The organism is Thermococcus aegaeus (genome assembly GCF_055393685.1).
In genome coordinates this window covers 774,224-831,894 of sequence record NZ_AP042464.1, presented here as the reverse complement: position 1 = coordinate 831,894, position 57,671 = coordinate 774,224, and the positions used below count along the sequence as shown (strand labels likewise).

The 57,671-nt window shown below is 42.2% G+C and carries 50 protein-coding genes (2 of these 50 running past the window's edge); 26 read left to right on the top strand and 24 right to left on the bottom strand.

Annotation, left to right across the window (positions count from 1 at the left end; genetic code table 11):
- The 10 genes from oadA to ACZ5NL_RS04530 all read left to right on the top strand — a co-directional run.
- Nucleotides 1–698: the 3' end of a sodium-extruding oxaloacetate decarboxylase subunit alpha gene (gene oadA, locus ACZ5NL_RS04575; RefSeq protein ID WP_464843158.1), read on the top strand. Its footprint begins 1,087 nt before the window's first position; 698 of the gene's 1,785 nt are visible here — the last part of the coding sequence; the start codon falls outside the window, past its left edge; it ends in the stop codon at nucleotides 696–698.
- A 170-nt stretch (nucleotides 699–868) separates the two neighbouring features.
- Nucleotides 869–2,605 carry a carbon starvation CstA family protein gene (locus tag ACZ5NL_RS04570; protein ID WP_464843157.1) on the top strand — a complete coding sequence of 579 codons (1,737 nt, stop codon included), beginning with the start codon at nucleotides 869–871 and terminating at the stop codon, nucleotides 2,603–2,605.
- 48 nt (nucleotides 2,606–2,653) lie between these two features.
- Nucleotides 2,654–2,941 (top strand): DUF7990 family protein, encoded by a 288-nt coding sequence (locus ACZ5NL_RS04565; RefSeq protein ID WP_464843156.1) that lies wholly within the window; start codon nucleotides 2,654–2,656, stop codon nucleotides 2,939–2,941.
- A complete protein-coding gene (locus tag ACZ5NL_RS04560) occupies nucleotides 2,934–3,203 on the top strand; it encodes a DUF7990 family protein (RefSeq protein ID WP_004069831.1) in 270 nt (89 codons plus the stop codon). Before ACZ5NL_RS04565 ends, ACZ5NL_RS04560 begins: the two co-directional genes overlap by 8 nt.
- A gap of 10 nt (nucleotides 3,204–3,213) precedes the next feature.
- On the top strand, nucleotides 3,214–4,206 hold the full coding sequence (locus tag ACZ5NL_RS04555) for an ArsA family ATPase (protein WP_464843154.1): 993 nt from the start codon (nucleotides 3,214–3,216) through the stop codon (nucleotides 4,204–4,206).
- Nucleotides 4,196–4,486 carry an iron-sulfur cluster assembly protein gene (locus tag ACZ5NL_RS04550; protein WP_464843152.1) on the top strand — a complete coding sequence of 97 codons (291 nt, stop codon included), beginning with the start codon at nucleotides 4,196–4,198 and terminating at the stop codon, nucleotides 4,484–4,486. The genes ACZ5NL_RS04555 and ACZ5NL_RS04550 overlap by 11 nt, the downstream gene beginning before the upstream one ends.
- Nucleotides 4,487–4,488: 2 nt before the next feature.
- Complete coding sequence (locus tag ACZ5NL_RS04545; RefSeq protein WP_464843150.1) at nucleotides 4,489–5,145, top strand: hypothetical protein; 657 nt, start codon at nucleotides 4,489–4,491, stop codon at nucleotides 5,143–5,145.
- Nucleotides 5,146–5,181: 36 nt separating this feature from the next.
- Nucleotides 5,182–6,114, top strand: coding sequence for an NOL1/NOP2/sun family putative RNA methylase (locus ACZ5NL_RS04540; protein ID WP_464843149.1), 933 nt, complete (start codon nucleotides 5,182–5,184; stop codon nucleotides 6,112–6,114).
- Between the two features lie 53 nt (nucleotides 6,115–6,167).
- A complete protein-coding gene (locus ACZ5NL_RS04535) occupies nucleotides 6,168–6,812 on the top strand; it encodes a DUF257 family protein (RefSeq protein WP_464843148.1) in 645 nt (214 codons plus the stop codon).
- Nucleotides 6,809–7,486: a DUF257 family protein gene (locus ACZ5NL_RS04530; RefSeq protein WP_464843147.1), complete on the top strand. Its 678-nt coding sequence runs from the start codon at nucleotides 6,809–6,811 to the stop codon at nucleotides 7,484–7,486. The genes ACZ5NL_RS04535 and ACZ5NL_RS04530 overlap by 4 nt, the downstream gene beginning before the upstream one ends.
- On the opposite strand, the gene ACZ5NL_RS04525 is transcribed toward ACZ5NL_RS04530, so the two are convergent.
- Together ACZ5NL_RS04525 and ACZ5NL_RS04520 are read right to left on the bottom strand one after the other, a co-directional pair.
- A complete protein-coding gene (locus ACZ5NL_RS04525) occupies nucleotides 7,446–8,444 on the bottom strand; it encodes a hypothetical protein (protein ID WP_464843145.1) in 999 nt (332 codons plus the stop codon). The genes ACZ5NL_RS04530 and ACZ5NL_RS04525 overlap by 41 nt on opposite strands.
- On the bottom strand, nucleotides 8,444–9,034 hold the full coding sequence (locus ACZ5NL_RS04520; RefSeq protein WP_464843144.1) for a metallophosphoesterase family protein: 591 nt from the start codon (nucleotides 9,032–9,034) through the stop codon (nucleotides 8,444–8,446). Before ACZ5NL_RS04520 ends, ACZ5NL_RS04525 begins: the two co-directional genes overlap by 1 nt.
- A 62-nt stretch (nucleotides 9,035–9,096) precedes the next feature.
- Here ACZ5NL_RS04520 and ACZ5NL_RS04515 point away from each other — a divergent pair, with 62 nt between their 5' ends.
- The 3 genes from ACZ5NL_RS04515 (at nucleotide 9,097) to ACZ5NL_RS04505 (ending at nucleotide 11,312) form a co-directional block, all read left to right on the top strand.
- The gene (locus ACZ5NL_RS04515; RefSeq protein WP_464843143.1) at nucleotides 9,097–10,188 is read left to right on the top strand and encodes a saccharopine dehydrogenase family protein; all 1,092 of its coding nucleotides are present in this window, start codon (nucleotides 9,097–9,099) and stop codon (nucleotides 10,186–10,188) included.
- The gene (locus ACZ5NL_RS04510) at nucleotides 10,163–10,825 is read left to right on the top strand and encodes a 16S rRNA methyltransferase (RefSeq protein ID WP_464843142.1); all 663 of its coding nucleotides are present in this window, start codon (nucleotides 10,163–10,165) and stop codon (nucleotides 10,823–10,825) included. Before ACZ5NL_RS04515 ends, ACZ5NL_RS04510 begins: the two co-directional genes overlap by 26 nt.
- Before the next feature lie 70 nt (nucleotides 10,826–10,895).
- Nucleotides 10,896–11,312 carry a translation initiation factor IF-5A gene (locus ACZ5NL_RS04505; protein WP_464843141.1) on the top strand — a complete coding sequence of 139 codons (417 nt, stop codon included), beginning with the start codon at nucleotides 10,896–10,898 and terminating at the stop codon, nucleotides 11,310–11,312.
- 13 nt (nucleotides 11,313–11,325) lie between these two features.
- Here the strand turns inward: ACZ5NL_RS04505 and ACZ5NL_RS04500 are convergent, their stop codons facing one another.
- Nucleotides 11,326–11,592 carry a PfkB family carbohydrate kinase gene (locus ACZ5NL_RS04500; RefSeq protein WP_464843140.1) on the bottom strand — a complete coding sequence of 89 codons (267 nt, stop codon included), beginning with the start codon at nucleotides 11,590–11,592 and terminating at the stop codon, nucleotides 11,326–11,328.
- 155 nt (nucleotides 11,593–11,747) lie between these two features.
- Between ACZ5NL_RS04500 and speB the strand changes: the two genes are divergently transcribed.
- Nucleotides 11,748–12,605 (top strand): agmatinase, encoded by an 858-nt coding sequence (gene speB / locus ACZ5NL_RS04495; RefSeq protein WP_464843139.1) that lies wholly within the window; start codon nucleotides 11,748–11,750, stop codon nucleotides 12,603–12,605.
- A gap of 1 nt (nucleotide 12,606) precedes the next feature.
- Here speB and ACZ5NL_RS04490 read toward each other — a convergent pair whose 3' ends face one another.
- The 7 genes from ACZ5NL_RS04490 to ACZ5NL_RS04460 form a co-directional block, all read right to left on the bottom strand.
- The gene (locus ACZ5NL_RS04490; protein WP_464843138.1) at nucleotides 12,607–14,325 is read right to left on the bottom strand and encodes a chloride channel protein; all 1,719 of its coding nucleotides are present in this window, start codon (nucleotides 14,323–14,325) and stop codon (nucleotides 12,607–12,609) included.
- 72 nt (nucleotides 14,326–14,397) lie between these two features.
- Nucleotides 14,398–15,771: a phosphoglucosamine mutase gene (glmM, locus tag ACZ5NL_RS04485; RefSeq protein WP_252743170.1), complete on the bottom strand. Its 1,374-nt coding sequence runs from the start codon at nucleotides 15,769–15,771 to the stop codon at nucleotides 14,398–14,400.
- Nucleotides 15,772–15,781: 10 nt separating this feature from the next.
- Nucleotides 15,782–16,174, bottom strand: coding sequence for a hypothetical protein (locus tag ACZ5NL_RS04480; RefSeq protein WP_464843137.1), 393 nt, complete (start codon nucleotides 16,172–16,174; stop codon nucleotides 15,782–15,784).
- 2 nt (nucleotides 16,175–16,176) lie between these two features.
- Entirely contained in the window at nucleotides 16,177–17,559 is a 1,383-nt protein-coding gene (locus ACZ5NL_RS04475) for a mannose-1-phosphate guanylyltransferase/mannose-6-phosphate isomerase (RefSeq protein ID WP_464843136.1), read from the bottom strand.
- Complete coding sequence (gene mpgP / locus ACZ5NL_RS04470) at nucleotides 17,556–18,287, bottom strand: mannosyl-3-phosphoglycerate phosphatase (protein ID WP_464843135.1); 732 nt, start codon at nucleotides 18,285–18,287, stop codon at nucleotides 17,556–17,558. The genes ACZ5NL_RS04475 and mpgP overlap by 4 nt, the downstream gene beginning before the upstream one ends.
- Nucleotides 18,284–19,468 (bottom strand): mannosyl-3-phosphoglycerate synthase, encoded by a 1,185-nt coding sequence (mpgS, locus tag ACZ5NL_RS04465; RefSeq protein ID WP_464843134.1) that lies wholly within the window; start codon nucleotides 19,466–19,468, stop codon nucleotides 18,284–18,286. Before mpgS ends, mpgP begins: the two co-directional genes overlap by 4 nt.
- Nucleotides 19,469–19,580: 112 nt before the next feature.
- Nucleotides 19,581–20,960 carry an ADP-specific glucokinase gene (locus ACZ5NL_RS04460; RefSeq protein ID WP_464843315.1) on the bottom strand — a complete coding sequence of 460 codons (1,380 nt, stop codon included), beginning with the start codon at nucleotides 20,958–20,960 and terminating at the stop codon, nucleotides 19,581–19,583.
- A 114-nt stretch (nucleotides 20,961–21,074) separates the two neighbouring features.
- Between ACZ5NL_RS04460 and ACZ5NL_RS04455 the strand changes: the two genes are divergently transcribed.
- A complete protein-coding gene (locus tag ACZ5NL_RS04455) occupies nucleotides 21,075–21,938 on the top strand; it encodes an MBL fold metallo-hydrolase (RefSeq protein ID WP_464843133.1) in 864 nt (287 codons plus the stop codon).
- 12 nt (nucleotides 21,939–21,950) lie between these two features.
- Here ACZ5NL_RS04455 and gcvH read toward each other — a convergent pair whose 3' ends face one another.
- Nucleotides 21,951–22,355 carry a glycine cleavage system protein GcvH gene (gcvH, locus tag ACZ5NL_RS04450; protein ID WP_464843314.1) on the bottom strand — a complete coding sequence of 135 codons (405 nt, stop codon included), beginning with the start codon at nucleotides 22,353–22,355 and terminating at the stop codon, nucleotides 21,951–21,953.
- 119 nt (nucleotides 22,356–22,474) lie between these two features.
- Between gcvH and ACZ5NL_RS04445 the strand changes: the two genes are divergently transcribed.
- The 3 genes from ACZ5NL_RS04445 (at nucleotide 22,475) to ACZ5NL_RS04435 (ending at nucleotide 23,855) form a co-directional block, all read left to right on the top strand.
- Entirely contained in the window at nucleotides 22,475–22,699 is a 225-nt protein-coding gene (locus tag ACZ5NL_RS04445; RefSeq protein WP_464843132.1) for a hypothetical protein, read from the top strand.
- Nucleotides 22,700–23,035: an MFS transporter gene (locus ACZ5NL_RS04440; protein ID WP_464843131.1), complete on the top strand. Its 336-nt coding sequence runs from the start codon at nucleotides 22,700–22,702 to the stop codon at nucleotides 23,033–23,035.
- 301 nt (nucleotides 23,036–23,336) lie between these two features.
- A complete protein-coding gene (locus tag ACZ5NL_RS04435) occupies nucleotides 23,337–23,855 on the top strand; it encodes a hypothetical protein (protein WP_464843130.1) in 519 nt (172 codons plus the stop codon).
- Here the strand turns inward: ACZ5NL_RS04435 and ACZ5NL_RS04430 are convergent.
- From ACZ5NL_RS04430 to ACZ5NL_RS04420, 3 genes are all read right to left on the bottom strand, one after another.
- Nucleotides 23,776–24,477 carry an IS6-like element ISPfu5 family transposase gene (locus tag ACZ5NL_RS04430; protein WP_011011653.1) on the bottom strand — a complete coding sequence of 234 codons (702 nt, stop codon included), beginning with the start codon at nucleotides 24,475–24,477 and terminating at the stop codon, nucleotides 23,776–23,778. The genes ACZ5NL_RS04435 and ACZ5NL_RS04430 overlap by 80 nt on opposite strands.
- A 98-nt stretch (nucleotides 24,478–24,575) precedes the next feature.
- Complete coding sequence (locus ACZ5NL_RS04425; protein ID WP_042697605.1) at nucleotides 24,576–24,953, bottom strand: hypothetical protein; 378 nt, start codon at nucleotides 24,951–24,953, stop codon at nucleotides 24,576–24,578.
- Between the two features lie 50 nt (nucleotides 24,954–25,003).
- Nucleotides 25,004–25,381, bottom strand: a complete 378-nt coding sequence (locus ACZ5NL_RS04420) for a hypothetical protein (RefSeq protein ID WP_464841843.1) — start codon at nucleotides 25,379–25,381, stop codon at nucleotides 25,004–25,006.
- 245 nt (nucleotides 25,382–25,626) lie between these two features.
- Here ACZ5NL_RS04420 and leuS point away from each other — a divergent pair, with 245 nt between their 5' ends.
- Entirely contained in the window at nucleotides 25,627–28,503 is a 2,877-nt protein-coding gene (leuS, locus tag ACZ5NL_RS04415) for a leucine--tRNA ligase (RefSeq protein WP_464843129.1), read from the top strand.
- Between the two features lie 85 nt (nucleotides 28,504–28,588).
- Here leuS and ACZ5NL_RS04410 read toward each other — a convergent pair whose 3' ends face one another.
- The 4 genes from ACZ5NL_RS04410 to ACZ5NL_RS04395 all read right to left on the bottom strand — a co-directional run bounded on the left by ACZ5NL_RS04410 (nucleotide 28,589) and on the right by ACZ5NL_RS04395 (nucleotide 32,851).
- Nucleotides 28,589–29,140, bottom strand: a complete 552-nt coding sequence (locus tag ACZ5NL_RS04410) for a DUF998 domain-containing protein (protein WP_464843128.1) — start codon at nucleotides 29,138–29,140, stop codon at nucleotides 28,589–28,591.
- A gap of 64 nt (nucleotides 29,141–29,204) precedes the next feature.
- A complete protein-coding gene (cdr, locus tag ACZ5NL_RS04405; RefSeq protein ID WP_464843127.1) occupies nucleotides 29,205–30,533 on the bottom strand; it encodes a CoA-disulfide reductase in 1,329 nt (442 codons plus the stop codon).
- Nucleotides 30,534–30,579: 46 nt separating this feature from the next.
- On the bottom strand, nucleotides 30,580–31,647 hold the full coding sequence (locus ACZ5NL_RS04400; RefSeq protein ID WP_464843126.1) for a DUF1464 family protein: 1,068 nt from the start codon (nucleotides 31,645–31,647) through the stop codon (nucleotides 30,580–30,582).
- Nucleotides 31,648–31,693: 46 nt separating this feature from the next.
- Nucleotides 31,694–32,851, bottom strand: a complete 1,158-nt coding sequence (locus ACZ5NL_RS04395; protein ID WP_464843313.1) for a 60S ribosomal export protein NMD3 — start codon at nucleotides 32,849–32,851, stop codon at nucleotides 31,694–31,696.
- A gap of 98 nt (nucleotides 32,852–32,949) precedes the next feature.
- Here ACZ5NL_RS04395 and ACZ5NL_RS04390 point away from each other — a divergent pair, with 98 nt between their 5' ends.
- Nucleotides 32,950–33,657 carry a hypothetical protein gene (locus ACZ5NL_RS04390; protein WP_464843125.1) on the top strand — a complete coding sequence of 236 codons (708 nt, stop codon included), beginning with the start codon at nucleotides 32,950–32,952 and terminating at the stop codon, nucleotides 33,655–33,657.
- Here ACZ5NL_RS04390 and ACZ5NL_RS04385 read toward each other — a convergent pair.
- The 6 genes from ACZ5NL_RS04385 to ACZ5NL_RS04360 all read right to left on the bottom strand — a co-directional run bounded on the left by ACZ5NL_RS04385 (nucleotide 33,652) and on the right by ACZ5NL_RS04360 (nucleotide 48,346).
- Nucleotides 33,652–33,951, bottom strand: a complete 300-nt coding sequence (locus ACZ5NL_RS04385; RefSeq protein ID WP_464843124.1) for a DUF424 domain-containing protein — start codon at nucleotides 33,949–33,951, stop codon at nucleotides 33,652–33,654. The genes ACZ5NL_RS04390 and ACZ5NL_RS04385 overlap by 6 nt on opposite strands.
- A 136-nt stretch (nucleotides 33,952–34,087) precedes the next feature.
- A complete protein-coding gene (locus ACZ5NL_RS04380) occupies nucleotides 34,088–37,972 on the bottom strand; it encodes a S8 family serine peptidase (RefSeq protein ID WP_464843123.1) in 3,885 nt (1,294 codons plus the stop codon).
- Complete coding sequence (locus ACZ5NL_RS04375) at nucleotides 37,863–39,707, bottom strand: hypothetical protein (protein ID WP_464843122.1); 1,845 nt, start codon at nucleotides 39,705–39,707, stop codon at nucleotides 37,863–37,865. Before ACZ5NL_RS04375 ends, ACZ5NL_RS04380 begins: the two co-directional genes overlap by 110 nt.
- A 188-nt stretch (nucleotides 39,708–39,895) precedes the next feature.
- Nucleotides 39,896–41,038 carry a M20 metallopeptidase family protein gene (locus ACZ5NL_RS04370; protein WP_464843121.1) on the bottom strand — a complete coding sequence of 381 codons (1,143 nt, stop codon included), beginning with the start codon at nucleotides 41,036–41,038 and terminating at the stop codon, nucleotides 39,896–39,898.
- A gap of 82 nt (nucleotides 41,039–41,120) precedes the next feature.
- Entirely contained in the window at nucleotides 41,121–47,066 is a 5,946-nt protein-coding gene (locus tag ACZ5NL_RS04365; RefSeq protein ID WP_464843120.1) for a right-handed parallel beta-helix repeat-containing protein, read from the bottom strand.
- A gap of 218 nt (nucleotides 47,067–47,284) precedes the next feature.
- Entirely contained in the window at nucleotides 47,285–48,346 is a 1,062-nt protein-coding gene (locus ACZ5NL_RS04360; RefSeq protein ID WP_464843119.1) for a hypothetical protein, read from the bottom strand.
- A gap of 57 nt (nucleotides 48,347–48,403) precedes the next feature.
- Here ACZ5NL_RS04360 and ACZ5NL_RS04355 point away from each other — a divergent pair, with 57 nt between their 5' ends.
- The 6 genes from ACZ5NL_RS04355 to ACZ5NL_RS04330 form a co-directional block, all read left to right on the top strand.
- On the top strand, nucleotides 48,404–50,839 hold the full coding sequence (locus tag ACZ5NL_RS04355) for a glycosyltransferase family 39 protein (RefSeq protein WP_464843118.1): 2,436 nt from the start codon (nucleotides 48,404–48,406) through the stop codon (nucleotides 50,837–50,839).
- 114 nt (nucleotides 50,840–50,953) lie between these two features.
- Nucleotides 50,954–53,332 (top strand): phosphoenolpyruvate synthase, encoded by a 2,379-nt coding sequence (gene ppsA / locus ACZ5NL_RS04350; protein ID WP_464843117.1) that lies wholly within the window; start codon nucleotides 50,954–50,956, stop codon nucleotides 53,330–53,332.
- A gap of 149 nt (nucleotides 53,333–53,481) precedes the next feature.
- Nucleotides 53,482–54,852 (top strand): MATE family efflux transporter, encoded by a 1,371-nt coding sequence (locus tag ACZ5NL_RS04345; RefSeq protein WP_464843116.1) that lies wholly within the window; start codon nucleotides 53,482–53,484, stop codon nucleotides 54,850–54,852.
- Nucleotides 54,853–54,887: 35 nt separating this feature from the next.
- Nucleotides 54,888–56,261, top strand: a complete 1,374-nt coding sequence (locus ACZ5NL_RS04340) for an MATE family efflux transporter (protein WP_464843115.1) — start codon at nucleotides 54,888–54,890, stop codon at nucleotides 56,259–56,261.
- A 54-nt stretch (nucleotides 56,262–56,315) separates the two neighbouring features.
- The gene (locus ACZ5NL_RS04335) at nucleotides 56,316–57,230 is read left to right on the top strand and encodes an AbrB/MazE/SpoVT family DNA-binding domain-containing protein (protein WP_464843114.1); all 915 of its coding nucleotides are present in this window, start codon (nucleotides 56,316–56,318) and stop codon (nucleotides 57,228–57,230) included.
- Between the two features lie 69 nt (nucleotides 57,231–57,299).
- Nucleotides 57,300–57,671, top strand: the start of a protein-coding gene (locus ACZ5NL_RS04330; protein WP_464843312.1) for an isoaspartyl peptidase/L-asparaginase family protein. It continues 546 nt past the right edge of the window; the window shows 372 of its 918 coding nt (coding positions 1–372); its start codon is at nucleotides 57,300–57,302; its stop codon lies beyond the right edge, outside the window.

Sequence of the window (57,671 nt, the reverse complement as noted above, 5' to 3'; positions counted from 1 at the left end):
CAAAGAACTACGTAAAAGGTCTCTACGGCAGACCCCCTGCTCCAATAAAAGAGGAAATTAAGAAGCTTATCCTTGGAGATGAAGAACCGATAACTGTTAGACCTGCCGATTTGCTTGAACCGATGCTTGAGAAAGCGAGAAAAGAACTTAAGGAAAAGGGTTTCCTTGAGAAGGAAGAAGACGTGGTGACTTACTGCCTCTTCCCACAGGTAGCTTTGGAGTTCTTTGAACTTAGAAAGCAAGGGAAGCTCAAGCCAGTAGAAGAGAAGCCCAAGGGCAAAGTGATAAAGGTCTATGTGGGTGGAAGAGAATATGAAATTGGAGTTGAAGGGGTAAATCTTGAGGGGTTGTTTATTTCGGCTTATGTCCCTTCTGAAGCTCCTACTCTTGCTCAGGCTCCTTCAGCACCAGCTCCAGCAACAGCTTCTGCTCCGGTTCCTTCTGCTCCGGTTGGGGTTTCTTCAGCTCCAGCTCCGGCGGCTGGTGAGAATGTGGTTTCTGCGCCTATGCCTGGTAAGATTCTTAGGGTTTTGGTTAGGGAGGGTGATCAGGTTAGGGTTGGTCAGGGGTTGCTTGTGCTTGAGGCTATGAAGATGGAGAATGAGATTCCCTCACCAAAGGATGGTGTTGTGAAGAGAATTCTTGTTAAGGAAGGAGACACCGTCGACACTGGACAACCACTAATAGAACTCACTTAAATTACTCTCCATTTTTTAGTTTTTACTTTAAACAGTGGGGAATTTGAGCGTTTTTGCTAATTTTTGGTACACTTATCAAAATTTGTTCATAAAAATGCCCAGATTTCCGAAAGGCATATATATTACATGACTATAACATCATGATGAATTTCCATTGGGAGGTGCTTTAGATGAACTCGGCAGTCATTATACTGGCGGCCGCAATTATATATGTGGCCATGTATTTTACTTATGGAAAGAGCCTACAAAGCAAAGTTGTCAAAGCAGACCCAAACAGGCCAACACCAGCACACAAGCTTTATGACGGTGTCGACTACGTTCCAGCACACCCAGTAGTTCTTTATGGGCACCACTTCGCAAGTATTGCTGGAGCAGGGCCAATAGTTGGTCCAGCTGTGGCAATGGCATGGGGATGGATACCATCACTGCTCTGGATATGGTTTGGAAACGTTTTCATTGGTGCAGTGCACGATTACTTAGCTTTGATGGCATCGGTGAGATATGATGGTAAGTCAATACAGTGGATTGCTGGAAAGATAATGAGCAAAAGAACTGGAATCGCATTTGAAGTTTACATATGGTTTGCCCTGCTCTTAGTGGTTGCAGCGTTTGTAGCTGTTACGGCAAGACTGTTAGTCTTGACTCCACAAGCCGCAACGGCAACACTGTTATTCCTCCTAGTGGCAATCATTCTAGGATGGATGATGTACAAGATGAACGTGAACTTCTACGTCGCAACGGCTATAGGGCTAATACTTCTTGTTGTTGCACTATGGATCGGCTTTAGAAATCCATTAGTATTCGTCCAAGGTCAGACAGTCGATGGAAGTGCAGAATACCTCCAAGCATACCACTACTGGAACATTATATTGATGATTTACATCATTGTGGCATCTTCACTGCCGGTATGGGTACTTCTCCAGCCCAGAGACTACCTTAACGCTTATATTCTCTGGTTTGGACTTTTAATTGGAGGTATAGCGTTCATAGCTCTCGCAAAGCCATTTGAAGCCCCAGGATTTACAATGTTTTCAGCAAACGTTGTTGGTGGGCAACCATCCCCCTTCTGGCCCACAGTTCCGCTGGTAATTGCATGTGGTGCTCTGAGCGGTTTCCACTCAATAGTTGGTTCTGGAACATCATCAAAGCAGCTTGACAAAGAAATCCATGGATTGCTCGTTGGCTACGGTGGAATGTTCACTGAAGGATTCTTATCAACAATTGTTGTGACAGCAATAGCTGTTTACGGTGTTAAGCTCACCGGACTAAGCGCAAATGCAGTAGAATGGGGAACCCAATACATAACCAAGGGTGGGCTTGGAACCTTTATCGGTGGTTATGCTCAAGGACTTGCCGACATGTACGGAATAGACGTTACACTTGGAAAGACATTCGCAACTCTATGGGTTTCAGCGTTCACATTGACCTCTCTTGACACTGCTACAAGGCTTGGAAGGTTTGCATGGCAAGAAGTCTTTGGAATGGTAACCGATACAAGCCAAGGAATATGGAAGACCATCACAAACAAGTGGATAGCATCAATAGTAATCGCGGTACTTGGAACTTGGATGGCTTGGGGCGCTGGATATAAAGTTCTCTGGCCAGCATTTGCTGGTATGAACCAGCTATTAGCTTCAATTGCAATGATGACAGCCGCTCTATGGGCTTACAAGATACAAAGGGCAGGAACATGGAGCTATGCCGTCTTAATTCCAGCACTCTTCCTATGGATAACAGTCACGGCAGGTCTTATATGGTACATAATAGTAGTTCCACTCAAAGGAAGCACCTTAATAGCAGTGAAAGGCTCTCTCTTGGTAGGTCTAGTGCTCAACTTCCTTCTAGCGTATGACTTCTACCTTGCATGGAAGAGACCGGCCGAAGAATACGAGGCGGCTCCGGCGTGAAAGTTTTTTCCTTTTTCAATATTATTTTAATTTTGTTGAGGTGATTTGATGAAGACTTTCTTAAAAAGGGCCCTTTACTGGATTTCTATGCCTATTCGGGTTTTATGGGAATTCAACAAGGGATTTAGGCTTTATTATCTTAGAGGGCTCCAGTGGGAGGAAGAAGAACTTGAGAATATTTTTGCCCTTCTCATTCTGGGGAGCTATATTGGGCTTCCAAACCCTCCTGTGGACCTTAGTTATAAGCTTCTTCCTCACATGATCAGGGAGATGTATGTTATGCAGGAGAAATCCCTTAATCCATTAACGATGAAAACGGGGTGGTTAAATGTTTGAAAATCTAAAGGCATTTTTTAGGGGATTTTTTAGTGCATTCAAGGCACGTTCTACGGAATATCTTGAGTTTGAGGAGAGGGAACTTGAAAACGTGTTTGCACTAGTGCTCATGGGCTCGTTTGTAGGCATCCCTTCTCCACCCACAACACTCGTCATGAGGTTAATGCCCCATATGGTGAGAGAGATTTACGTAATGCAGAGAAGAGCGGGGGAAATGGATGATATATTTGGTGAAATCGCTGCAATGTTTGAAATAACGTGAGGTGATAACGATGAGAGACTATTTGGTTCCAAAAGAAGGATTCAGGGTCTTATTCTTCATTGGAAAGGGAGGGGTTGGAAAAACAACGAGCTCAGCTGCAGTATCGGTTGCCCTCGCAAAAAAAGGATACAAAACTCTGATAGTCTCAATAGACCCGGCCCACAACTTGGGTGATGTGTTTGAGGTAAAGCTAAACGACAAGCCGAAGGAAATAGCTGAGAACCTTTATGCAATGGAACTCGACATGGAAAAGCTCATTAAAGCCTATTTAAAGCATCTTGAGGAGAATTTAAAGCATATGTATAGGTATCTTACCGTCATAAACCTTGAGAAGTATTTTGAAGTGCTCAGTTTTTCTCCGGGTATAGAAGAATACGCCACCCTTGAGGCTATCAGAGAGATACTGCAAAAAGGAGATGAATGGGATGTCATAGTATTTGATACACCTCCAACTGGATTAACTTTGAGAGTATTGGCCCTTCCTGAAATTGCTCTCATCTGGACAGAGAAGCTCATAGAGATAAGAAAAAAGATTTTAGAAAAGAGGAGGGCAATTGAGAACATACAGGGAGAGAGGAAGTTTGTGATTGAAGGGGAAGAGTATAAACTTCCGAGTAAAGAGGAAGAAGACCCCGTAATGAAGGAGCTTAAGCAATATAAAGCCGAGATAAATTTTGTCCGGAATGTTGTTACAAATCCAAAAAAGACCAGTGTCGTGGCGGTGATGAATCCCGAAATGTTACCGCTGTATGAGACAGAGAGGGCTTATAAGGCTTTAAGGAAGTTCAAAATTCCTTTTAATCTGGTTATTGTCAACAAAGTCATTGAGCTTGAAGAGGAAGTTCCAAGGATAAAGGTAAAGATGGAAGCTCAAAGAAAAGTTCTTAGAGACATAGGGGAAAAATTCAATGGAATAGACATCGTTACAGTACCCATGTTTGAAGAAGAACCGAGAGGGCTAAAATGGCTTGAGAAAGTTGGGGGGTTAATAGTTGGAGATTGAGGAGATTTATGAAGAGCTCAGGAAGGTGAGAGAGCCTATAAGTGGAGAGGATATAGTTAGTCTAGGAATTGTGAGTTTGATCAGGAAAGAAGACAACAAAATAATAATCTTCCTTGGATTGGCAAGAAGGACTCCTAGACATCCATTTGAGATGGCGGTTAATTGGGCGGTTCATGCAAGGATAGTCAAGGATATAGTAAAAGTTTTAGAGGGAAAAGTGAACTTTGAGATAATCGATGACATGACATTTCAAAGGTATTACCCAATAGAGGAGGTTTAATCATGAAGGTAACACCGGAATTGTTGCTTTTGATAATGGTTTTAGGTGCAATTGCCACTTTGCAGTTTTATAAAGGAAGGAAGCTCAATTTGACTATAATGGACTACTATCTGAGGACGATAGAGAAGGTCGTAAAGCCCAAGGATAAGGACTATGTGTGGATAGGCGGATATGTGGGATTTAGGGCGTTTTATAAGGTCAATGAAGGTAACATCGACAAGTTTGAATATACATTAACTCTTTTGCCGAGGCAGAGCATTCTCTATTTCCCTATCTCAAAGCTGATAAACAGGCATGATAAGATATACTTTGTGGTAAAACCATATGCCACAATAAAACGCGAGGTGCACTTGATACAGAAGGGCTATTACCGCTTTAAGCCGAAGATTGAAGATGAGGAGCTTCTGCAAAGAGAAATAATAGAAGTAAACGGAAAACAGTATGAAGCACTGTTTGAAAAGAGAAGAGACGTTGAAACACTGAAGGAATTTCTCCAAGGATTTTCAAAAGTCGAAAACGTCAAACACATTTCACTGACTCCAAAGACAAACGTACTTTATGTCTTCATGAAGCCGGAGATAGAAACGATAGAGCAAGATGTCAGGCATATAGTAAGGTTTGTTAATGAAAGGATAAAGGAAAGTCCCTTTGAAAGGTAGGGAAAAGCTAATAAATTTCCCTTTAAATTTCTCTTCATGATGGAGAGACTTTTCAGCCTTGGATACTCAAAGCAGTTTGCGGAGAGATATTTTGAATTATGGGGTGAGAGGGCTTTAAAAATAGCCGAAGCCATGGAAAAACCCCTGCCAAGGTGTTTTAGGGTTAATACTCTTCGTGTTGAAATTTCCAGGCTTACCAAGATGTTGAACAAAAAGGGTTTTCAATTTAAACGCATACCTTGGGCAAAAGAAGGTTTCTGCCTGACGAGGGAACCCTTTTCAATTACTTCTACTCCTGAATATCTCGGTGGTTTGCTCTACATTCAGGAAGCCTCATCCATGTATCCCCCAATAGCTTTGGAGCCAAAGCCGGGAGACGTCGTTGCGGACATGGCAGCAGCGCCGGGAGGAAAGACTTCACATCTTGCGCAGCTCATGGAGAACAAAGGGGTTATATATGCTTTTGATGTTGGGGAGGAAAGGCTTAAAGAAACAAGACTGAATCTCTCTCGGCTTGGAGTTACAAACACAATACTCTTCCACAAAAGCTCCCTTTATATGGGGGAGCTAGAGATTGAGTTTGACAAGATTCTCCTTGATGCTCCGTGCACAGGCTCCGGAACCATTCACAAAAATCCGGAAAGAAAGTCGAACAGAACGCTAGAAGATGTAAAGTTCTGTCAGAATCTGCAAATGCAAATGGTTAAGGTAGCTCTGGAGAACCTCAAAAAAGGCGGTGTGTTGGTATATTCCACATGTTCTTTAGAGCCTGAGGAAAATGAATTCGTTATTCAGTGGGTTCTGGACAATTTTGACGTTGAACTTCTCCCCCTTAGACATGGTGAACCTGCCCTAACGACACCTTTTGGAATAGAGCTTAGTGAAGAGATTAGCAAGGCGAGGAGATTTTATCCAGACAGACATAACACAAGTGGATTTTTCGTTGCAAAAATAAGGAAGAAATCTTAGAAGAATCTAACAAAAACATTTAATAGATTTGAGTAAGCAATAAATATTGGTGGATGACGATGAAACTCCGATTGGTAGATTTTTTGAACGATATTAATAATGGGGAGATTGTGTTTGTAGAATATAGATCCACATCCCATCCCGAGCTCCTTTTTGAAAAAATATTGTCTTGGGCAGAGAAAAACGGTTTGTCTATCTTGATCATTGATGTTCTTGACACATTCCACCTTTTCATGCAACAGCTTAGATTCATGGGGCATGATACATCATCACTAGAAACACTACCAGTTATTAAAGCTGGAGGGCGTGTGGAAACGAGAAACATAATTGGAAGAATTAGAATAATGGAGGAGTTTTATGTATACCTTAAAGAGTACAACGATGCAGTGAGCAAATTCTTTGAGCGGGTATCTCCTAAAAAAGCTGCTGTGGTCTTTTTAGGTACGGAAAAGTTCATGTATTCTATCCAAGATTCTCATTTCAGGGTAGAAGAGTTTTTTGATAAACTGATTAAAAAAGCTCCTTTCAAAGGGAACATAACGTTTGTTTTTGCTTTAACTGGACTCATGAATGAGCATGTTAAAGCCTCTTGGTATGAGTGCTCTACAAGAATTATTACTCTCAACGAGAGAGGGGATCAAGCATTCGTTAAGAAAGCGCCTAAACTTAATCTGTTGAAAGAGGTGATAGAAGTATGAATGACTCAACTAAAGAAATTGTGGAATATTTGAGATCCATTACGTGGAAAGAGGGCGTTGTAGTAGAATACTCTCCTTCTGAACCCATACATTTTATATTTAAGTGGTTAGTTAACGTTTCGCGAAAGTTCACGGAGAATGTACTGGTGTTGGATATCTTAGATATCTTGCCTATGATAAAGCTTAGTCTTGAAGTTGCTGGAGAGGATACTTCTTTTATGGATACGCTGGATGTAATAAAAGGTGGGGGAAGCATAAACGTTGGGAGGATAATTGGATACTTGGATCCATATCAGGATCCAACGGTTTATATGGCCCACTACATGAGAATCCTTCGAGAGTACTATAAAGAGCATAGGAATGTGGTGTATTTCATTTTTGGCGTTGAAAAACTTGTTCATTTGAGAGAAAGAAGAGAGGAGTTTGAATTATACATTACTAATTATATGCGCTATGTTTTAGGAAACGAGGATAGGATTGGTGTATATTTTATAAACAAAAACATTGCAACTGATGCTTTTCGTCTCCAAGCTGAAGAGGCGGCTTCTCGGGTTCTCGAAATTTCTCATGAAAAGGGAATATTGAAAGTAAGTATTAAAAAGTCTCCTCGGCTAGAAGATCATGGGAAGGAATTCAAGATTCCTTTTGAGGATTTGCTTCTTTCAGAAGTTTAGCTTCTATCTCATGAAGTCTTCTTTTTGTATCTTCACTCAATAATCTCTCAAGCTCTTCTCTTGCTGCCTTCGCGAGTTCAAATTTAGATGCGTACTCCTTGGACACTTCTACCCATGGAATTTTCTTTTCCTCGACAAATACATCTATATCTGCAAATCTCTGATAGTCTCTGTACTCTAATCCTTTGAGAAGGAACTTTATTCTGAGGGGCTCTTCCCAAGTTATAAGCTTTATTTTGTAAACCTTGATCCTCATGAATGGTCTTGGGTAATCCCAGTCCCACCCTTCACTTACGACATAGCCGAGATCGAGATCTTCAAGAACTAGAAGTACCCTTTCTATATTCTCTTCGTATCTCTTCTCGGTGTCGTAGATTCTGATAGTGATCTCTTTCCAACCCTCCGGGAGCAGTTTAAAGAGTATAATTGGCAAGTCAGTTCTTAAGGTTCTGTAGACTTCTATGAAATTTTTTCTGATCAAAAACGCTTCTTTTATATCTCTTATGCTCAAAGGTTCGCTCAATTTCTTGTCTGTCACCAGAAGTAGGGTATCTTGCTCTTCTCCTTCGTTAATACCCCTAGCGAAGCTTGTCTCTATCCCATCGTACCTTTTAGGAATTATTTCGGAAGTTTTTTCAGCTTCTTTTGGCACTCTCAGAAGAATTATCTGGGGCCCAAGGTTTGCTCTGTCAAAAGGGGCTTTTGCATTTAGAAGCTCCTTTAAAACGCTGTCACTTCGCATTCTGACCAAAAAAGCTCCCCTTTTTAGATTTAATACTGTCTTCCATTCTTCTGCAGGGGTTACAAAGATTATTGTATCAAGTTCTCCGCTTTGATTCCATGCATCGTCAACGGAGAGTTCTTCTACTCCAAAAAGATTTTTTAGGAAGCTTTCGCCACCTTCAACATCTGATGTCCTCAAAAAGAGCATTGAAGGACCAAAACGCATTAATCTCATCACAATCCCCTCATTAACTTATATCCCCTTTCAAAATTTGTCCCATCGGGATATTTGACCCTAACAACTTTCTTACTCCCCAGAAGGATGAAGTTCACATTTAAAAGGCCATTCAATCCATGCTTGATATTCCTGAAGTTATGTCCGTAGAGAATGAAATCAACATCTTTGGGAGGATTTAGCTGACTGGGATCATGTGCTAAGGCAAGCTTTACTTCGTCTACCTTAACGACCTCTCCGGGCTTTACTATTCGAGCTTTTCTGACGAGTTTTTTGAGTACTTCCTCACTATCCTCATTTCCTGGAACAATGTATATCTCAGCTCCGGAATTTTCAAGTATATCTAATAACTCTTTTACCCTTTCTGCATACCTTTCCTTTAATTCGGGCTTTCTTTCAAGTTTTATGTTGTCCACAAGGTCTCCGGTATGAATAATATACTCCGGTCTGCTTTTTTCTATTAGGTTTAGGATGAAAGGATATATATTGTCCGGAGTGTCGCTTATATGCATTATCTTGGCCTCTTTACTCTCCAGTAATTCTTTTGGAAGCCCTCTTCTTCTTAAAAAGCTGGGTAAGTTTAACCTCATCACAATAATTCCAGAACAACATTTTATATACCTTTGGTTTTATTCTTAGAAAGGTGGAGTGTATGAGAATCTTAGTACTTGGGGCTGGCAATGTTGGAAAGGCTATAGCTTATGATCTTAGTAAGGATTTTGAAGTGTGGGCAGGAGATAGAGACTTAAATCGATTGGAAGATGTAAAGAATTATGCGAACCCAATAAAAGTAGATGCCTCTGATTTTAGTTCCTTAGTTGAGAAAATGAAGGGCTTTGATCTTGTTGTGGGAGCCCTTCCCGGAAGGTTTGGATTTAGAACTCTAAAAGCGGCTATAGAAGCTGGGGTGGATATTGTGGATGTTTCTTTTATGCCAGAAAATCCGTTAGCGCTTAGGGAAGAGGCCGTAAAAGCAAATATGACGGCTATCGTTGATGCTGGTTTTGCTCCGGGACTTAGCAATATTTTCTTGGGAAGAATATATCAGGAGTTAAGCCCTCTTGAGGAGGGAATAATCCGTGTGGGCGGGCTTCCGAAGATCCCAAAGCCACCCCTTTACTACAAAATCACTTGGTCGCCGTATGATCTGATAGAAGAATACACAAGGAAGGCAAGGATTGTGAAAGATGGCGAAGTTAGAGAAGTGGATCCACTGGAAAAAATTTGGAAAGTAAAGCTCAAAGACTTCGAATTTGAAGAGTTTGTAAGTGATGGGCTGAGAACCCTTATTGAAACAATAAACGCAAATCACCTCGAGGAGAGAACCCTTAGGTGGCCGGGGCATCTGGAGAAAATGAAAGTCCTGAAAGAGCTAGGATTTTTTGAAGAAGAAAACGTTGAATTTACGCTTAGGGTAATTGCCCCACTAATGAATTACGAGAGCGAGGACTTTTCGATAATGGAAGTTTATGGCAGGGGCTTTAAGAATGAAAAAGAGAGGGAAATCAGGTACTTCTTATATGATGAAGCAAAGGATGGTTTTACTTCTATGGCAAGGGTGACGGGATTCACGGCCGCTATAGTTTCTAGGATCGTTATGAATGGAGAGTGCGCATATGGAGTAATTCCTCCAGAGATTTTAGGGATGAGGGCTGACACGTATTCAAAAATAATGAAAGAGATAAGGGAGAGAGACATCCATGTGGAGGTAGTGGAAGATGCTCCATTTAGTAATAGCCGATAGTGAACTTGAGCTTGTGCCGGAGAAGATAAGAGACCACCCTTCGGTTGTCAACTATGCAAGGAAGAGGGGAAAGAAGCCAGATGAAGTGCTTCTTGATTCCACCTATCATCATTCAGCCCTTAAACTGCTGGAGGATGGAGAGAGGAGGGGAAGGCCGGATATAGTCCACCTGTGCCTTATAAATGCCCTTGAGAGTATATTAAACAAAGAAGGAAAGCTTAGGGTTTATGTGCACACAAGAAACGACGAAGTTATTTATATTAAACCCGAGACCAGGCTTCCTCGAAACTACAATCGCTTTGTGGGGCTGATGGAAAGCTTATTCAAAAACAAAGCCGTTCCCAGAGATCTTGAACTTCTGAAAATGAGGAAGGGAACGCTTTCAGAACTCCTTGAGGAGATAGGCCCAGATGGGATTTTCATAATGCATGAAAATGGGAATTTATTAACTCCAAAGGAATTCGGAGAAAAATTGGTTAATTACGCTTCGCCAGCTGTTATCGTTGGCGGATTCCCCCATGGGGACTTTTTGAGTGAAGTAAAGGGAGAAAGGATTAGCATTTACAAGGAGCCTTTAATGGCATGGAGTGTTGTCAATGAGGTTTTGATAAACTATGAGGGAAGTTTACTTTGGTAGAATCTTCTTCAAAAATTTTTTAAATGCTTAAAATAAACCACATCAAGAACGTTTGTGGGAGGTAAGAAAAATGGGAGACAAAACCAGAGTTCAGGTTAGTAAGCTCAAACCCGGAAGATACATCCTTATTGATGACGAGCCGTGCAGAATAGTCAACATTACGGTTTCATCCCCAGGAAAGCACGGTTCAGCAAAGGCTAGAATTGAGGCCGTTGGAATATTTGACGGCAAGGTTAGGAGCATTGTGAAGCCAACAAGCGCTGAAGTTGATGTCCCAATTATCGACAAGAGAACGGGTCAAATAATAGCTCTCACACCAGACACAGTCCAGCTCATGGACATGGAGACATACGAAATCTTTGATGTCCCGATAGCAACGGGCGTTGATGATGAAATCAAGGACAAGATCAGAGAGGGTATTAGCGTTGAATACTGGGAAACCCTTGGCAGAATAAAAATAATGAAGCTCAAAGGAGAAAGCGAGTGATTCTTTTCTTATCTTAAATTTTTATGAGATTCCTGGGGCTTGCAACAACTTTACTTGCAGTTTTAATTCCTCGCTCTATTGCTTCTTTTAAAGAATCTCCTTGGGAGACGCCTGCCATTATTGTTCCGAAGAGTGAGTCTCCAGCACCCGTGAGTTCTACAACTCTCGTTTTTTCGGCGGGTACTGAGATGACATTTTCTTCTTCATCAAGTGCAATTACTTTTCCTTTCCGAAAGCTTCGCCCTTCAGGCCGGGGAGGGGTCAGTCTAAAAGAAGTCATTGTGAAGAGTGACGAGGGCAAGGAGGTCATTAAGCTTAGCATAGCTGGCAGAGAAGTTCCTCTAAGACCCAATGAGAAAATTGTCGTTCCTCTTTAGCTTTTAATCTTGCAAAACTTTTTAACCCCTATTCTAAACCCTCTCCGGGTGAAGGATGATGGAACTCCTCTATACCTATGAGACGCTAAAGCTTGAGTTTCCAATGAGCGATATTGAGGAAGCTGACTTTGTAATCCTCGGCATTCCCTTTGATGGAACAACTTCCTACAAACCTGGAACAAGGTTCGGGCCTACGTTAATAAGACAAGCCACGCTCAATTTGGAGAGCTATATTTTAGATTACGATATTGACCTTGCAGAGGTAGAGATAGCTGACGTTGGCGATTTAGCCATCGTCGCTGGTAATCCGCTTGAAACAATAAAAAGAGGCATTGAGACAATAGAAGAAATTAAGAGAATAAACCCTAAGGCAGTCCCTATAGTCTTGGGCGGTGAACACTCAATGACTTTTGCCCCAGTGAAGGCATTAAAGCCGAAAAGCTACGTGGTATTCGATGCCCACCTTGATTTAAGAGAGAGTTATGAAGATAACCCCTGGAATCACGCATGTGTTGCCAGAAGGATTTCAGAATTGGGGGTTAAGGTTGCCGAGTTTGGAATAAGAAGTGGTACAAAAGAAGAGGTGGAATATGCCAAAGAGGCTGACATACCTTGGGTTCACGCAAGGGAGTACACTCTCGAAAAGTTCATAGAGGTCGTAAAGGAGCTTCCAGAGCCGGTGTATGTATCTGTGGACATAGATGTCTTTGATCTTTCAATGGTTCCTTCAACTGGGACTCCAGAAGCTGGTGGATTAAGGTTTTGGGAGGTTTTAGAGGCGCTGGAATGGTTGGTGAAGAACAAAGAGGTCATTGGTTTTGATATAATGGAAGTGGCGGGGATGGAGCTTGGAGACATTACAGCTTTAACTGCCGCAAAACTCCTCTTTTACATGATTGGAATGCTTTCAAAATGATTCACTCTTCTATGTACATTTCTCTTAATGCCCTATAATATGCCTTGTAGATGTCCCTCTTTGTTACAACACCGATAAGCCTTCTGTTTTCTGGACTTTCAACAATGGGAAGAAGGTTTTGGTCGTATTTCATTAGTTTTTCAAAGGTATCTTGGGCTGTTTCATTTAAATATCCAACACCATATTCCTTGCGCAAAAACCTCTCTATTGGTAACGTTTTTATTCTTTGGGAGAGGTTTAGGAAGTCTTTTATACCCACTATTCCCAATACGTTCATTTTTTCATCAACAACCGGGAAACAATCATGGCCGGTCTTTGCAACGAGCTCCTCAACATCCCTTAGGGTATTCCATTTGTAAACAAAGATGGGCTTTACAGTCATTATCTCTCTAACGGGGATAGTCTCTAAAACAACGGGGCGACCTGTTTTTATGCGAATTCCCCTCCGTTCAAGCTTTAGGGTATATACCGAAGAGCCTTTGAGAATAAACCTAGCTGTTAAAAAGCTCGTTGTTGCGGAGGTTATAACTCCTGGAAGAAGAGCGTATCCTCTAGTGAGCTCTGCCACCATGAGTATCTGGTTTATTGGTGCTTGAGTTAGTCCGCTGAAGAACGCTGCCATTCCTGCTAGGGCATAAACGGCTGGATTGATACCAATGGTGGGGAAAAGAAGTTTTAAAATTGTTCCATATGCAGCTCCAAGTAGAGCACCAATATAAAGGCTGGGAGCGAAGATGCCGCCGCTGTGCCCGGAGGATATCATCACGGATGTTGCCACCATCTTTCCAATTCCTAAAAGGATAAGGACTGCAAGGGGGAGCAATCCTGCAATGGCAAGCTCCATCCCTTCATAACCAACCCCAAGTATTCCGTATTGGGGGAAGAACATTCCGATAAAGCCAACACTTAGCCCTCCGATAAAAAGCTTTGTCCACAGTGGAGTTTTAGTACCTTCAAATCTATCGGTGAGCCAAAACAGAAACTTTGCCCAATATGCAGCTAAAATCCCAAATAGTAAACCCATAAGGAACAGAAAGAAAAGTTCAATATGTTCATGGGCAATCTGAAGGGGAATATTGACTTCAAAAGCCTCCCCCAGGAACAGCAACGTCACGGTATTGCCGACTACGGCAGATAGGAATATCGGGACGAGGTTTATTGAAAATATCCCCATGTAAACGACTTCAAGGGCGAACATCGCTCCGGCAAATGGAGTATTAAACGTCCCTGCTATTCCTGCAGCTAAACCACATGTGGTTGGGAGCTTTTTCATTTCCGAGGAGAGTTTAAAAGTCTGCGCTAAGGCTGAGGCTAATGAAGCTCCGATAAAGCCTATCGGGCCTTCTCTACCAACACTTCCTCCGCTTCCGATGGTAATTGAAGTTACCAATGCCTTCAAGATTGCCAGTATTCCCTTTATTTCTCCTCTTTTGAATATAACCGCCTCTATAACCTCGGGTATGCCGTTTCCCTTTAATTCGGGATAATTTTTGATTATTGGTGCGACTATGAGGCTCCCTATTGCTGGAAGCAGAATATACCCGAAGTTGTAACCGTGGTAATAGAAGGAGATGTGAGGGAGTAAAATCTCAAAAAACAGCAATCTCGTGAGAAATATTAGCTTTCTGAAAACAACCGCCCCCAATCCACTGACTACCCCTGTGAGTATAGAGAGGAAAAGAATAGTTGCCCACTTCTTTACATACTCTTCTCTTCTCATCGACTTAGGAATAATCTCTAGGGGTATTTAAAGATTGAAGAAACCAAAGGTGGGCATATTAAAGTTTAAAAGTTAAGCCTTTAAGGCTTCTTCCAGCAGCTTTAGTCCTACGTTGAGGTATTCTCTTGCCTTTTCTTCACTTCTTGCCTCTGCAAAGATTCTTATTATTGGCTCTGTTCCGCTTGCCCTTACGAGCACCCATCCATCTTCGAAAAGAACCTTTGTTCCATCGGTGGTGTCAATTTTTAGCCCTTCTTTCTCTGCAATCTCCGCAACCTTTGCCACTATTGCTTTTCTGTCCCCCTCGACGTGTCTTTTGGTCTTTACTTGGTAGAACTTTGGAAGCTCGTCTATAAGCTCACTGAACTTTTTACCGCTTTTTGCAAAGATTTCAACTATCTTTGCAGCGGTCATAGCTCCATCTCTGCCCAAAACGTGATCTGGGAATATTACTCCCCCGTTTTCCTCTCCTCCCACTAAACCGTTGTGCTCAAGCAGTGCCCTCGAAACTATTAGATCTCCAACTTTTGTCTTCAGAACTTTTCCTCCGTAGATTTTGGCAAGCTCGTCTATTATGTGGGAGGTTGCTACGGTTGTTACGACCAAACCTCCCTTGTTTTCTTCGAGCATTGCTTTCACAACTAAGGCGAAGGTTTTGTCTCCTTGTATGAAGTTTCCGTTCTCGTCTATGAAGACTGATCGGTCTGCATCGCCATCTTGGGCTATTCCAAAGTCCGCTCCAAGTGCTTTCACGATCTTCATAAATCCTTGGAGATTCTCTTCATTGGGTTCTGGGTTTCTTGCGGGGAAGTGTCCGTCGGGATGGGCGTTTACGCTAACAACTTTACAGCCGAGCTCTCTCAAGAGGTAAGGGAGCACTAAGGATCCTGCACCATTCGAAGTATCCACCACGACAAAGGGTCTTCTCTTTCTTATTGCCTCCACATCCACCCTCGCCTTTATTGCATCTATGTAAGGCCTTATTATGTCCCTCTCAACCAGCTGACCTATCTCGTCCCACTTAGCTCTGTAAAAGTCTTCTTTGAAGAATAACTCCTCTACAATTGCTTCTCTTTCTTTTTTAAGGCCTAGACCATTTGGCTCGAGGAGTTTTATCCCATTATATTCAGGTGGATTGTGGCTTGCAGTTATTACAGCCCCTCCATCGACTTTGAAGTACTTGCATGCAAACTGAATCGCTGGAGTTGGTGCTATGCCCACATCTATGACGTTGACTCCAACGCTTAGAAGACCGCTTATCAGGGCATTTTTGAGCATCTCTCCGCTAACTCTTGTGTCCCTTCCTACGACAACCCAGAGCTCCTTGTCAGGCTGTTCCCTTTTTAGGAGCGTTCCAAATGCCATTCCCATTTTGAGTGCAAATTCTGGGGTTATCTTTTCATTTGCGATTCCTCTAACTCCAAACGTCCCAAATATCTTGCCCATCACCATCACCTCACGCAAGTGCTTTTATAAGCTCAAGGATGATTGCTATGAAGGAATAGAATGCATAGGTAAAGACTGCAACCTGAATTAGTGCAACTCCTCCCTTTAGTGCCTTCATGTTTTCAGGTAGGAGGGGTATAGGGATTCCAATTAACACTGTACCAAAGAGGAGTATTATAACCCTATACAATGCGTCGAAGTCTATCGGGAGTTTCATCTCTGGGTAGGTTATCTCTACATTAACCCCTTGAATGGGGACGGTGATCTTAGCATTCCCAAGTCCCTTTAGAGTGAAGTAGCTTATCACAAGTACGAAGAGTATAGTGCCGAGTAGGCTAATTGAAAGGGAGGAGAGCGTTTCGCTGAGTCTTTCCCATCTGTCTTTGCAGCTTTCTTTCCCCATTTTTAGTCTCTCCCGAAGTCATCCTGGAACCTTTCAATGTCATCTTCCCCTAGATATTCCCCGATCTGAGTCTCTATGACCTCAAGGATCACTTTTCCCGGATTTTCGAGCCTGTGGACAACCCCTGCGGGAATGAATGTGCTCTCTCCCGGCCTTAGCAGTAGCTCCTTCTCTCCGATTTTTACCTTTGCAGTCCCCCTCACAACAACCCAATGCTCTGAACGATGATAATGTCTTTGGAGGGATAATCTTTTGCCAGGTAAGACCGTTAAGCGCTTTATTTTATACCTCTCTCCCTCTTCAAGAACTGTATAGGCTCCCCAGGGTCTGTATGCAGTTCTGTGTACTAAGGCTCTCTCATCTCCTTTTTCTACTAACTTTTTGTAGACCTCTTTGACCTTTTGGGTTTCGCCCTTCTTAGCTACGAGCAGGGCATCTCCGGTGTCTATTATCACTAGGTCTTCTACCCCTACTGTTGCGGTTAGCCTTTCTGTTATTATCAGGTTGTCCTTTGAATCTACGTTTATATAGTCTCCCTTAAATCCACTTATTCTGAGGGCATTTCCGTTTTCATCTTTTTCAAAGGCCTCGTATATTGCATCAAAGCTTCCCAAGTCATTCCAGTAAGTGTTTAGTGGCACTACAGCTGCTTTGTCAGTCTTTTCCATGATGCCATAGTCTACGGAAATTTCCGGAACCTTTTCATATGCTTCTTCTATGCTTTTCGCCTCTTCGAAGGCGTTGTAGACCTCTGGAGCGAGAGTTTTTACTTCTTCAATGAACAGTGAGCTATCGAAAAGGAACATACCGCTGTTCCAGTAGTAGCCCTCTCCCACATAGCGCTTTGCGGTCTCGTAATCCGGCTTTTCTTTGAACTCCTCAACTTTGTATCCCCCTTCAAGTTTCTCTCCTGGTTTTATGTAGCCATAGCCGGTGTGGGGCTTTGTTGGCTTAATGCCGAATGTTATGAAATAGTTATCTGCAAGTTTTTCGGCATTTTCAAACGCCCTTACATAGTCTTCGTTAATCCTTATTAGATGATCTGATGGTAGAACAGCAACTTTTGACTTCCCGTAGTTCTCTTCTATAACCCTCATTCCCCAGAAAATTGCGGGCAAAGTATTTTTTCCAACAGGTTCAAGAAGAATATTCTCCTCTGGAACTTCTATACCAAGCTCCTTCAAGTCATCTAGAACCCTAAACTTGTATTCCTTGTTTGTGACGATGAATATCTCTTTGGGTTTCGAGAATTTTAACGCTCTTTCAACGGTCTTTTGGAAAAGGGATGCACTGTCGAAAATTCTTATAAACTGCTTTGGCATTAACTCTCTACTCAATGGCCATAATCTAGTCCCTTTTCCTCCAGCAAGGATAAGTGTTTTCATTCTATCACCTCCATAAGTTCTTTTATTGTCTTTATGTTCTTAGCTCTTTTGTGTGAAAGGTTTATAGCAAATGGGTGATCAACAACCTCAAGCATCGGAATATCGTTTTCTCCATCCCCCACGGCGTAGCTTTCTACTTTTCCAATCTTTGAGTATAAACCTATAAGCATTTTTGCGGCTTTCCCCTTATCAGTGTCTCCGGTAACAGTGTAAAATCTGCTGCCTCTGGTGATCTTAAGCCCTCTCTGCTCTATCTCTTTTTGGAATCCCTCTTTTGCCCATTTGAAAATTGTCTCTGAATATTCTCTCTTCACAGCGAGTTCTGCAAGTTCCTTTGGGAGACCAGTAAATTCGATAATCTCTTCAATTGTTGAATTCCCATAGTATTTTAGTCCAAAGCGGCTGCTTATTTCATCTAAAGCTTTTTTTATGATATCATACTTTGTGCCGAGTTCGATGACATAGTAACCCTCATTTTCCCGGCTGTATGGGAATTCAAAGTTGAAATACCCTTTTGGAATGTAAATTGCGCTCCCATTCTCAACTATGAAGGGATCCGAGACTTTGAGTGCTTTTCTGTAATACTCCTGCTCTGCTTTCGTCTTTGAAGAGTTAAAGATTATCTTGAAGCCCTTCTCCCTCAGAAAGTCCACTATCTCCCTTGCTGGTTCTGGGAAATAGTCCTCTCCAATAAGAGTTTTATCCAGATCTAGGAAGATCACCTTCATAGATCAAACCTCAGAAGGGTCTCTTGGTTTGACTCAAGAACTTTCATCCACTTCTTGGTGTCTATATCCTTTATAGGTCTCATGATTCTCGGCTTTGGTGGTTCTTCGTTCTCTTTTATTATCCCATGCATTCTGAGATCCTCTAAAATCTGCCTCTTCAACCGCTCTGATGCAAGTTTTGAGTGGTATATTGTGGTTAAAGACAGCAACACCATCTCCTTTACATGTTCCTGCCCCTTATCCTCGTGGAAGTGGGGATTTAACGTTTCTATCTGGAATATTTCTATCCCTTGATCAAAAACATCTTGGAACTCTTCCACATTTTCCCAACTACCAAAGCGCTCAAGAAGATACACTATCTCATAGGGCTCTATTGAATAGCCCGTTGAAAACGGTAGAATTTCTGCAAGCTTCATTGTCATTGCGTGTTCTCCAGCATTGCCGGTTACCATTATCGTGGTTTCAAATGCAGTCTTCTCACTTATCAGCTGATTCAGATAGCGATTAGTTATTTCACTCACCCTTCCCCACTTCTTGAAATAAAGCGTTCCTCTGCTAACTTTAGGCTTGTGCCTCCAGTGGAGCCTTACCATCGTGTATTCACTTTCACTCATCAAGAATCCAGCGGCATAGTCCTTGACATATTCATTAACCGCTCCGGGTATGTAGTTGTCTGCATCAACGAATCCTACGTATTTGGCTCCTATTGCCCTAGCAAGCATTATTCCTATGAGCATGCCCTCTCCTTTTCCACTTCTCACAAGTCCTTTTTCGTCTAAGATGTCCTCGTACCCTGTCTCTCTAAACGCCTCCGCTAGCCCGGGATCTCTCTGGTGGATCATAATAACTTTCGAGTGTGTCAAATTGCAGAAGTGTTTTACTAAATCTACCTCCTGCTTGAATCTGTTGGGCCCCTTTCTTTTGCTGTTAGAGACTATTATGATTGGCGATTTGTGGGGTATTGCTTTAAGAACTCCATCAACTAAGTGTAGCTTTTCGTTTTTCATCGGCACGACTATTGCCATTTCTCCGATGGTTTTGTAGATATCCTCCCTTGGAATATTTTGAACAGTGAACATAGGAACATCTTCAGTTTCCGTATCCATCTTGATGACTTTTTGTAGTTCGTAAATCTTCACAGCTCCAAAGATTTCTTTATAAACCGGAGCTTCTAAAAGCATATTATCACCTCCCAAGTGATTAGAGCAAGCAGAATAATGAAAACACTCTGCCAGATACTTTTTATTTTTTCCTATATATAAATTTTACCCTAGGTTAAAAAAATAAAGAAGGTTACCTTTTCCTCATGCCAAATTCACTGACAAAAGCAGAGCTTGAAATGGTATCTCCAATTCCAACGGTGCTCTTGGGAGATGCTACAATCTTTGTTGGCACAAAAGCAAGTTGTCTGTCCACCATATCAATAAGGCCGTTCTCAAATTCTGTGAACTCCTTTTCAAGTTCTTCTTCAAGCACTATTGCCCTTTCATTTGTTGGTACACTTAGGGCATCTCTAATCTGCTCTATTCTTTCAAGGTTTCCTTTCATGGCTTTAGCAGCTGCAGCGAGGGATGCAAAGAGCAGAGCATCTCTTACCTCTTCTCCTCTGTATTGAGTTAGGGCGAGGTAGTAGCCGTAGGTGTGGAAGTGAATTCTCTCAATTCCTGTCTCGTCCATTAAAACATTCATCGCATCTATGACTGAGAAGATATGTCCCTCCAGAACTTCTTTTGCCAGCTCCTCGTCTCCTATTATCTCCATTATTGAGGCAAGTTCTACTTCATTAAGGCCGACGCTTGTGAACTTCGGTAGAAGCTCTATAAGTGCCTCCCTAACCCTTCTGTTTGCAGTATATGCAAATTCAAAATGGCTCTTCACGTTGTAGCGGTTGAGGATATTCAAATGACTTTCAACTCTATCAAGAACATCTCTGTATGTTGTTCCGTCGGGGTAGTATTCCTTTAAAACATGCAGCCCGCTTATTATCGCTAGCTCAACATTTTTGGTAATTTCCTCAAAGCCTTCTCTGAATTCCCTTCTCATGTAGACCCTCGCGTTGTAGTCATCGGCATTGGCTATGAATCTATTCTCTCTTGGTGCTTGAACATCAAAAACCTGAAAACCTCTGGGAAATTCATATATGTAGTGGATTAACTCTTCTTCCTCTGCAATGGCATCTTTAGGGTGAACTAGCTTCAACTCATTTCCTTCAAAGACGGGGACATAAATAGGACCATCTACAAACAACTCCGCCTGAAGCTTTGGATTCTGAGGAACATGAACAATCGTCGGAATCCTATACACTCCCCCAAGAAGGTTCGCCATTATCCCTGCCTGCCCTCCTATTCTCAGCTCATCCCATCCCCATTCCCTTAAGTATCTCCTCACTTCCTTACTCTCTACAAACCACTCCATGGCCTTGCCAAGTTTTATGCTCCTCAATATTCCACCAAGAAGCTCTTCAATGGAGGAGATCTTTTCAGGTGGATTTTCAATAATTTCAAAAACCTTGTCTCTCCCTATTTCGGTTATTCTTTTTTCTAGATCTTCCTTGTCTAAGTATTTTATGGCATCAATGTTGGTGTTATATGCCAGAAGAACACCCTTAACGTTTGGGATAGCGTTTAGAGCATTCTCAAAGGCGTTTACATACAGCCTTTTCCACAATCTTATCCTATCTTTAAGGCTTTCCTTCATAGCTTATCACCTCCAGTGTTGGTATGCATTCAAAATTAATAAACATTAGCCAAGATAAACTTCAAAAACTTCCGGCATAAACTATGGATGATGATAATCAAAGGTATTGGGTTGGATTCTTCATCAAAAATTGCCTTTCAAAGTCATGCTCACACTGATCATTTTGTTAGTGGAGAGTTTATAATATCCACAAAACCCACGAAGTTCCTCAGCCATCTCAAAAAAGGTGGATTCTACAAGACCTACCGATTTGGAGAGAGCTTTTACATAGGTGATTATAAAGCAAGGCTCTATCCAGCAGGTCACATGCTGGGCTCTGCTCAAATATACATCAAATTTGATGAGTTTTCGCTCCTTTACACAGGGGATGTAAAATGGTTTAAGCTTAGAACGGCCGAAAAAAGCAAATTCAGAAAGGCTGATATCTTGGTTATTGAAGCCACTTACGGCCTTCCAATGTACAACTTTCCGACTCCAAGAGAAGCTGAAAAGAAGCTCATAGCCTTTGTGGAGGAAGCATTAGACAGAAAAAAGGTTCCAACGCTCTATGCAAATCAAATGGGAAAGGCTCAGGAACTGCTTAAAATTCTGGACGTTCATGGCTATTCTGCGAGAGTTCCAAGTGATATAAGAAAAGTCGCCAAGATCTACGAAAAATTTGGAATTAAGTTTAACAACATTTCAAATGATGGGGAGGTTGTTATTAGGGGCTTTAGGACTCAAAAGCCTATTAACGGCATCCATCCTTCTGAGCTGTTTGTTTCTGGGTTTGGGAATCTAAAGCTCAGCAACCATGCAGACTTCTGGGAGCTTATAAGAATAATTGAGAGGGTTAAGCCTGAAAAAATTTACACACGATATGGCTATAATAGGGAATTTGCAAGGATTTTGAGAGGATTAGGATATGAAGCAAGGCCTGTAGAAGATGTTTTGCTTTCAGGAGAATTAATTTGAAAGAAGAAGAAATCAGAGTGATTTCAAGTATTCAGCATAAGCGTTAGCATCCATAAGCTCTTTCAATTCCTCTTTAAGATTGCTTGGCTTTATCTTAGCAATCCAAGCTCCATATGGGTCTTCGTTGATTTTTTCTGGAGCGTCTTCAAGTTCTTCGTTAACTTCAATTACCTCACCGCTAACTGGTGCGTAAACTTCGCTTACGGCTTTTACGCTTTCTACTTCGCAGAGTACATCCCCTTTTGCCACCTCTTTTCCAACCTCTGGAAGTTCTACATAAGCGAGGTCACCAAGTTCCTTTTGTGCATAGTCGGTTATTCCCACTAAAACCGTGCCATCCTCAAGCACTTGAGCCCATTCGTGGTCCTTGGTGTAGTATAATCCCTCTTTAATCTTGTATTCTCCAACCTCAATCATAGCAATCACCATAGCCTTTTATGGCTAAAAAACATTTAAAGCTTTTCCTAATTGTGATCACTTTTGAGCAAAATGTATTATTGAATTGACCACATAAATCAGCTTTTGAGGGAGAGTAAATGAGAGACAATCGAAATTTTTGGCTCTTTGCCATGGGACGTTTCGTATCTCTCGTGGGAAGTGGAGTACAAGATGGGGCTTTGCCCTTGTTCATTCTAGATTTAACAGGCTCTGGCACGATAATGGGAACTTTTATGATAATTTCAATGCTTCCTCGATTACTCCTATACCCAATAGCTGGCGTTTTGGGAGATAGAATCAATAGAAAGTGGATAATGGTCTAGATGGACTTTGGAAGGGGAGCAGTTATTATACTTCTAGCTCTTTTGGCTTCAAAAAATTTGATAACAATACCTATCCTTTTTGGAACGCAGTTCGTTGTGTCGATCATGAACGCTTTGTTCGGGCCGGCAACCAGTGCTATGCTGCCGGATATAGTAGAAAAAGAGGAGTTAATGAGAGCAAATTCAATTTTGATGAGCCTCAACAGCACAGCTTATATAGTAGGCCCAGCCCTTGGTGGGATAATTTATGGGATGGGAGGAATAATGATAGCGTTTCTTATCAATGGTGTGTCGTTTATAGCTTCAGGTGTTAGTGAGCTTTTTATAAGATTATGAACAAAAAGTAGAGAAGATAAAAAAACATTGGCGAAGTTTTTGAGGGTTTAAGAGATGGCTTAAACTACATAAGAGTCCAAAGAGGGATATTAATTTTGATGGGCTTTGCTTTGGTGATTAACTTTTTTGCGGCTCCAATATTTGCGGTTCTTTACCCTTATGTGATGAGGATAGTTATTAAATTCACTGCAGAACAGTACGGTCTTTTAGAGACTTCGTTTATGGGGGTATACTTCTCGGAAACATCTTAATCGGTGCACTGTTTGCAAAGAAAAAGGCTGAGAACCTTTTAGTTAAAGGTTTGATAGTTGAAACAATTCTACTGTTGATTTTTGCCGTTTTAATGTTTCCACAAAGCATTGCATTCTTTTTGGGACCCAGCTGGAGAATGTTTGGTGCAATTGCTTTGGTATCGGTTTTAATGGGGATTTCAAATGTCTTCGTGAACACTCCACTAAACGTGGAATTCCAGCAGCTTGTTCCAACGGAATATAGGGCGAGGCTGTTTTCGGTTTTGGAAGTTATGAGTCAGGGAATAATCCCCATAGGCTATGGTCTCGTTGGCATACTCCTCGATAAGACTCCCGCCCATTTAATTGCTCTTAGTTTAGCAGTACTGGTACTTTTCTTAGTTTTGTTATTTGTGACAAAATACTCAAAAGCTGTTTTCATAGAATTTGAAAGTAGGAAGAAGGAAGCTGAAATGGAAGCAATGCCTTTAACTCTTCATCATGATACTGTCAGGATAACTGGGGTATCACCTCCTGAAGCCATTCAGTCACATCACCAGGCGGTCCACCAAACCGAGAATGAATTCTAACAAAATTATACCAGAATGAAAACAGAAAAACAAACCTGTGAACCCTCCTCCAGTCTCTAGCCCTGAAGTTATTCCAGAAACGCTTTGTTCTCTCTTTAACAGTCCTAAACCAGCGCTCAACACAGTTCCTCGGCCCGAAAGTCACATGCAGATAATCCAGCCCGAGAGATTTAAACGCTGATTTATACCACGGCCCTTTGTCAACCAGGAAAATTGGCTGTCCCTCGCAGGATTTCAAAACAACTAGAATGAAGTCCCTGGCAATCCACCAGTTCCTAACGCTTGTAATCCATACTGCTAGGATTTCTTTGCTCTCAACGTCGATTGCAGCCCAGAGAAATCTCTTCTGGCCGTTGATCTTTATCACTGTCTCGTCAATTGCGATGAAGTTTCTCTGTTTTTTGACTGCGAGGATTTTCGGCTGGTAAACTGCTTTCGCGAATTTTTGGACTGTTTCCCAGACTGTTGTGTGGCTGATTTCGAGGATTGTTCCTACCTGTCTGTAACTTAGTCCGTGCAGGTACAGGTTTATTGCCCTGGTTTTCTTTTTTGCTGGGATTTTGTTCCGGCGAAAGGTTTTTAAGACTGAAACCAGTAAGTAAATAATGGTTTCAGTCCTCATTTCTCTCCCCTTTTCTGAAGAGGTATCAGAAACTTAAACCTAACGTCCCACTGCTTATCCTGACAGTGTCCTTCATCATATCCAGGGCGTGTTTAGTTTCACCCCCTGTTATTTAAACAGTATTTGACTCTGAGGAGGATTTTCAGACCATAACACATTACCCCAAGCAGGATTCGGGTTACAGTAGTCTTTTTCAGAAAACAGGGGATCCTACTGCCAAACCACGTTGTAAACGCACCCCAGAACCCCTCATGAGGATTCCTACGCCTGTACTCTTCTTCAGAAAACACTCTGTCTCTCTTCTTACTACCAAAACCACCTGGAGCGTTCTTAGTTTTCTTAACAATCGGCCGATAACCCTTTTCCACCACAGTGTTCAGAACTTTCTTTGAATCATAAGCCCCATCAGCATAAAAATTCCCAGAACCCCCCGGCAGGAGTTCAATCAGCTCGTTCTCAGAAGTTGTGATCTTCACAGCAACCGGATACAGTAAACCCGGCAGGATTCTCGTTATTGCCTGAACTTCTATCCTGCCCTTTTTTTATTTGTAATAATGGTTGAGTCTGCTTGAGTGCTGGCGTAGGGTAATTTCTGGAGTTTTTTCAGGAGGTGGTTTGTCAGTTCTTCGAGGTTCAGCTTTTTCTCCCAGTTGTGGAGGGTTGAGTAGTGAATGTTTGCTCCGAAGAATTTTCTGCCGTAGTGCTGGGCGTCTCTGAGAGGTAGGTTGTAGTATTGTTTAAAGAGGAGTATTGCCAGTATTGTTTTTACTGGAAATTTTTTGGATTTTGGCAGGTTCTTCAGCTTTCCTTCTGATTCGAAGTCTGCTAAAACGTCAAGAATTGCGAATGCCACGCTTTCAGGGTCTTTGAGTCTGTGATCCCATCTGGGGATCACGACAACCACCCGAAAGAATTCAGCAAAAACCCTAATAAAGGTTACTATAAACACGCCCATCATATCCAAAAGATTTAAATATCCCAATGCCAAGATAAAGGGCGATGCTTATGAGGGGGGATCGAGTTCTCCACAAGTTGGTATTCCTCTTATGCTGATCAACTTAGCTATCCCCCTAGACGTAAATCCAAGTCTTTTTCCTCGGTGCAAACTCTTTTAAAAGACGTCTTTAACAACATCAGGGAGGTTAGGATATGGTAGATTTCAAGGCTATTGAAGAAAAATGGCAGCAGAAGTGGCTGGAAGAGAAGGTATTCGAACCTCAGATAGATGAAAAGAAGCCAAAGTTCTACATAACGGTTGCATTCCCCTACTTGTCAGGCCACCTTCACGTGGGGCATGCAAGGACCTACACGATACCGGACGTTATTGCAAGGTTCAAGAGAATGCAGGGATACAATGTTTTGTTCCCAATGGCGTGGCATATAACCGGCTCTCCAATAGTCGGGATAGCGGAAAGAATAAAGCATAGAGACCCCCAGACAATCTACGTTTATAGGGATGTCTACAAAGTTCCAGAGGATATTCTATGGACATTTGAAGATCCAGTGAATATAGTTAAGTATTTCATGAAGGCCGCAAAGGAGACTTTTATCAGAGCGGGTTTTAGTGTTGACTGGAGCAGAGAATTCCACACGACATCGCTCTTTCCGCCGTTCAGTAAGTTTATCGAGTGGCAGTTCTTGAGGTTAAAAGAAAAAGGGTTGATCGTTAGGGGAACCCACTACGTCAGATGGGATCCGGTTGTTGGAACCCCCTTGGGAGATCACGACCTGATTGAGGGAGAAGATGTACAGATACTGGATTACATTCTGATAAAGTTCGTTCTTGAAGAGGAAGGCGAAGTTTACTATCTACCTGCAGCAACTCTAAGGCCCGAAACCGTTTACGGAGTAACCAACATGTGGTTAAATCCCGAGGCAACTTACGTGAAAGCCAGAGTTAAGAGCAGAGACAAGGAAGAGAAATGGATAATAAGCAAGGAAGCCGCTTACAAGTTGAGCTTCCAAGATAAGGATATTGAAGTTCTGGAAGAGTTCAAGGGAGAGAAGTTAATTGGAAAGTGGGTCAAGAACCCGGTAACTGGAGATGAGGTAATTATTTTGCCTGCTGAGTTCGTTGATCCAGATAACGCTACCGGAGTAGTCATGAGCGTTCCTGCACATGCACCCTTCGATCATGCAGCCTTAGAGGACATAAAGAAGAACACTGAGCTGTTATTGAAATACGAGATTGATCCAAGGATCGTTGAAAACATAAGCTACATCTCCCTGATTGAGTTGGAGGGTTATGGTGAATTTCCGGCTGTTGAAGAGAGTGAAAAGCTTGGAGTAAAGAGCCAAAAAGATGTGGAAAAACTTGAACAGGCCACAAAAAACATCTACAAAGCTGAATACCACAAGGGTGTCTTCAAGATTGAGCCCTACAAAGGAAAACCCGTTAATGAGGTAAAGGAGCTAGTAGCTAAGGATATGTTCGAAAAAGGAGTAGCTGACAGGATGTATGAATTCTCGGACAAAAACGTCATCTCAAGGTTTGGAAACAGGGCGGTTATAAAAATAATCCACGACCAATGGTTTATCGACTACGGAAACCCAGAATGGAAGGCAAAAGCAAGAGAGGCTTTGGCGCAAATGAAAATCCTGCCGGAGTCAAGAAGGGCACAGTTTGAAGCCATAATAGAGTGGCTCGACAAGAAAGCCTGCGCGAGAAAAGTCGGCCTTGGAACTCCTTTGCCGTGGGATCCGGAGTGGGTGATCGAAAGTCTGAGCGACTCAACAATTTACATGGCTTACTACACCATAGGCAGAGCCGTAAATAAGTATGGCATTAAAGGAGAACAGCTAATCCCAGAAGTTTTTGACTACATATTCCTTGAGAACTTCAGTGAGGAAAAAGAAAAGCAGCTAAGCGAAAAAACAGGCATTCCAAAGGAAGTTATAAGAGAAATGAAGGAAGAATTTGAATACTGGTACCCGCTGGACTGGAGATGCTCGGCTAAGGACTTAATTCCAAACCACCTGACGTTCTTCATATTCAACCATGTGGCTATCTTCAGGAAGAAGCACTGGCCAAAGGGCATAGCGGTGAACGGCTTTGGAACCCTCGAAGGGCAGAAGATGAGCAAGAGCAAAGGGAACGTCCTCAACTTTATCGATGCCATTGAGGAAAATGGAGCAGATGTGGTTAGACTTTACATAATGAGCCTTGCAGAGCACGACAGCGACTTTGATTGGAAGAGAAGCGAAGTAGGCAAATTAAGGAAGCAGATAGAGAGGTTCTACGAGCTGATAACGGAATTTGCAACTTATGAAGACAAAGATGTTGAGCTGATGGACATCGACAAGTGGCTACTCCACAGAGTCAACAAGGCCATAAAAAGCGCCACTGAGGCTTTAGAAGAATTTAGAACAAGAACAGCTGTTCAATGGGCCTTCTACAACATACTGAATGACCTAAGATGGTACATGAGGAGAACGGAAGGAAGGGATGACGATGCGAAGAGAGCAACTTTAAGAAGGCTTGCGGATGTATGGGTTAGGTTAATGGCCCCATTTACACCACACATAGCTGAAGAACTCTGGAAGAAGCTTGGCGGAGATGGCTTTGTAAGTTTGGCGAAATGGCCTGAACCGGTTGAAGAGTGGTGGAATGAAACAATAGAACTCGAGGAAGAGTACATCAAAGCGCTCATAGAGGACATAAAGGAGATAATCAGCGTTGCAAAGCTTGAAAATGCAAGAAGGGCCTACATTTACACAGCCGAAGAGTGGAAGTGGAGAGTAGCAGAAATAGTTGCGGAGAAGAAGGACTTCAAGGCAGCGATGAGTGAAGTAATGAAAGACCCAGAGATGAGAAAGCGTGGCAAGGAAGTTTCAAAGCTGATTCAAAAGCTTGTCAAGGAGAGAGCTTTTGAACTCAAGCGCATCGATGAGGAGAAGGCTTTAAGGCAGGCAAAGGCCTTCATAGAACGCGAGACTGGGCTGGAAATAATCATAAACCCAGAGGAGGACAAGGGCGGAAAGAAGAAGCAGGCAATGCCGATGAAGCCTGCAATATTTGTGGAGTGAGTTCTAGCTTTTCTACCTCTTTTTCTCTTAAGAATATTCTAAAAAGGAGAAAAGCGGCATTAAAGACCAAGCTCAAAATTCGAAATTATGAGTTTGCTTGAAGCCTTTTTATCGTATCGATGTAAAACGGGGCTGTTGCAAATACAGAGACGAGCTCTGGGATTGCTACTCCCTCTGGAATATTGTACGCAAAATGAATGAGCCACGCCAGTATCGCAACTGTTAGAGCAGGAATAGGCAAATAACTTCTAAAGTAGACCCCATAGGCGACTAGGAATACTGCAAGGGAGAGAAAGAACGCCACCGAGACTTTAAAGTGCAGTCCCCTGTAGATTTCATCAAAAACAGCCACCAGAATTAGCGTAAACCCAACTAAGAATCCCACGGCAGAAAAAGCTTTGCTGGTTTTGTATATGCACAGTGCTGAAACGTATATGATAAGAGCCCCTCCGAGACTTAAACCAAAGTTAAATATCGGCGCAACGGAGCTTCTTGTGGCATGTCCAAGATCGCTTAGGGCGTTGTTTGTGATACTGAACCAATCTGAGAGAAGTATTGCTATTGCAATTGATATTAAAGGTATTGCTATTGAGAGATACGCCAGATATAAACAGGGGGCTTTATTTATTGCTTTCATGGTTTTGACTTGGCACTTAACCTAAATAAGGTTTTTTGGAGAAATTTAAAATTAAGAAAAAAGCCTAGAACTTCAAAACCCTTGCTAGAACTACCAGTGGGTCCCAAACCGGGGCAAACGGTGGTGCATAGGCTAAATCGGCAAAGAAGAGGTCTTTTGTTGTAAATCCTGCTTGTAAAGCTACTGCAAAAGCATCCACTCTTGGAAGTATCTCTGCTCCAACTGCCTGTAAGCCTAAGAACCTTCCGTTCTCTTTGTCAGCTATCCCTTTAAGCCATATCTTCTTTCCGCCTGGATAATAATGGGGTTTTGTTCTTGCCTCTATGAATGCCGTCTTAACATCATATCCTTCTTTTAGGGCTTCTCCTTCTGTTAGCCCGGTTTTCCCAATTTCAAGATCCATGAATTTGGTTATGGCCGTTCCAAGAACTCCTGGAAAGGTTATGTCAACACCCGCTATGTTGCTTCCCGCTACGTAGCCCATCTTATTGCCCGGTGGGGCCAATGGCACCCATACCCTTCTGCCAGTAATCAAATGCTTTGTTTCGGCAACGTCTCCAGCAGCATAAACGTTTTCAATGTTCGTTTGCATTCTCTCGTTTGTCCATATTGCTCCAGTCTCTCCTATCCGAACCCCCAGCTGTCGCGCAAGCTCAGTATTGGGCTTTATTCCAGTGGCTATGATAACTAGGTCGGCTTTATACTCCCCTGCATCAGTGATTACCTTTTCTACCCTATTCTCTCCTTCAATTCTAAGGGTTACTTCCTCCAGACGAAGGTTTAGGTGTTCTCTGAGTTTTGCTTCTACTATATCGGTTATCTCCTTGTCAAAGGTTTTTCTCAAGACCCTCTCACTTCTGCCAATAAGGGTGACATTCTTTCCCTGAACCACAAACGCCTCGGCCATTTCAAGGGCTATGTAGCCAGTTCCAATTACCACAACGTTTCTTACATCGTTTTTTTCCATGTACTCTTTTATTGCAACTGCATCTGGGGGTAGGTCTGCTGTAAAGACTCCTTTCAGTTCCACACCCTCTATTGGTGGGACTTGGGGAGAGGCACCATTTGCAAAAACTAAATAGTCCCATTCGTACGTTTTCTCTCCGTTTTCTTCTCTCACTCTCACGCTTCCCTGTTCAACTTCTATCACTTCTGCATTCAAGTGCAGGTCAATTCCCCTCTTTTTAATGAAAAACTCTGGTGGATAGTGCATGAGCTTCTCCTTTGGGGAAATCCCTTCAACGACGTAAGGAACACCGCATGGAGCGTGGCTTACCCATTCAGTTGCTTCAAACACTTTTACATCCCACTCAGGCTTTAACCTCTTCACCCTTGATGCAGTGCTCATTCCCGCTGCTCCACCACCTATTATCACTACTTTTTTCATAAGCATCACCAAAGAAGGGTTGTAAACCTAAGGTTAAAAAAGTTAATGAAAATCAAATATTCAAGGGAAGTTTCACATAGTCGAGGACGCTTCCGTAACTCTTCTTTATCTCAACATGCTCAACAAGCTCTTTGAACTCTCCTCCTGCCAGACCATCTGCAATTACCGCACTTCCCTGAGCCGCTTCCTTCGCCTTTCCTTCAAGCCCTTTCTGCTTAACTACAGGTAGCCCAAAGCGATCTTCAAAAAGATCTTTTACATCTTTTCTGAGTTCGTCTATCCTCATTAGTCTCCCAGAGAGAATTATCTCTTTTGGTTTCTTAAGTACTGCCAATTCACTTGCCACAGCTTTTAAAAATCCCTCTTTCATGGCTTCCCAAGCCTTGGCAAAGGATTCCTCGTCTAGGCGTTTTGCGAACTCTTCTGGAGGAAGTATTTTTTCTGCAGCTATTATGCTTGCTCCTCCCCAGAAAAGGTGCCATTTTTTGAGCTCCCCAATCAGATAAGCCACTTCTCCATCTAAAGCGCCGCTGTTGACGTAAGCCGGTCCAGGGAATATTGTTCCCCCGATTCCATCAACTATTTTCCCGTCTTTAACAGCCCCAGCGTAGTTGTAGCCAAAGCCGACTTCGAGGAGGACAAAGGAGACATCGGAATAATCAACGCTGAGCCTATTAGCTTGATCGTAAATGCCAAGAACGGTTATGGCAAGCTTGTCTGCGGTTCCCATATCTACTTTATTGTACTTTCTCCACTCTGGCACAGTTGGAAGGTGTATAACACCGGGAATAAACCACACGTTCATGCTCTTTTCAGCCATCTCGCTTACCATCTTTTGCAATCCAATGAGAACCGGTATCTCTTTCATCTCTTCCTCTCTAACAAGCGTCATCTCAAAGCGGTCTTTTTCAGTTAATTCGCTTATGTGCTTAAGCGGAACTCCGTAGCCTGAGGGCCCCACTATAAGGTCTGCGTTGAATTCTTCTATTGCCTTGACGATTTTGCTTGGCTCTTCTGCAACTACCTCACTTGGGAAGCTAAGATCAAGCTTTATTTTTCCGTCTTCAAGGCCAATAATGTCGAAACTCTTTGTGCCCGGATCTACGCCTATAACCCTCATTTTATCACCCGAACAGAAAAGAGGAAAAAGCCTAAAAAAGTTTATCTTACTTTTTCTCCTCAATATAATATTTCCCTTTAACCCTAACGAGCCTGTAGATCTCTCCTTCCTTTATTTCAAAGTCTGGTTTTTCGAGTTCAAATATCTCATAACTGCTCATATCCATAAACTGGACTTCTCTTGGGGTCGAACTCGTTGCCATAGCTTCAATCCTCTCGTGCTCTATTGTATCGAGCCTATCTCTCTTTGCGCTTTTCCAGTCTTTATGCTCATTTCTGTGTGTGGTGAGGTTTTTTAGCAGGATCCCCTTCCCGTTTACTTCCTCGACTTTGTAAACGTTTCCCCTTTTGTCACTGACTATATCTCCCCTTTTGAACTTTGGAAGTCTGACGCTAACACTAGTCCTGTAAACTTCCTTGCTTGTCATCCTATCCTGGCCAACTAGCTGATAAGCCTCGCTTATGCTCCCCCCATATCTATCCCTTATCGCTTGGGCAAGCTTTCTTGCAGCACTTGTTGATCCCATATAGAAGTCTATACCTTCTTCCTTTTCTACGGTATCTTGAATAAAGCCCATTCTGTCGCGCTTCATGATCTCATCGACTTTCTCTTCAACGAGCTTGGAGATTTTATCTCTCTCCTCTTTTGTTAGCTCTCTATCTTCTGCCCTCACCTGTAAAATTGCCTCGAAATAACCTCCTAAGAATTTCTGACATCTTGGACAAACCGTCTGTCGTACATAAACTGTTACCTTCTTCTTCTCATGGTGTAGCTCCCTCTGCATTTCATGAATTCTCGCTCTAATCTCCACTTCATAGATGATTATTGCTGGGAAGTACTCTATGTGCCACTCAATAGGCTCAAAACTCACATACGCCACTCCTACCGGGACCTCTTTTATTTCTTTAAGCTCATCTTTGGAAACTATTCTCACGTCTTTAACCCTCTCATCAAGGAGAAGGTTTTCAACAAGGGCGGTATCAGCTACCTCAAAAATGAGCTCTTCAAGTTCGTAAGTTCTTGGATCAACCCATGTCCCTCTAACTTTATAGCTTCCACAGTTTTGGCATAGCTCAGTGTTTATTTCATCTTCCATGAGAAGCACGGGATTCTCTTTTCTAAAACAAACCTGACAGAGGCCATCTATCAGCGGCCCTCCCTCATTCTCGCTAATCCCACACCTATAGCAAAATCTCTCGCTCATCTCTCTCACCACTACTAGCTGAGGTTTCATGATTAAAAACTTAACCTCTGCAAGAAAAAGCTTTTTGGGAATTTAGTATAAAACCCAAAGGGGTACATATGAACAAATGGATTTTCTTAGTTTTGATTTCAGTTGTTGCTTTCTCGGCACTATTTTACTTTTGGTTCTATCCTCACGACTCCTCAGGTGAGAACACAGACACACACCAGTTGCATGAGTCTAAGACCACTCCTTTTTGGGAGGAAAAGAAGTACTATACTGGAGACATGCCTCCACGGAAAACTATTCCCCTCCTTCAATTGCCTCCGTTGAATTTTAAGCAGATAACGATGTATACAATAAAAACCCTCAAATCAAATGAGAGCCTCTCATGTTTAGAGGGAGAATTTATAGAATTTCGCTCCGAAAATGGATCTGATTTAAAGTTTGCTTGCCTTAATGGAACTTCTGGAAAAATTGTAGAAGTTCCCATTGAAGAACTTTGGGGCCTCCCAGAGAATGCTGCCGTTTATTACTCTCCTTTAGTGATTGTGCGGACTCCCCCGCCAATTAAAATTAATGGAACAGAATATACTATTGGAATTAATGCTTTGTATTATTGTGATCCAGCTGAGAAGGAGATGAGAGTAAGGGAGATGGCTTTTTACTATCCTGCATCCGATAGAATTTTGCGTTTTGCAATTCCTGTTAATTCATCCATTATAGAGGAATTTAAGGGAAGAAAAGTGTTCTATGTTTTGGATGTGGTGGATATCGAGAACACCACCCTTGTTGCTAAGTATTCCCCATGGTGCATCTCTTCATAACAGTTTTGCCATTTGAGCATGTGGGACGCCTTGAATGTAGAGAACCCTCTCTTTGTCAATATAGCCCAATTCAATAGCCTTTTTTACACACCTTTCACCGGTAAGGTTGGCAATTGTGGCCTCTTCTAAAAGCTCTTCGAGCACATCCACGTCTTTAAGTTCGCCTTTGTAGAATCTTTCTTTTACTTCCAATTTAAGCTCTCCTTCCCTAAACGTTTTACCGAGAAGCTCTTCATCGCATGCTGCTACAAGCACTTCTCCCTGGACGCGGTAAACTTTGACGTAGATTTTCACTTACCTCCCCCTATCGAGTACAAGCGGAGCGTTTAAAACTTTTTCTTTGAAATCTAGAGGTTGAGAATTTGTTTGTACATTGCCCACCATTTAGGAAAAATTAAAGTTAGGAAAATAGTAAAAAGAGTTGGAAGACTTAAGGACTTTCTAATAACTTAATTGCCTCTTTTAGGAATAAATACGCTTTTCTGAGATGCATGAATACCCTTGGGTCGCCTAATCCTCTGTATATTGATCCTGGAGAGATCTCAAGAGCTCTCTGATATTCCTCTTCTGCAGCTTTCTTAAGCTCTTCTGCTTTTATTAGTATTTCATCGCTAATGCCTTCCTCTTCTGCTTGTGCTATTAATCTCTCGTACTCCTCAAGCATCTTTGTGTACTGCCATGTGTAGAACATTCCAATGTTTCTGAGTGTATTTATTATCATTGAAGGAGTCCGATATTCTACCCATACCTCTACTGGAGATGATGTAACTGTTTCAACGTAGAGGACTATTGCATTTTCTGTTTTGATCTCCTTATATCCAATTACTTTTCCTCCCACAGTATAGCTTAATGTGTCTGCTGGAAGTTTAAACGCTAATGTAATTCTTGTTCCTGTTTCTCCATTAAGCTTTACGTAGTATCTTCCTGGTAATTCATTGATGAAGGTTATCCACCCTTTCCCTAAACTCTCGAGCATTAGCACATTGGGCTCTGATTGTATCTCCGCTAAGTTTATTGGTCTTATCTGAACAATAGCCTCATTGTTTTCCATGTTGACGTCATGTGGGGCGTTTACAACAACTTTGTAGGTATGGTGTGTAGTTTCTTTCAGTGGAATATTGAACGTGACATTGTAAATTTCGCCCACTGCAATAGTTGGAACTAACACTTTAATATCAGTAGGAACATTGTCTCTTAGTAGAGTTACCTCCACATTGGTAGCATTGTAAGGACCTTCGTTTGTTAAGTATACTGTTATGTTGTATGTACTGTCAAGGGAATACACTTTGTTGGTTGCAACTCCTGCTACTTTGACATCGTAGGGAGTGGGGACTAAGGTCACTGGTACCTGGAATAAAAGTGGATTTTTGGTTGTCCCAATTAGCATCATACCTTGGAGGGGTAGGGTTGAATTTAGTTCCTCTTCTGTTAGATTGTAAGCAACATCGATATGGTAAACTCCGTTTTCTTCTTTTACGTTTTTGACCTGTATGGATGTCCCTTGTATTGTTGTGACTTTTAAATTGTAGGTGGCTTCTCCGGGGGCTGGATTGCTCCATGAGTTAACCTCAATTACATATTGGCCGGGTTCTGGGAAGTTAATTGTTACTCTTTCATCTGATGTTGATGTAGTTGAACTTCCCACCTCTATTAAAGTTCCACTTGCGTTGTAGTAGACAAATAGATCTAAATCTAGGCCTACTAAGTCGTCCCAAATGCTAGTAAGTTCTACGTCGAGGATTGGAGAGTTAGTTACGTTAACAGTGTAATAGTCTGAGAAATCAGTTGGGGGGGCCATAACATTTTCGAATGTTAGCGGTACACTAAATCCAAATGCTGAAACTAATACTTCACCTGCCCATTCTGGAAGTTCGAGTGTAAATCTCTTTTGCCCAGTCTTGCTCTCTAGAGGTTCTATCCATTTTTGTGGATACAGCCTTGCAAGTCCTACTTTTCCAGTGAATGTATCATAGCTCTTGTTTCCTCCGAATAGTACATTGTGGAGTAATAGGGCGTTTAGACCTGGAATTGCCTTTGCGGCTATTAGTTCTTCGTTGCCACCGCTTGTTGTTTGGTGTACAAATAAGCCTGCTGTAACGTAGCCATCATCACTTCTCGCTATTTCTTTTAGAGTGTAAGGTCCGTAGTGTTCTGGATAGTTCATGCTCCATTCATCAACTGAAGGACCGAGTAGATGCAAGTTTATGTCAGTTTTCTCTTGCTCCCAAGCAACACTAGCCAAAACATAAGTGTTTTCATCTACCTTTGGCACATTGAAGTGGAATACTCTCCAGTCTCCGCTTTCGTATCTCCATCCCCAGTCGAATACTCCATAAACATTGCTGTTGTCATAGATGCCAGTGGCATTTGAGTCCCCTCCAAAGCTGAATTCGGGAGTCGGGGATGCTACAACAACGCTTATTGGGATAACTGTTTCATATTCATCGTACTTAAGGTAGATAGCTCCCCCATAGGTTCCAAATTTGGCATCCCCTGGCACTGTAACAGTCGCTGTAAAGGTGGTTACTCCATCAGCAGGAACAGTTAATGTGTTCTTATCCAAGGCTACCCATTGCCATGGGACTCTCTTATAGAATTCGAGTTTGAGTTTTGCTGGATATGTATCGGTCTTTCCGTAGTACCTCCAGATATCTCTAACTTGTACCCACAAGTCATCATGCATTTTTTCTAGTGGGTTTCCTAAGGCTGCCCATGTAGTAGTTCCTTCGTTAAGGCCTTGTTGGAGTAAATTAAGTGTTGGAGTGTCATTTACGTAAGTGACGTCAAATATCCTGAACCATGGATAAGCATCCGATGAATAATTCCCATTAGTGTCGAAATATTGGTAGTTTGTGTAGAGGGTCACCTTCATTAAATCAGTTCCATTAGGTATTAAGCTTCCTATTGGGTAATAGGCGAATGAATTGCCCACAACGTCCAGTTCAACCTCTCCGATCTTTTGGAAGATCTCGGCGGATATTTCAATGTTCACACTTTCATTTGGATTTACATTTTCTACTGTAAATGTCTTGGAAGCACTTTCTCCTGGATAGAGCACATTGGCGAACATTGGGTATTCGCTCTTACCTGCTTGCCATGAGGACGGAGAAACTCTAATTCCTTCATGACTCATTGCTAGTTTAACTGCCCTGTATGCATCTAAGAACCCTGCTCCTTGGCTAAATACGTCGTGATTAACGTTCTTTGCAGTATTCATCAGGATTTCTTTTACTTCTTGAGCAGTAGGCCATCTTCCATGAGCTTGATAGAAGGCCTCATAAACTAAAGCCGTAATACCTGCAGCCATTGGCGTAGCTAAGCTTGTTCCGCTCCATAGGTCAGCAGCCCAGAAGCCATCTCCTACGTAATTAACAGGGAGACTTCCAAGGGCGTAGGCTCCTACAGCTATTACATCTGGTTTTACTCCTCCCATTGCGTTGGGGCCTCTGTCGGAGAACCACACGACATCTCCGTAGTTTGCTAATTCATAGCCCCATGGACCATCATCGTATCCAAATAGGGCTCTATATCCAAATTCTACTGCTGCCCCTACACCTATTACTCCTGGTGAAGATGCATACCTATGGGTTGTGCCGTATCCTGGTCCTCCGTTGCCCATCGCAAAGAGGAATGCAGTATTCGGAGCGTACATGGTTGTTAACCAGTAGAGGTATCTTTCATACCAGCTGAATCCCTTTTGAGTATCGGCAGATACTGAATAGCTGTTGCTTACTACTAAGGCTTCATCCCCAGTTCCTACAACTCCATCATAACCCTCAACAGCAAAATGGAGGTAGTCTATATAGCTTCCCCCTTGGTATAAGGAACCTTCTGTAATAATTTTTGCATCAATTGCATTACCGAAAGTAAGGCCAAAGAATGTCCTGCCTCTTGCACCCACGGCAGCGGCACATAATGTGCCATGGTCGCCACCTGCAGTGTAAACGGTGCCAATCATGAACGCTACTAGTCCTCCGTTTTCTGGGATTCTCAGTGGGATTCCCCACCTTTCAGCAACTTTGTCGGAATATGGGATTGGAGTCTGTCCATCGGATATGAAGTAAATCAACCCTCCAGAAAGGTCTGCATAACCATCTTGGCCAAACCAATCAGTAAATGTATTCCAGAAATCCAGTTGGACTACTGGGTTGTCCTTCGTGTGCCCAACATCTTTGTTGAAGTCGATAACTACAGAAGGAGCCAAGTCAACATAAACTGTATCGTAAGTTTGGTTTGTGTTTGGATCGGTTACTAATACAAATCCACCATACCAGTCGTACCAGAGAGCTAAGTCGGGATGAAGGCCAAGTTTCATAGTTCCACTTGTTGTTGGAATGGTGAGGTTTTTTATCTAATGGGAGTTTGATATCATAGTAATAACCTCCAAGTTGGGGATCCCATGCATAAACGGTGTAGCCAATGAGTAATATTGTTGCATTCTCGTCTGGAATGAGGTAGTCTGCATTTAGATCAGTGGGGCTCTCCCATAGTCCTTGGTAAATTTCCCCTCCATAGTAGGCATTTCCAGCATAGTCATAAATTACAGTGGGCACTGGATAGTCCTCTATTGCACCTGAAACATGGAGATAATTAATTGTGAAGTTGTACTTTACGGTGGTGTTATCAAGGCCACCATCGTATAGGTAGTCGCTGCTTATAAGCCACAACTTTCCTCCATTTTCCAAGTATTGTGTAAGATTTCCTATATCTGCGTTGGTTAATGTGTTGTTATACGTGGCTCCTGTAAACCATATAACAAGGCTGTAGTTGCTTAATGTTGTGGCATTTGGTCCATTAGATGTTTCATTTGGCACTTCATAATATGTGTAGCTGACTCCCAAGGAATCTAAAGCATTCATGTAAAATAGCTCTAGTATATCCCCACCATCGTCGTCCACTAGAAGAACATTGCTCACATTTCCGATCCATCCAAGTGTGTTGTTAATTAGTTGGGCTCTTTCATTATCATCTGGGATATTAGCAAGGCTCATTGATGTGAATACTGTGGTGTAGTTTCCTTTGTAACCAATTCCGAAATATCCATACACTGGGTAAGGTTCAATTGGATAGCTTGTGTTGGCATACCATGAAGACAGATATCCAGAGAATGTTGCAAAATCGGCAAATGTAGCTCCAAAGATTAGATAGTATAGCATCGAGTTACCATCAAATGCTATTGGCCATCCATAGTATGGTGAATCTGGATTGGTCTCTATAGCATAGGCGTCTTGGAGGTCAGGGTTTCCAAAATCAACACCACTGTCTATTACAGCCACATTAATTCCTTTTCCAGTGACTCCAAGGTCTAACCAAGTACTCCAGGCTCCATGGTGATAGATAGCAAAGTAATCAGAGGGCTGTGGTGGTGTTTCTATTTTGATATTTTGGGTGGCTAGTTTGGCTTCGCCTTGGATTGCTGGGCTATTTTCTCTTAGAGCCCTAAGTTTTCCTGAAAGGGCTTCTTTGAAAGACAAGACCCTCTTTCCATCAAGGGATTCTCTTGGCTTTATTTTTCTAGCTCTCTCAGCAAATTTTGATTTGGGCAATTTAATCCAGTTTGATGGGCTTTCTTCGTTTTTGTAAATATCTATTGGTTCTACCGGGTTTGTCCTAGTTATTGCTTCAACACTGGGAATTGAAGCTACCTTTAGGAGATTCTTGATACTCTCTCGTTTTAAAGGTATCTCTGCTAAGTATACATAATTGTCTAGTAGTCTCGCTTTACCGTGTATTTTTATTCCCTTTAATTTGTTTGTTATATCATCTCTGGATATTATGTGTATTAGGAGTATTCCTAAATTATTTTGGGTTGTTTCTTTTTTGTTTTTTAAAATTTCTAGTAGCTTTGGCTCTATCTTGTCAATAGGGCTTATTGGAGTATTCTCTGTTTCTTTTGGTTCAGGGGAAACTTTGGTAACGCTATAGTTGACGGCGGTGAATGGTTTGTTTGCTGAAGTGTAGCTGAAGGGTATTAGCGAGGCCCCTAGTATAAACAAAAGAACTATACTTAGCGCTCTCTTCACTATTATCCCTCCTGTGAGATAATTCATCTTATCATTATAATGTCCATCGATATAAGCATTTCGGCATTATAGTGTAAATATGTTTTCCAATGTCTTTAATTATTCTTCAATGTATGTTGTTGATTGATAACGTATAAACAACAGTAAGCCAAGAACTATGCAGATATTCCAACAAGTTTTGAATAGTCTATAAAATTAAAAAACCAAAGTAAAGACTAAATCCTCCCAAAAGCCAATCCGACTTCCAGTGCAGTTCCAAGGGGGAGGACATCCTCATCCACATCGAACTTTGGACTATGGTGAGGTTGTGTTATTCCCTTCTCCTCGTTTTTAATCCCAAGTGCTATAAAAGTCCCTGGCACTCTTTGAAGGTAGAATGCAAAGTCTTCTGCCCCCATTGTTTTTGGCACTTCTCTTACTTTTAGTCCCAGCCTTTGGGCACTTTCCCTGGCATAAGCTGCCATCTTGGGATCATTAACTGTTGGAGGGCCAACTTCCACTATCTTAAGTTCATAAGAAGCACCATTGGCAGAAGTGATGCCATTCAAGATTTCTCTGATTCTTTTTTCGATTAGCACTTTTGTTTCTGATGTGAAAAACCTGTAGGTTCCGGTCATGTAGACTTTTTCTGGAATCACGTTAAATGCTTCTCCGGCTTTTACTGAACCTATACTGACAACGCCGCTCTCTAAGGGATTTAGGTTTCTGCTTATGATCGTTTGAAAAGCTAAAATTGTCTGGGCTGCTATTGGTATGGGGTCAACGGTTTCATGCGGGGAAGCCCCGTGTCCTCCTTTGCCAAATATTTCTATATCAAATCTCCCAACTCCGGCCATAAACGGGCCTTCTCTGATTCCAATAACACCGCTTTCTAGTTCTGACCATACGTGGAGACCGAAGATAGCATTGACACCCTCTAAAGCTCCTCCTTCGATCATCCTAAGTGCTCCGTTTCCTCCTTCCTCAGCGGGCTGGAAAATGAGCCTTACTCGATTGGGAAGCTCGTCCCTATGTTGGGAGATTATCTTTGCCGCTCCGAGAAGCATTGCAGTATGAGCATCATGACCACAAGCATGCATTTTTCCGGGAATTTTTGATTTGTACGGAACATCATTTTCCTCCTGAATTGGCAGGGCATCCATATCGGCTCTTAAGGCTATGGTTTTTTCGCCTTCTCCAATATCAGCTATTATCCCAGTGCCAACGCGCTTTATTCTGTACCCCCACTCCCTCAAGTGTTCCTCAACAATTTTTGAAGTTCTATCTTCTTCGTAGCCGAGCTCAGGGTGCATGTGAAAGTCTCTACGCCAAGCAATTATCTGATCTTTAATCTTGAGGGCTTCTTCAAGGGGGTTCATAATGATCACCACTATTTACTTTGTTTTTTAAGATACTTAAATTATTCTGGACTAAAAATAAAGATATTAAAGAATAGATGGATTACTTTTTCGTCTTTTGCTTCTGTCTTATTGCTTGTTCCAACACTTCATATCCCTTCCTCATCCGCACTACTGCATGTCTCATGTACGGAACTGCTTTAGGAGTGTCTCCTAATTCTTTTGCTTGGAGGTAGTACTCTTGTGCAACTTGTTTGTATTCTAAGGCTAAACTTAATGTTTCATTATCAATCCCAAGTTCTTTCGCCTGAGTGTAGGCTTCTTCAAACATGTCAATGTACATGAAGTAAGCTTCTTCCCATTCTCTCAGTTTCTCGATAATTTCTTTTTGTTCTTCTGCTGTTAGGACAATAACTTTGAATGTTACAATTGCTTCACTGTATTGCCCTGCAAGGTTTATGGCTTTTACGTATACTGTGTATTCGCCTTCTGGCAAATCATAGAACGTGTACTTGTCACCACCTACCTTTATCCAAGGCCCATCGTTGAGCTTAATCTCGTAATGGTCAATACCAAGTTTATCTTCAGCCTCCCATGCTATTGTAACGTTTGCAGTAGTGTTAGTGTAGAATTCAGTCCTATCCTCGGGGGATGTTATGTTTATTATTGGTTTGCTCACACCACCAAGAGCATAGATACTAAAGTGGTCCACAACAGCCCACACGTAATTCTCCACCGTGTTGACCCCCGCATCGTACACGAATGGGCCATTGGGAATCGTGCTGTTAATGTAATCCACGACCCTAATCCAAGCACTTCCATTCCAGTAGTAAAGGCTCAAAGTGCTCTCGTCAATAGTGCCCAGCTCTCCCTCATCATAACTTACCTTCAAAGTGTATTTCTCGACAACATCCTCTGCAGTAGTATTTTCATCGGTTGTTGAGACGTCTACCACCACATACTTAACCGCCGCTACGGATTGAGTCTCATTCTCGGTAGTATTGGCCACTACAGGAGCAACAGCAAGGCTGCTAGCGTTTTCCTTTATGATCTCATCTTCATTTGTGGTCACCGTGGCGTTGATGACAATCTGCGTCTCGTTGGAAACTGAAGTCTCATTAACATCAATACCCAACTCCAAATCCTCCTCTTGAACGGTTACATTGGTGGTAGTCTCATTTACTATAACAGTCTCAACGATGACCTTCTGCCCATAGAATTCCATTGAAACCTCGTTAGTGTTGCCCCACTTATCAACAGCCCTCACCGTGGCAGTGTACGTGCCCACCTCAGAGACATTGTAAGTGTACGAATAAACGCTTAATGAGGGATCAAATGATTCTGTAATTACAGTGCCATTGGGTTGTTCTATGCTAAGGGAAACTTCCGTTATTTGACTGTCATCACTAACCATCCAGGAAATCGTAGTTGCGTTCCCAACATCCACCGTGGTCGGATTGATTTTGAAGTTCATGATGTTCGGCGGGTTGTAATCACCCATGCCAATCATTTGTTTGATTTCCTCTAGTGTGAACGGATACGTTGGATCTCTGAACGCTCTCAATTCTATTAATGGGGTATTTGGATCATAGTAATCCAAATAGAATGGACCGTTGCTTATCACAGCGTGTCCTTTGCTGTTGATCCAGTTGATTATTGCGTCGTAACCAGCAGTTGGATCGCTAACGTCATCAGCAATTGCGGATGGAACGGCCTTCTTAGCCTTCAAAGCCTCAAGAACCTTCTTCAAGTCGGCGACGTGGTCTTTCACGAGAAGGTCGAGCTGTGCGACACCTTCGGCCTCCTCACTGAAGGAGTACTTCTGTGATGCTCCGTACTCGTCTCCCTTGGCAACGAGTTCGCTCTCTGCGTAGAGGAGTTGCCATGGTTGTGAAGCCCAGAAGACGTTCATGTTGGCAGTAACGTCATCAGCAATTGGATGTACATTGTCCGTATAAATTACGTAAGTATCATTATCGACCCACTCTATGCCCTTAATATTTGCAAGAATGCCCTGCATCCTAGAGGCAAGTTTGTCGTCATAGTATGGGTCATTTTCACTGTCTTTGCTTGTCCATTCGTAATAGAATGCTATCATGTATTTAACGTCTGTAATGCTCATCGGTTCTCCATCGTGCCAGTTGCTTAGTTTACAATTGTAAGTTATTTTGGCTTTAACAGGTTCTCCTGCATGGGCAACAACCCATTGGTCAGTTGTGGAATTGTAGATTACTGCATCGCTTGGTACTGTAATATTACCCCTCTCTACAATATACTCACATCTAACTGGGATGTATGTTCCAGTAGTCAAGTCGGTATACATTGCAGGATCATAAACTAGTCCCCATATATAAGCGCTATAGAGATCCGGTATATTCATGCCTCCAATCGGATTAAATGCGCTCGTGAAAAGTCTTCTTTCTGATGAGAACCAACTTACTCTGGTGATTTTATCTGGGGTTTCTGCGGTGGTTAGGCTCCACCTTGTCTGTAGTCCTGTGGAAACATCTGCTGCAATGCTAAGGAGTCTCTCTTTGTTGACTGGGAAGTATTCCCAGGTTTCGACGAGGAAGACTTTTTGTGAGTCTCTAACACCTAAGGCCATTGAGATCTTTTGCAAGTCCCAGTACTGGTCAACGTTACCCTCTTCCATCTCGTAAGTCTTGCCATTAAACTCAACACTACCAAGAACGAGCATTTTTGTGATTTCTTCTGTGGTCATGTTGTAGAGTTCCATAAGTTTTTCAGTGGTATTGTAGTATTTTAACTGAAGCGCGACTATTGTTGCTTCACTTCCTCCAAGTTCTTCAACGAGCCCTTTGACTGTTATCAAGTCTTCTCTTGGCATCTCCCATCCAGATGGTGATGGTAACCATCCGTACCAGCTTGCATACCACCATGCAGTGTAGTCGTCAGGCCACTTAATGTTGACTGTTGAAAGCCAACCGGAGGTGTAGAAGCCCCATTTGTATTCTTTCGGGTCACTTCCATAAACTGTCGCTCCTGCTTGCCTTCTATCCATTTCAAGCCTTTCAACCTTGAATCCAGCTTTTTCGAGCATGTCAGCAACGTAGTGACCGATTTGGTATCTTGTGTCTTCAATTCTAATAACGCCTTTTATTGTGACGGGTTCGCCTTCGAAGTACCATGTGCCGTTGATTTTTTCTAACGTGTATCCTTGTGTCGCCAAGTCTTGGGCTGCTTTCTGCATGGCGTCTTCGATCATTATTAGGGCCTTGTTCTCATTTCCTTGTGGGGTCAAACCTAGGGCACTGTAAACTGGTTCGAAATATGCGTTTGCGCCCGTGCTTGGTCTTATGCCACCGAGCATTGGCTGTCCATAACCACCGAGATACTCTTGCACGAAATATTCTCTATTGAGAAGGAAGTCCAATGCGTATCTAACCTCTCTAATTGCGAATGGGTTGAAATACTTCTTTCCATTTACTGTGACTAAGTATGGATTATCGTCGTCATGCACTGGGTTAACTTCCAGGTCATAATAAAGGCGTGGAGTCTTGATCAAGAGCAAGTTTCCAACGACTTCTGATGGTAAGTCTTGGAATGCTGCCCCACCAATGCTCCAAAGGAAGATATCGAACTCTCCGTTTGCAGTTTTAATAATTCCATCCTCTGTGGAAGTCGTAGTTGTAATTCTTACTAAATCACTTGCTGGTCCTTTTTGGGAAGTGCTGTAATTTCCGATTAATGGTGTTGTAAAGCTTAATGTCCTTCCATATGCGGTTCCTATTTCGTTCTCTGCAACTGCTCTGAAGTAGTACGTAGTGTTCGGACTTAAATCAAAGATAGCAACTTCAAATGGCCCCTCAGTTGATAACACTTGATATTGGCTTATCTGGGTTAAATTATCCGCAGAAGTTCCGTATTCAAACCATACTCTGACAGAAGTGCTTCCTCCAGTATCTAAAAGTGTGCCGCTGAAGATAGCGGATGTGTTTGTTACTTCTTTAACTAGATCAGTTAGGACTATTGGCTTTATCATGTATGAAATTGGATAGGGATCGTAATTATTCGAGTCAATGTAATAAGGTTCTTCTCCGATTCCGTCTCCGTTAGTATCTCTTCCTATATAATTGCTCCAGTAGTTTCCAATGTAGCTGGTAAATTGCGTTCCTGGGATTATGATGTCTGTTCCGTTATAATCGTAGGATATTGGTTCTGGGGAGTACCAACGGGCCATTGAATCTTCGAGAATTATGTTCTGTGAATTTTCGAAGTGGTTCAAGTAGAATATGTTGTCATAAGAGTTGTGGATGAAAACTCCAGTCCATGTGCTGTCTTTAATCGTGTTGTTGACGAAAGTGTTATTGTCGGACTCCCAAATCCAGAAGCCCTTCTCGTTATCCAGCATTAAGTTGCCTTCTACGAGGGAATCTCTAGTCCCGTACCTGAAAACAACTCCCGAGTTTGTGGACACCATGATATTGTTTGCAATGTGCAGGTTCGTGGAATTGTCCGCCTGGAAAGCTCCAGCATTCTGGGTGAATACGTTAGAAACAACTTCTGAACCATGCACGTTGTAGAACTCTATACCATTGTACCCGCTATGCTCGATCCTGTTGTTTCCAACGTTTATGGATGACGAGCCTGAGACAACAATACCCTGGCGGGAGTTGTTCGTGAGAATGTTCCCTGAAATGGTTATGTTCTCCAATCCGTCAATTACTATCCCTGCCCCGTTGTTAAGGACTGTGTTCTCGGTTATGTTGCTGTTGTGAGAGCTTAAGAATAGGTACATGCCATTGTTGGCGTTAGTTACCGTGTTCCCCGAAATTAACAGGTAAGGGGAGTGATGAGCGTCTATTCCCTGTGCTGTTGCTGCATTGCCGTGATCAATGTAATTCTCAATAATCTTATTGTTGGGTGAAAATTGTAGCTGAACACCATCTTCGCCCGTATTTTCAATGTAATTCCCCTTAACTACGTTCCCCGTGGCATTCCATATGTATATCCCATCACCCTCCGTCGTATTTAGGATTGTGTTGTTCGAGATTAAGTTATTGTGGGCATCGTTCAATGATATTCCGCTGTACCTGTTCCTCTCGAAAGTATTGTTACGAACGGTTATGTTTGAAGAATTGCCCTGAAGGTAAATGCCAAAGCCGTTATCTACTATTTTGTTATTCTCTATAATGGAGCTAGTAGTTTTGTAGGTCAGAATACCATCAGATTGAACGTTTGAGATGTGGTTATCATAAATTTGAACCCCAGTAAGATCGTACACGTATATTCCCTGTCCAGTACAGTTGTTAATGATGTTATCGTGAACCACAGTGTAATTGGCCCGGTTAAGTCCAATGGCGTAACCATGGATGTTAGTGAACGTATTGTAAGATATCTCCGTACTGAGGGTATACCCCACGTAAACGCCCGCTTCTGTGGTGTTCTCAAAGGAGTTATGCGTTATAATATTTCCCTCTACAGCGTTCCAGATGAAAATACCGTCATCCTGAGTGTTTTCGATGGTATTCCCCGTTATCACATTGTTCTTGCTGAGCTTTCCGATCTCTATCGCGTACCACCGCATGTCAAAAATGTGATTGCTGTCAACCGTGATGTTAGTATTCGGGGAGTGGATTGCCCCATCCCAGTCAGTAAACTTAATGCCAACGGATGCATTGTGGATAACATTGTTGGTGATATGCCCATTGCTTGACTCCTGTATCTCTATTCCATCGTCTCTCACGTTTAAAATCTCAGAATCTCTGACAACGAAATTACTAACATTCTCGAGGTATATGCCGTAGTTTGACCCATATACAGTCACGTTTTGGATAACAAAGTAAGCCCTTGTGTTCTTTATCACAATACCAGCCCAATTTCCGGTGCCATTTATAATCCAATTTGCAATTACATATGGATCTTCTAGAGTACCACTGCCTTCAATGACTCCATTCTCGGGGGTGAAACCATCATCCCCTGCAATTTCTATTGGGCCTCGATTTTGCTCTGCTAAAACAGATATTGCACTTGTAGGCACTATAGACCAAAGCAATATTACAACCAAAAACAAAGTTGCCCTTCTCATATCTTTTGACCTCCCATTTTGGGATCAAGTAACTTCCTGATTTTAGAAAGTTTGAATTATATGTAGCAATAACAACAATTTTTATATTATTCAGTATATAAACTTTTTGTCAATAAACATAGGATTTAGTGTTTATTCTGATTGTATGTTTGTATGTGAGAATTTCATTCACCGAGTAGATAAACATGTGTTTTCCTATTCTCAAATTTATCTAGGAGTTATTTTGAATCTTCTATTTTTATTTTATATTGAGAGAGAAGACTAGATGAATAAATGCCGCCAAACAATAACACCACAGAGAGTAAAAATGCATCGATTCCCGCCTCGAGGGCATATACTAACGTTGCCAAAACAACACTTGCTGTTTTTTTGTCAATTTCTGACAATCTAAGCAAACTTCCTAGGAGATAAGCTTCTAAAATTCCAAAAATCCCAAAATCTGCTATTGGCTGGCCAAAGAGAAAGTATGTGTACCTACCATTAAGAGTAAACATAAACGCAACTCTCCACCTTGGGTCGCTGTGCAGTAGTAATCTGCCATGGAAAAAGCCAAATGGGAGAGAGACTGAAACTATGTTATGAAAGATCAGGAATGTAAATCCCATTCTGACTAAGAGGGCTTCGAGATTTCCGCTTAAGAAGAGAATAAATAAGAAAACTGGCAGTCCAATTAAGGCCTGTCTGAACGTTAATTTGTCTTCGTAATAATACGGAAGCGAGTAAAATAGGAATACCAAAAGCATTAGAGACCTAAAAGTACCTAGAAAGAAAAGAACCTCTAACATTACGAAAAGAACAGTTCTGATCTTCCAGTTTAATTGACAGTATGTGAGAGATATCCCAGACAAAAACGCAAAAAGCACTAGGGGTTTAACAAGCCTAAACCTCAGCTCCCACTGAAAAAATGGAACGCCTTCAAATAAATAGAGGACAAATATGGAAAGGATAGAACTCATGAGAACAAATTTTGCATATCTTTCAAAAACATTATACTCCCTTGAAAGGAAAAATACAACTAAAACAGCCAGCTGGCCATAGATTGGGAGTGCAAAGGATAGGATAAATATGAGAAGCCAGTAAACCCATTCCGGGAATCTTATTGGTTTTAAATATCCAAAAACTAAAACCCCCCAAAATAGCAAGGCAATAACAAGAGCGGCTGTAATTTTACTAGAAGGGAGAACTGTGGCATATAATCTATCCTTGAGAAAGATGTTTGCATAAACCATTAAAAATAAGTATGTAAAAAATGCAAGGGTAAAGAGCTTTAGGGCTTTCATTTAACCACCAACTTTAATAAAGTCAAAAGAACATTAAAAGGCTTAGGGGTGTAAAAGATGAAAAGAGCTAAGTTCGCATTGTTCATTACGGTTTCATTCCTTATCAGGCTTATACCTCACAGGACTTTGCTACTGGCAGTCTATGACGAGTACCTCCATAGAGATTTGACGTTAAGAATTGTTAACAGTGGGATAGGAGTTCTTTCCAGGGATTTAGGTTCGCTCTTGGGTCTTAAAGCCTACAGCTATCCTCCTCTCTTTCATATAATGGGCGCTCTCTTTTATGAAATCTTCAAGAGTGATTATGTGTTCTTCATTCTACCTGCAGTCTATGGTACGCTTTCATTGATAGCCTTCTACCACCTCTCCGAGGAAATTCTAGGAGAAGAGAAGAAAGCTTTTCTGGCAACCCTTTTGGTGGGCTTTGCTCCGAATTTTCTTTATAGAACCAGCCTGTATATCCCTGAGAATCTTGGCATTTTTCTTTTCACATTGGGTCTCTGGCTGATAATAAGGTTTCTTAAAACCAGAAGGACAAACTACCTAATATACTTAGGAATCCTGCTTCCGGTCTATATGATCACCCACAGAGGGTGGGTGTTCTTTGTTGGAGTTGGAATATTAATGTTCTTTGTGTACTTTATCCCATGGGTGAAGAGGCATCTCCACTATTTGGCAGTTTTAGCCTTTGCAGGTCTTGCTCTTTATTATGCTCCCATAAGTGGGGAGTTCATAAGGGGCCTTATATCCAGAATGCCAAGGGAAGAGGTCACGGCTTTGGGCTATGTGAAGTGGATTGGAGTTGTTCAGCTGATTTTTGGAGTTCTGGCAACTAAGAAGTATTTCGAGGGAGATCCAATTAGACGAGGGTTGGCTTTGTGGGCTTGGACATTCATGATCTTAGGTAGCATAGCGTTTAGGTTTAGAGATCCTTATGCTTCTCTTCCCCTTTCAGTAATGGCGGCAGAGTATTTAGTGGATGATGTGTTTCCAAGACTCCGCTTAATTCTTGAAAAAATAAGTGCGGATATGAGTGGATTGGGTGCAAACGTGTTTAGGAGAGCTCTATTGAGCAGAAAAGCTGTTTCCATTTTGATGGCCTTGCTCATTGTTACACCCATTGTGCAGGGGGCTTACTCTTCATACGCCTATATAACTCCTCCAACGGTAAAGGACAAGGAGGCGTTTGAATGGATAAAGGAAAACACTCCAGAAAATGCCGTGTTTTTGGTATGGTGGGATCTTGGGTATCTTTTAATAGGTAACACCCATAGAAAAGATGTTGTAATGTGGAAGAAAGTTTACCAAGGATTTTTTGAAAAAGCTCCAGATACGCAGGAGGCAAAGAAGGCCTATGCGGATCATGTTGTCATGTTCAGCTCAACTCAAAAGGAAAGGGTTTATCATCTGATGAAGCTCTACAATGTGAGCTACATCTATGTAGATAAGTATCGCAGGGCTTATGGTCTGATAAAGTACGGCTTAATGGAATATGCCCCTTACGATACCCATTTTAAGACCCTCTTTGTTAACGGAAATTCGGAGATTTATAAGTTCATCTCAAATCCTCCTCTATTACCAGAGGATCAGGACAAAATACGGTATTCCGGAGAATATGAAACCCTTGTTAACTTTCTGGAAAAGTTCTGGACGGGATATAATTACGCAGATTTTGACGATGGATACAAGGGAGACTACTTCCTCAACGCAAGGATAGCCAGACTCTATGCCTACCTCTATCAGAAAACGGGATATGAGAAATTTAAGGAAAGGGAGGAGTGGTTATTGGAGTGGCTCGCGTACAAACAACTCGATAATGGTGGCTTCCCTGAAGGTGTTCCACCAAATGACTTTACTCTGTATACTGCCTTTACATTGGAGCCTCTAAAGGAAATGCCGTTTGAGGGGAAGAAGAAGGGGATAAGGTATCTTGAAGAGAGAATTAAAGACGATTACGTAATGACAACATCAAAAGATGATAAAGGAGATCTCTTTGCTGAGGCCCAGATGCTCCCAATACTCTATGAGTACGGCCTGCTTAATGAGACCGTGCTAAATAACATAGTAACAAAAATCCTTAAGGAACAAAAGAAAGATGGGAGCTGGAAAGGAAGCTTGGGAGGAACAATAGTGACAGCTTTTGGCCTGGCAAGATACTACCAGATAAGTGGAGACGAAAGGGTTTTACCCGCAATCAAAAAAGCAGCAGAATGGATCAAGGAGCAACAAGAAGAAAACGGGCGTTTCAAAGGGGAGAAGGGATACGGCTATTCTAGAGCAACCTATGCAAATGTTTTATTTGTGTACCACATTGTCGGAATGACGAAAGAGGAGGAGCAGATGCTCCACATTATTAGGAACACCTATGATCTTAACAAGGAACCAAGGCCTCTCCAAGCCACATTGGATATTTTTAGGGCTTTGGAATATGCATATGGCACGAAAAATGCTGTTGAAAGCCTTAGTGAGATTCTTTCGTTACAGAACTTTTAATTTTTAACCTTATGGCCTCATTATTTTATGGGTTCAAAAGCCATCTTTGGACAGTTAATTTTAAATAGGCTCTCTCTATATCACCCACGGTTATTCTAAAAAGGAGGGATCGAGATGGCGTACAAATTCATAAAATGGTTTGAGGAATTGAGGAAAGAAGACGTCCCCCTTGTGGGCGGAAAAGGTGCAAACCTTGGAGAAATGACAAATGCTGGGATCCCAGTTCCACCAGGGTTCTGTGTTACAGCTGAGGCATACAAGTATTTTGTTGAAAACGTTAGGGTTGAAGACGGAAGAACTCTCCAAGAGTGGATTATGGATGTTATAAGCAAAACCAATGTTGATGACAGCAAGCAGCTCCAAGAGAACACCGCTAAGATTAGGGAAAAGATCATCTCGCTTGAAATGCCTGAGGAAATCGCCAAGGAGATTGAGCAAGCTTATAAGGAGCTCAGCCAAAGGTTTGGCAAAGATGAGGTTTATGTGGCTGTTAGGAGCTCTGCTACAGCAGAAGATCTCCCAGAGGCCTCATTTGCTGGACAGCAGGAGACCTTCTTGGATGTTCTTGGTGCGGATGATGTTAAGGATAAGGTAAAGAGATGCTGGGCTTCACTCTGGACTGCAAGAGCTACCTTCTACAGAGCAAAGCAAGGATTTGACCACTCAAAGGTTTACTTGAGTGCTGTTGTTCAAAAGATGGTTAACAGCGAGACAAGCGGTGTTATGTTTACAGCTAACCCGGTTACAAACGATAGAAATGAGATAATGATCAACGCAAGCTGGGGACTTGGTGAGGCTGTTGTTAGCGGTGCTGTAACTCCAGATGAATACATTGTTGAAAAGGGCACTTGGAAGATTAAGGAGAAGTTCATTGCCAAGAAGGAGATAATGATTGTTAGGAACCCAGAGACTGGCAAGGGGACAGTAAAGGTTCCAGTTGCTGAGTACTTGGGCCCAGAATACGTTGAAAAGCAAGTCCTCACCGATGAGCAGATAATCGAAGTTGCAAAGATGGGTGCCAAGATCGAAGAACACTACGGATGGCCGCAGGATATTGAGTGGGCCTATGATAAGGACGATGGCAAGCTCTACATCGTCCAGAGCAGACCTATTACCACACTCAAAGAGGCCGAGAGCGCTGCTACCGAAGCTGCTGAGACTGAAGAAGCAGAGGTCATTCTCAAAGGTCTTGGTGCCTCACCAGGTATCGGTGCCGGTAGAGTAGTTGTTATTTTTGATGCCAGTGAGATCGACAAGGTCAAGGAAGGAGACGTCCTTGTAACAACAATGACCAACCCAGATATGGTTCCTGCAATGAAGAGGGCCTCTGCTATTGTCACTGACGAAGGTGGAAGAACCAGCCACGCTGCTATAGTCAGTAGAGAGCTCGGCATCCCAGCTGTTGTTGGTACCAAAGAGGCTACCAAGAAGCTTAAGACCGGTGATTATGTCACCGTTGATGGTACTAGGGGTGTCGTTTACAAAGGCATAGTTAAGAGCCTCGTTGAGAAGAAGGAAGAAGCTGCGGTAGCCGCTGGTGGTCAGGTAGTAGTTGCTGGTGCTCCGCTTATCACTGCAACCAAGGTAAAGGTTAACGTTTCAATGCCTGAGGTTGCCGAAAGGGCTGCAGCAACTGGAGCAGATGGAGTTGGTTTGCTTAGAGCAGAGCACATGATCCTCAGCATTGGCCAGCACCCAGTTAAGTTCATCAAAGAAGGAAAGGAAGAGGAACTTGTCGAAAAGCTTGCTGAGGGCATCAGAACTGTCGCAGCTGCCTTCTATCCAAGACCAGTGTGGTACAGAACACTTGATGCTCCAACCAACGAGTTCAAGGAGATGCCCGGTGGAGAAGACGAGCCAGATGAAAGAAACCCAATGCTTGGATGGAGAGGAATTAGAAGAAGTCTTGACCAGCCAGAACTGCTCAAGGCTGAGTTTAAGGCTATTAAGAAGGTTGTCGAAGAAGGTTACAACAACATCGGTGTCATGCTCCCACTTGTGGGCCACCCAGAGCAGATCAGGAAGGCTAAGGAAATTGCCCTTGAAGTCGGTCTCGTTCCACACAAGGACGTCGAGTGGGGTGTTATGATAGAGGTTCCAGCAGCAGCTCTCATCATAGAAGAGCTCGTCAAGGAGGGCATCGACTTCATAAGCTTCGGTACAAACGACCTTACCCAGTACACCCTTGCTATCGATAGAGACAACGACAGAATAGCTTACCTCTATGATGAGACTCACCCAGCGGTGCTCAAACTCATCAAGCACGTCATTAAGGTCTGCAAGAAGTACGGAGTTGAAACCAGCATCTGCGGACAAGCTGGAAGCGATCCAAAGATGGCCAAGATACTCGTCAGGCTCGGCATTGACAGCATCTCAGCTAACCCCGATGCAGTCGAGCTCATCAGGAAGACCGTAGCCCAGGAAGAGCAGAAGATCCTTTTCGAAGCAGCTAGGAAGAAACTCTTTGGAGAAGAAGACGAATTCGAGTTCTGAGCTCTCTAACCTCTTTTCTTCTTAATCTTTGTAAACTTCTGCCTGCGGATAATTTATCCATAATAAGCTTTTTATAGTAACGTTTCGATTTCCATTTGACCATAAAGCGACCACTTTTAAGGATGAAACAAGAGCACTAGGGGGTCAGAATGGACGGAGAAAAAATTCAAGCAATGAGACAGGAAATAGTAGAGGGCAACATAGAAAAAACAATGCTGAAGCTAGCCTATCCTTTAATAATCAACAACATGGTTCAAGTTCTCTATAACCTCACAGATACTTTCTGGCTGGGAAAGTTAGGTACAGAAGAACTATCCGCTCCAGGAACCGCTTGGCCTCTTGTGTGGTTTTTTATGAGCATTGGAATGGGTTTTGCAACTGCTGGTTTTGCCTTTGTGAGCCAGTATATTGGAGCTAAGGATTACGAAAAGGCTAACAGGGCTGCTGGAGCGTTGTATTCTTTGATGATGTTTTTTGCTCTCTTTGTGGCCATTTTTGGACTTTCGATAGCCCCTTTTGCCCTTAAGTTTATGAAGGTCACTCCTGAGGTTTATCCCTTTGCTTTGAACTATATTAGAGTGATTTTCATAGGCATACCTTTCTCCTTTACTTTGTTTGCATTTAACTTCCTCCTCAGAGCGGTTGGAGATACAAAGACTCCTGTGAAAATCAACATGTTCACTGTGTTCCTTAACATTATTTTGGATCCTCTGTTGATTTTTGGCTGGTTGGGGTTCCCAAAGCTTGGGGTTATAGGGGCTGCCGTAGCAACAATGTTTTCAAACAGTGTTGGCTCTTTGATTGGAGGATATCTACTGTTTAAGGGAAAAGTGGGAATCCATCTTACTTGGGAGAATCTCAGGCCGGAGTGGGACTTTTATGCTAGGATTTTTAGGGTAGGATTGCCTTCGAGTGTGGGCTTCTCCACGGATGCCTTCGGTTTTGTTGTACTTACGAGGATAATCTACATTTACGGAACCGTTGCCTTTGCTACCTATACCATAGGAAACCGCCTTACCAATTTTATGTTCGCTATAGCCAATGGGATAAGCCAAGCGATGGGAACTATGGTGGGTCAGAATGTTGGTGCTGAGAAATACGAGAGGGCAAAGAAGATAGCAGAGAGAGCTATGCTGACCAATTTAATTGTCCTAACCATCGGAACTGCCATAGTGGTAGTATTTAGAGCCCAGATCTTTGGATTTTTTGTCAAAGACGAGAGGGTCTTAGCAGAAAGTGCTAAGTTTGTTAAGTATTTTGCATTTTCCTTGCCATTTTTTGGCATTTTTTCTGCTGTAAGCAACGTATTTCAGAGCTCAGGACATACTAAAAAGAGCATGATACTGGGCATGGTAAGGCTGTGGGTACTTAGAATCCCCCTTGCATACACCCTTGGGAAGTTTATGGCAGACACAACAGGAGTATGGCTTGGAATGGGTTTAAGCAACTTTCTAGCAGCATTAATTGGCTTTACTTGGTTCCTTAAGGGGAGCTGGATGAAGAGAATTATAGACCATTAATCTTATATATTAACGCTTCGATAGGTATTTTTACCATGGCCAGAATAGAGGAAATGAGAGCGGAAATTCTGGAAGGGAATATCGAGAAAACTCTTTTCAAGTTATCCTGGCCATTAATCCTCAACAACCTCGTCCATGTCCTTTATAACATAACCGATACTTTCTGGCTTGGAAAAATTGGAAGAGAAGCTCTTTCTGCTCCAGGTGTTTCTTGGCCTCTAATTGGAACCCTCATGAACCTCGGCCAAGGATTTGCCGTTGCTGGTTTTGCTTTTGTTGGACAGTACATAGGGGCAAATCTATATGATAAGGCTAATAGGGCTGCTGGAGCATTGTACTCTTTAGTTCTCTTTTTTGCTTCCCTTACAGCAGTTTTGGGGTTCCTCATAACTCCCAAGGCCCTAGAATTTATGAAAGTTACTCCAAATGTTTATCCTTATGCTCTCACCTATGTTAGAATAGTTTTCTTGGGGCTTCCTTTTTCTTTTATGGGCTTTGCTTTTAGTGCTCTGATGAGGGCCACTGGAGATACAAAAACTCCAGTAAAGATCAACATGTTTACGGTATTTCTGAATGTAATTTTTGATCCTATTTTGATATTTGGTCTTTTTGGGCTTCCAAGGCTTGGCGTTGCCGGAGCTGCTGTGGCAACTGTTTTCTCAAATACCCTTGGCTCAATAATTGGGGCATACCTTCTCTTTAACGGAAAAGTTCCCATACACTTAACACCAAGGGAGCTTAAGCCGGATTTTGAATTCTACAAGCGCATTTTTAAGGTGGGGTTGCCATCTGGAATAGGACAATCTGCAAACAGTTTTGGTTTTGTCATGCTTACAAGGATAATATTTGGGTTTGGAGATGTCACTTATGCGGCTTATACTATAACGACACGCTTAGTGAACTTTCTTACCAGCATTTCTAGGGGAATAAGCATGGCGATGGGAACCATGATAGCCCAGAACGTTGGTGCTGAGAAATACGAGAGGGCAAAGAAGATAGCAGAGAGAACTATGGTTATCAATCTTCTAATAGCTACAAGTGCTGTTGTAGTTATAGGGATTCTAAGGGTCCCAATATTTAGGGTTTTCCTCAATGATGATGAGGTAATAAAAGAAAGTGCAGTCGTTTGGAAGTATTTCCTCACATCCGTTCCCTTTTTCAACGGCATTTTCGTTGTGGTAAACAACGTCTTTAGGGCATCGGGACATACAAAGAAAAGCATGATTTTGGGAATTCTGCGGCTTTGGGGATTAAGGATTCCACTTAGCTATACTTTGGGTTATATACTCTTGGGATCTTCCATTGGGGTTTTTCTGGGCATGGGTCTCAGCAATATCGTCGCTGGAATATTCGCTTTTGCATGGTTTTTAAGAGGAACATGGATGAAGAGAATTATAGATGAAGGGTGAAGTGCCAAAATATTTATATCCTGAACAAGTTTCTATATAGATTGGGTGTTTAGTATGGAGTTCAGGAAGATACAGTTTACTGGACGGAGCTCATATATAATCTCACTTCCAAAAAAGTGGGTTAAGGAAAATAACTTAAGGCAAGGGGATGTAGTTCCGATAGTGATCAATCCCGATGGATCTCTGCTAATACTTCCTAAAGAACCCAAAGAGGTTAGTGAAAGTAAAGAACTTGTAATCTCTAAAGATATTTCCCCTGACATGGCGGTTAGACTTTTGATTTCTGCCTACATACAAGGGTATGATATTATTGATGTAAAATTTACCGAGGATATGCCCATCTATAAGGTAAAGATACGAGGGACAATTCAGAATCTTCCGGGATTGGAAATAATCTTGGAAGAACCCCTTAGAATTACAAGCAAAAGCCTATTGGCGGATGAGGAGGTAAACCTAAAAGAGATAATAGAGAGACTAACTTCTATCCTAATTTCAATGATAGAGGATCTAATGCTTATAAGTGAATTTGAGAAGAAAGAAGTTCTCAGAGATATCAACGGCCTAGAAAATGAACTGGATCGCTTTTATTTCCTAACGCTGAGAGCAGTGAATAAAATACTTTCTGGAGGCAGCATAGTGAAGGATGGAGGGCTTATCAAGAGAAATTTTGACCTTCTGGGGGTTCTCTTCATAGTGCGCAATATTGAGAGAATAGGGGATCACATGGTCAGAATCGCTGAGAACTTTGATCCAGATTTAGATATTGCGTACTTGAAGGAAATACTTCAAAAAGTCATGGCTCAGATAGCCCAGAAAGATCTAAAAAAGATTGATGAAATAATGCTTGAATTAAAGGCCCATATAAAATCGATAGACTACAGAAAATCTGTTGCTATGGACAGCTATCGTAGAATACTGGAATATCTTGAGAACATAGGAGAGACAATAATAAATATGAGTCTAAGCTAATGAAACTTCTCTCTTTCCGTTTCCATAATGCTTTTAACCTTTCGAAGACATTACGTAATGGTGGTTCTAATGGTTGCGATTATTGTTCACGGTGGCGCCGGCACAATAAAGAAGGAAGATCGGATTCCCAAAGTTCTTGAAGGGGTTAGAGAGGCTGTTTTAGCGGGATGGAAAGAGCTAAAACGAGGATCTGCTTTGGATGCCGTTGAAGAAGCCATTAAAGTATTGGAGGATAATCCGATATTCAACGCTGGGACGGGTAGTGTTTTGACCTTGGATGGAAAAGTGGAAATGGATGCTGCTATTATGCGTTCTAATCTTGAGGCTGGTGCTGTAGCGAGCATATGGGGAGTTAAAAATCCTATAAGCGTGGCAAGAAAGGTTATGGAAAAAACTGATCATGTTCTCCTTGCCGGAGAAGGGGCCCTTAAGTTTGCCCGT

Excerpts from the sequence above, each read along its gene's own strand:
- ACZ5NL_RS04570 (WP_464843157.1), top strand. The coding sequence starts at position 869 with ATGAACTCGGCAGTCATTATACTGGCGGCCGCAATTATATATGTGGCC.
- ACZ5NL_RS04565 (WP_464843156.1), top strand. The coding sequence starts at position 2,654 with ATGAAGACTTTCTTAAAAAGGGCCCTTTACTGGATTTCTATGCCTATT.
- ACZ5NL_RS04560 (WP_004069831.1), top strand. The coding sequence starts at position 2,934 with ATGTTTGAAAATCTAAAGGCATTTTTTAGGGGATTTTTTAGTGCATTC.
- ACZ5NL_RS04555 (WP_464843154.1), top strand. The coding sequence starts at position 3,214 with ATGAGAGACTATTTGGTTCCAAAAGAAGGATTCAGGGTCTTATTCTTC.
- ACZ5NL_RS04545 (WP_464843150.1), top strand. The coding sequence starts at position 4,489 with ATGAAGGTAACACCGGAATTGTTGCTTTTGATAATGGTTTTAGGTGCA.
- ACZ5NL_RS04540 (WP_464843149.1), top strand. The coding sequence starts at position 5,182 with ATGATGGAGAGACTTTTCAGCCTTGGATACTCAAAGCAGTTTGCGGAG.
- ACZ5NL_RS04535 (WP_464843148.1), top strand. The coding sequence starts at position 6,168 with ATGACGATGAAACTCCGATTGGTAGATTTTTTGAACGATATTAATAAT.
- ACZ5NL_RS04530 (WP_464843147.1), top strand. The coding sequence starts at position 6,809 with ATGAATGACTCAACTAAAGAAATTGTGGAATATTTGAGATCCATTACG.
- ACZ5NL_RS04525 (WP_464843145.1), bottom strand. The coding sequence starts at position 8,444 with ATGAGATTAATGCGTTTTGGTCCTTCAATGCTCTTTTTGAGGACATCA.
- ACZ5NL_RS04520 (WP_464843144.1), bottom strand. The coding sequence starts at position 9,034 with ATGAGGTTAAACTTACCCAGCTTTTTAAGAAGAAGAGGGCTTCCAAAA.
- ACZ5NL_RS04515 (WP_464843143.1), top strand. The coding sequence starts at position 9,097 with ATGAGAATCTTAGTACTTGGGGCTGGCAATGTTGGAAAGGCTATAGCT.
- ACZ5NL_RS04510 (WP_464843142.1), top strand. The coding sequence starts at position 10,163 with ATGCTCCATTTAGTAATAGCCGATAGTGAACTTGAGCTTGTGCCGGAG.
- ACZ5NL_RS04505 (WP_464843141.1), top strand. The coding sequence starts at position 10,896 with ATGGGAGACAAAACCAGAGTTCAGGTTAGTAAGCTCAAACCCGGAAGA.
- ACZ5NL_RS04500 (WP_464843140.1), bottom strand. The coding sequence starts at position 11,592 with ATGACTTCTTTTAGACTGACCCCTCCCCGGCCTGAAGGGCGAAGCTTT.
- speB (WP_464843139.1), top strand. The coding sequence starts at position 11,748 with ATGGAACTCCTCTATACCTATGAGACGCTAAAGCTTGAGTTTCCAATG.
- ACZ5NL_RS04490 (WP_464843138.1), bottom strand. The coding sequence starts at position 14,325 with ATGAGAAGAGAAGAGTATGTAAAGAAGTGGGCAACTATTCTTTTCCTC.
- glmM (WP_252743170.1), bottom strand. The coding sequence starts at position 15,771 with ATGGGCAAGATATTTGGGACGTTTGGAGTTAGAGGAATCGCAAATGAA.
- ACZ5NL_RS04480 (WP_464843137.1), bottom strand. The coding sequence starts at position 16,174 with ATGGGGAAAGAAAGCTGCAAAGACAGATGGGAAAGACTCAGCGAAACG.
- ACZ5NL_RS04475 (WP_464843136.1), bottom strand. The coding sequence starts at position 17,559 with ATGAAAACACTTATCCTTGCTGGAGGAAAAGGGACTAGATTATGGCCA.
- mpgP (WP_464843135.1), bottom strand. The coding sequence starts at position 18,287 with ATGAAGGTGATCTTCCTAGATCTGGATAAAACTCTTATTGGAGAGGAC.
- mpgS (WP_464843134.1), bottom strand. The coding sequence starts at position 19,468 with ATGCTTTTAGAAGCTCCGGTTTATAAAGAAATCTTTGGAGCTGTGAAG.
- ACZ5NL_RS04455 (WP_464843133.1), top strand. The coding sequence starts at position 21,075 with ATGATAATCAAAGGTATTGGGTTGGATTCTTCATCAAAAATTGCCTTT.
- gcvH (WP_464843314.1), bottom strand. The coding sequence starts at position 22,355 with ATGATTGAGGTTGGAGAATACAAGATTAAAGAGGGATTATACTACACC.
- ACZ5NL_RS04445 (WP_464843132.1), top strand. The coding sequence starts at position 22,475 with ATGAGAGACAATCGAAATTTTTGGCTCTTTGCCATGGGACGTTTCGTA.
- ACZ5NL_RS04440 (WP_464843131.1), top strand. The coding sequence starts at position 22,700 with ATGGACTTTGGAAGGGGAGCAGTTATTATACTTCTAGCTCTTTTGGCT.
- ACZ5NL_RS04430 (WP_011011653.1), bottom strand. The coding sequence starts at position 24,477 with ATGAGGACTGAAACCATTATTTACTTACTGGTTTCAGTCTTAAAAACC.
- leuS (WP_464843129.1), top strand. The coding sequence starts at position 25,627 with ATGGTAGATTTCAAGGCTATTGAAGAAAAATGGCAGCAGAAGTGGCTG.
- ACZ5NL_RS04410 (WP_464843128.1), bottom strand. The coding sequence starts at position 29,140 with ATGAAAGCAATAAATAAAGCCCCCTGTTTATATCTGGCGTATCTCTCA.
- cdr (WP_464843127.1), bottom strand. The coding sequence starts at position 30,533 with ATGCTTATGAAAAAAGTAGTGATAATAGGTGGTGGAGCAGCGGGAATG.
- ACZ5NL_RS04400 (WP_464843126.1), bottom strand. The coding sequence starts at position 31,647 with ATGAGGGTTATAGGCGTAGATCCGGGCACAAAGAGTTTCGACATTATT.
- ACZ5NL_RS04395 (WP_464843313.1), bottom strand. The coding sequence starts at position 32,851 with ATGAGCGAGAGATTTTGCTATAGGTGTGGGATTAGCGAGAATGAGGGA.
- ACZ5NL_RS04390 (WP_464843125.1), top strand. The coding sequence starts at position 32,950 with ATGAACAAATGGATTTTCTTAGTTTTGATTTCAGTTGTTGCTTTCTCG.
- ACZ5NL_RS04380 (WP_464843123.1), bottom strand. The coding sequence starts at position 37,972 with ATGAAACTTGGCCTTCATCCCGACTTAGCTCTCTGGTACGACTGGTAT.
- ACZ5NL_RS04375 (WP_464843122.1), bottom strand. The coding sequence starts at position 39,707 with ATGAATTATCTCACAGGAGGGATAATAGTGAAGAGAGCGCTAAGTATA.
- ACZ5NL_RS04370 (WP_464843121.1), bottom strand. The coding sequence starts at position 41,038 with ATGAACCCCCTTGAAGAAGCCCTCAAGATTAAAGATCAGATAATTGCT.
- ACZ5NL_RS04365 (WP_464843120.1), bottom strand. The coding sequence starts at position 47,066 with ATGAGAAGGGCAACTTTGTTTTTGGTTGTAATATTGCTTTGGTCTATA.
- ACZ5NL_RS04360 (WP_464843119.1), bottom strand. The coding sequence starts at position 48,346 with ATGAAAGCCCTAAAGCTCTTTACCCTTGCATTTTTTACATACTTATTT.
- ACZ5NL_RS04355 (WP_464843118.1), top strand. The coding sequence starts at position 48,404 with ATGAAAAGAGCTAAGTTCGCATTGTTCATTACGGTTTCATTCCTTATC.
- ppsA (WP_464843117.1), top strand. The coding sequence starts at position 50,954 with ATGGCGTACAAATTCATAAAATGGTTTGAGGAATTGAGGAAAGAAGAC.
- ACZ5NL_RS04345 (WP_464843116.1), top strand. The coding sequence starts at position 53,482 with ATGGACGGAGAAAAAATTCAAGCAATGAGACAGGAAATAGTAGAGGGC.
- ACZ5NL_RS04340 (WP_464843115.1), top strand. The coding sequence starts at position 54,888 with ATGGCCAGAATAGAGGAAATGAGAGCGGAAATTCTGGAAGGGAATATC.
- ACZ5NL_RS04335 (WP_464843114.1), top strand. The coding sequence starts at position 56,316 with ATGGAGTTCAGGAAGATACAGTTTACTGGACGGAGCTCATATATAATC.